General features: G+C 59.2%; 50 protein-coding genes and 1 tRNA gene (1 of these 51 cut by a window edge). 29 read left to right on the top strand and 22 right to left on the bottom strand.

The window, feature by feature from the left end; genetic code table 11:
- The 4 genes from HMPREF2857_RS00285 to HMPREF2857_RS00270 all read right to left on the bottom strand — a co-directional run.
- Positions 1 to 787: the 5' portion of an MFS transporter gene (locus HMPREF2857_RS00285; protein ID WP_371441557.1), read on the bottom strand. Its footprint begins 437 nt before the window's first position; the window shows 787 of its 1,224 coding nt (coding positions 1-787); its start codon is at positions 785 to 787; its stop codon lies off the left edge, out of view.
- A gap of 69 nt (positions 788 to 856) precedes the next feature.
- Positions 857 to 1,381 (bottom strand): CBS domain-containing protein, encoded by a 525-nt coding sequence (locus tag HMPREF2857_RS00280; RefSeq protein ID WP_049189374.1) that lies wholly within the window; start codon positions 1,379 to 1,381, stop codon positions 857 to 859.
- 295 nt (positions 1,382 to 1,676) lie between these two features.
- Positions 1,677 to 2,549, bottom strand: a complete 873-nt coding sequence (locus HMPREF2857_RS00275; protein ID WP_049192857.1) for a patatin-like phospholipase family protein — start codon at positions 2,547 to 2,549, stop codon at positions 1,677 to 1,679.
- A 98-nt stretch (positions 2,550 to 2,647) separates the two neighbouring features.
- Positions 2,648 to 3,898 carry a glutaminase gene (locus tag HMPREF2857_RS00270; protein WP_070602919.1) on the bottom strand — a complete coding sequence of 417 codons (1,251 nt, stop codon included), beginning with the start codon at positions 3,896 to 3,898 and terminating at the stop codon, positions 2,648 to 2,650.
- A gap of 152 nt (positions 3,899 to 4,050) precedes the next feature.
- Between HMPREF2857_RS00270 and HMPREF2857_RS00265 the strand changes: the two genes are divergently transcribed.
- Entirely contained in the window at positions 4,051 to 5,484 is a 1,434-nt protein-coding gene (locus HMPREF2857_RS00265) for a GuaB1 family IMP dehydrogenase-related protein (protein ID WP_070602922.1), read from the top strand.
- Positions 5,485 to 5,795: 311 nt separating this feature from the next.
- Complete coding sequence (locus HMPREF2857_RS00260; RefSeq protein ID WP_323632413.1) at positions 5,796 to 6,101, top strand: YchJ family protein; 306 nt, start codon at positions 5,796 to 5,798, stop codon at positions 6,099 to 6,101.
- Between the two features lie 12 nt (positions 6,102 to 6,113).
- Here HMPREF2857_RS00260 and HMPREF2857_RS00255 read toward each other — a convergent pair whose 3' ends face one another.
- Positions 6,114 to 7,091, bottom strand: a complete 978-nt coding sequence (locus HMPREF2857_RS00255) for a DUF808 domain-containing protein (protein WP_070642068.1) — start codon at positions 7,089 to 7,091, stop codon at positions 6,114 to 6,116.
- A gap of 171 nt (positions 7,092 to 7,262) precedes the next feature.
- Between HMPREF2857_RS00255 and HMPREF2857_RS00250 the strand changes: the two genes are divergently transcribed.
- Entirely contained in the window at positions 7,263 to 7,970 is a 708-nt protein-coding gene (locus HMPREF2857_RS00250) for an isochorismatase family protein (RefSeq protein ID WP_070438728.1), read from the top strand.
- Between the two features lie 62 nt (positions 7,971 to 8,032).
- Here HMPREF2857_RS00250 and HMPREF2857_RS00245 read toward each other — a convergent pair whose 3' ends face one another.
- Entirely contained in the window at positions 8,033 to 8,587 is a 555-nt protein-coding gene (locus tag HMPREF2857_RS00245; protein WP_005510604.1) for a gamma carbonic anhydrase family protein, read from the bottom strand.
- Positions 8,588 to 8,693: 106 nt separating this feature from the next.
- On the opposite strand from HMPREF2857_RS00245, the gene HMPREF2857_RS00240 reads away from it, so the two are divergent.
- The 4 genes from HMPREF2857_RS00240 (at position 8,694) to HMPREF2857_RS00225 (ending at position 12,324) form a co-directional block, all read left to right on the top strand.
- Positions 8,694 to 9,017 carry a putative quinol monooxygenase gene (locus HMPREF2857_RS00240; protein ID WP_038629105.1) on the top strand — a complete coding sequence of 108 codons (324 nt, stop codon included), beginning with the start codon at positions 8,694 to 8,696 and terminating at the stop codon, positions 9,015 to 9,017.
- A complete protein-coding gene (locus HMPREF2857_RS00235) occupies positions 9,017 to 9,634 on the top strand; it encodes a hypothetical protein (protein ID WP_070642065.1) in 618 nt (205 codons plus the stop codon). Before HMPREF2857_RS00240 ends, HMPREF2857_RS00235 begins: the two co-directional genes overlap by 1 nt.
- A gap of 184 nt (positions 9,635 to 9,818) precedes the next feature.
- The gene (locus tag HMPREF2857_RS00230; protein WP_016423138.1) at positions 9,819 to 10,685 is read left to right on the top strand and encodes a 3-hydroxybutyryl-CoA dehydrogenase; all 867 of its coding nucleotides are present in this window, start codon (positions 9,819 to 9,821) and stop codon (positions 10,683 to 10,685) included.
- A gap of 280 nt (positions 10,686 to 10,965) precedes the next feature.
- The gene (locus tag HMPREF2857_RS00225) at positions 10,966 to 12,324 is read left to right on the top strand and encodes an acid phosphatase (protein ID WP_070642062.1); all 1,359 of its coding nucleotides are present in this window, start codon (positions 10,966 to 10,968) and stop codon (positions 12,322 to 12,324) included.
- Positions 12,325 to 12,332: 8 nt separating this feature from the next.
- On the opposite strand, the gene HMPREF2857_RS00220 is transcribed toward HMPREF2857_RS00225, so the two are convergent.
- From HMPREF2857_RS00220 to HMPREF2857_RS00210, 3 genes are all read right to left on the bottom strand, one after another.
- Entirely contained in the window at positions 12,333 to 13,484 is a 1,152-nt protein-coding gene (locus HMPREF2857_RS00220) for a MalY/PatB family protein (RefSeq protein WP_070642059.1), read from the bottom strand.
- A 96-nt stretch (positions 13,485 to 13,580) separates the two neighbouring features.
- Entirely contained in the window at positions 13,581 to 15,164 is a 1,584-nt protein-coding gene (locus HMPREF2857_RS00215; protein WP_070642056.1) for a glycerol-3-phosphate dehydrogenase/oxidase, read from the bottom strand.
- A gap of 622 nt (positions 15,165 to 15,786) precedes the next feature.
- Positions 15,787 to 17,481, bottom strand: coding sequence for an FAD-binding oxidoreductase (locus HMPREF2857_RS00210; RefSeq protein WP_083310471.1), 1,695 nt, complete (start codon positions 17,479 to 17,481; stop codon positions 15,787 to 15,789).
- 224 nt (positions 17,482 to 17,705) lie between these two features.
- Here HMPREF2857_RS00210 and HMPREF2857_RS00205 point away from each other — a divergent pair, with 224 nt between their 5' ends.
- Complete coding sequence (locus tag HMPREF2857_RS00205) at positions 17,706 to 18,665, top strand: diacylglycerol kinase (RefSeq protein ID WP_070642053.1); 960 nt, start codon at positions 17,706 to 17,708, stop codon at positions 18,663 to 18,665.
- Positions 18,666 to 18,719: 54 nt separating this feature from the next.
- Here HMPREF2857_RS00205 and HMPREF2857_RS00200 read toward each other — a convergent pair whose 3' ends face one another.
- From HMPREF2857_RS00200 to HMPREF2857_RS00175, 6 genes are all read right to left on the bottom strand, one after another.
- The gene (locus HMPREF2857_RS00200) at positions 18,720 to 20,636 is read right to left on the bottom strand and encodes an ABC transporter ATP-binding protein (RefSeq protein ID WP_070642050.1); all 1,917 of its coding nucleotides are present in this window, start codon (positions 20,634 to 20,636) and stop codon (positions 18,720 to 18,722) included.
- A gap of 59 nt (positions 20,637 to 20,695) precedes the next feature.
- Entirely contained in the window at positions 20,696 to 22,048 is a 1,353-nt protein-coding gene (locus tag HMPREF2857_RS00195; RefSeq protein ID WP_070642046.1) for a maltokinase N-terminal cap-like domain-containing protein, read from the bottom strand.
- 32 nt (positions 22,049 to 22,080) lie between these two features.
- The gene (gene treS / locus HMPREF2857_RS00190; protein WP_070642043.1) at positions 22,081 to 23,892 is read right to left on the bottom strand and encodes a maltose alpha-D-glucosyltransferase; all 1,812 of its coding nucleotides are present in this window, start codon (positions 23,890 to 23,892) and stop codon (positions 22,081 to 22,083) included.
- A 108-nt stretch (positions 23,893 to 24,000) separates the two neighbouring features.
- The gene (locus HMPREF2857_RS00185; protein ID WP_070602938.1) at positions 24,001 to 25,320 is read right to left on the bottom strand and encodes a PH domain-containing protein; all 1,320 of its coding nucleotides are present in this window, start codon (positions 25,318 to 25,320) and stop codon (positions 24,001 to 24,003) included.
- Between the two features lie 60 nt (positions 25,321 to 25,380).
- A complete protein-coding gene (locus tag HMPREF2857_RS00180; protein WP_070602940.1) occupies positions 25,381 to 25,869 on the bottom strand; it encodes a PH domain-containing protein in 489 nt (162 codons plus the stop codon).
- 231 nt (positions 25,870 to 26,100) lie between these two features.
- A complete protein-coding gene (locus HMPREF2857_RS00175) occupies positions 26,101 to 27,375 on the bottom strand; it encodes a carboxylesterase family protein (protein WP_070642186.1) in 1,275 nt (424 codons plus the stop codon).
- Between the two features lie 108 nt (positions 27,376 to 27,483).
- Between HMPREF2857_RS00175 and HMPREF2857_RS00170 the strand changes: the two genes are divergently transcribed.
- A complete protein-coding gene (locus HMPREF2857_RS00170) occupies positions 27,484 to 29,538 on the top strand; it encodes a M3 family metallopeptidase (protein ID WP_070642042.1) in 2,055 nt (684 codons plus the stop codon).
- Positions 29,539 to 29,613: 75 nt separating this feature from the next.
- Positions 29,614 to 29,829 carry a hypothetical protein gene (locus tag HMPREF2857_RS00165; protein ID WP_070642040.1) on the top strand — a complete coding sequence of 72 codons (216 nt, stop codon included), beginning with the start codon at positions 29,614 to 29,616 and terminating at the stop codon, positions 29,827 to 29,829.
- Between the two features lie 361 nt (positions 29,830 to 30,190).
- On the opposite strand, the gene malQ is transcribed toward HMPREF2857_RS00165, so the two are convergent.
- Positions 30,191 to 32,410 carry a 4-alpha-glucanotransferase gene (gene malQ / locus HMPREF2857_RS00160; RefSeq protein ID WP_070642037.1) on the bottom strand — a complete coding sequence of 740 codons (2,220 nt, stop codon included), beginning with the start codon at positions 32,408 to 32,410 and terminating at the stop codon, positions 30,191 to 30,193.
- A 154-nt stretch (positions 32,411 to 32,564) separates the two neighbouring features.
- Here malQ and HMPREF2857_RS00155 point away from each other — a divergent pair, with 154 nt between their 5' ends.
- The 12 genes from HMPREF2857_RS00155 to HMPREF2857_RS00100 all read left to right on the top strand — a co-directional run bounded on the left by HMPREF2857_RS00155 (position 32,565) and on the right by HMPREF2857_RS00100 (position 44,820).
- Entirely contained in the window at positions 32,565 to 34,397 is a 1,833-nt protein-coding gene (locus HMPREF2857_RS00155; protein ID WP_016423122.1) for an AMP-dependent synthetase/ligase, read from the top strand.
- A gap of 118 nt (positions 34,398 to 34,515) precedes the next feature.
- Entirely contained in the window at positions 34,516 to 35,289 is a 774-nt protein-coding gene (locus HMPREF2857_RS00150; RefSeq protein ID WP_246819557.1) for a hypothetical protein, read from the top strand.
- Positions 35,286 to 36,449 carry a radical SAM family heme chaperone HemW gene (hemW, locus tag HMPREF2857_RS00145; protein WP_070642034.1) on the top strand — a complete coding sequence of 388 codons (1,164 nt, stop codon included), beginning with the start codon at positions 35,286 to 35,288 and terminating at the stop codon, positions 36,447 to 36,449. Before HMPREF2857_RS00150 ends, hemW begins: the two co-directional genes overlap by 4 nt.
- A gap of 9 nt (positions 36,450 to 36,458) precedes the next feature.
- Positions 36,459 to 37,496: a heat-inducible transcriptional repressor HrcA gene (hrcA, locus tag HMPREF2857_RS00140; RefSeq protein ID WP_016423119.1), complete on the top strand. Its 1,038-nt coding sequence runs from the start codon at positions 36,459 to 36,461 to the stop codon at positions 37,494 to 37,496.
- Between the two features lie 2 nt (positions 37,497 to 37,498).
- On the top strand, positions 37,499 to 38,629 hold the full coding sequence (gene dnaJ, locus HMPREF2857_RS00135; protein ID WP_070642031.1) for a molecular chaperone DnaJ: 1,131 nt from the start codon (positions 37,499 to 37,501) through the stop codon (positions 38,627 to 38,629).
- Between the two features lie 44 nt (positions 38,630 to 38,673).
- Positions 38,674 to 39,453: a 16S rRNA (uracil(1498)-N(3))-methyltransferase gene (locus tag HMPREF2857_RS00130; protein WP_069359237.1), complete on the top strand. Its 780-nt coding sequence runs from the start codon at positions 38,674 to 38,676 to the stop codon at positions 39,451 to 39,453.
- Between the two features lie 12 nt (positions 39,454 to 39,465).
- On the top strand, positions 39,466 to 40,494 hold the full coding sequence (locus HMPREF2857_RS00125; protein WP_070642028.1) for a PhoH family protein: 1,029 nt from the start codon (positions 39,466 to 39,468) through the stop codon (positions 40,492 to 40,494).
- A 16-nt stretch (positions 40,495 to 40,510) separates the two neighbouring features.
- Positions 40,511 to 41,044, top strand: coding sequence for an rRNA maturation RNase YbeY (gene ybeY / locus HMPREF2857_RS00120; protein ID WP_005511056.1), 534 nt, complete (start codon positions 40,511 to 40,513; stop codon positions 41,042 to 41,044).
- A complete protein-coding gene (locus HMPREF2857_RS00115; protein WP_070642026.1) occupies positions 41,041 to 42,369 on the top strand; it encodes a hemolysin family protein in 1,329 nt (442 codons plus the stop codon). The genes ybeY and HMPREF2857_RS00115 overlap by 4 nt, the downstream gene beginning before the upstream one ends.
- 4 nt (positions 42,370 to 42,373) lie before the next feature.
- The gene (gene era / locus HMPREF2857_RS00110) at positions 42,374 to 43,315 is read left to right on the top strand and encodes a GTPase Era (protein ID WP_042389423.1); all 942 of its coding nucleotides are present in this window, start codon (positions 42,374 to 42,376) and stop codon (positions 43,313 to 43,315) included.
- Between the two features lie 4 nt (positions 43,316 to 43,319).
- Complete coding sequence (gene recO / locus HMPREF2857_RS00105; RefSeq protein WP_070549895.1) at positions 43,320 to 44,069, top strand: DNA repair protein RecO; 750 nt, start codon at positions 43,320 to 43,322, stop codon at positions 44,067 to 44,069.
- Between the two features lie 28 nt (positions 44,070 to 44,097).
- Positions 44,098 to 44,820: an isoprenyl transferase gene (locus tag HMPREF2857_RS00100; RefSeq protein ID WP_016423112.1), complete on the top strand. Its 723-nt coding sequence runs from the start codon at positions 44,098 to 44,100 to the stop codon at positions 44,818 to 44,820.
- A 34-nt stretch (positions 44,821 to 44,854) separates the two neighbouring features.
- Here the strand turns inward: HMPREF2857_RS00100 and HMPREF2857_RS00095 are convergent, their stop codons facing one another.
- Positions 44,855 to 45,349 carry a Fur family transcriptional regulator gene (locus HMPREF2857_RS00095; protein WP_070642024.1) on the bottom strand — a complete coding sequence of 165 codons (495 nt, stop codon included), beginning with the start codon at positions 45,347 to 45,349 and terminating at the stop codon, positions 44,855 to 44,857.
- 190 nt (positions 45,350 to 45,539) lie between these two features.
- Between HMPREF2857_RS00095 and HMPREF2857_RS00090 the strand changes: the two genes are divergently transcribed.
- The 3 genes from HMPREF2857_RS00090 to HMPREF2857_RS00080 are packed head-to-tail and all read left to right on the top strand — an operon-like array spanning position 45,540 to position 47,898.
- The gene (locus tag HMPREF2857_RS00090) at positions 45,540 to 46,925 is read left to right on the top strand and encodes a glycine--tRNA ligase (protein ID WP_070642021.1); all 1,386 of its coding nucleotides are present in this window, start codon (positions 45,540 to 45,542) and stop codon (positions 46,923 to 46,925) included.
- Positions 46,925 to 47,494, top strand: a complete 570-nt coding sequence (locus HMPREF2857_RS00085; protein WP_070429158.1) for a hypothetical protein — start codon at positions 46,925 to 46,927, stop codon at positions 47,492 to 47,494. The genes HMPREF2857_RS00090 and HMPREF2857_RS00085 overlap by 1 nt, the downstream gene beginning before the upstream one ends.
- Positions 47,482 to 47,898, top strand: coding sequence for a hypothetical protein (locus tag HMPREF2857_RS00080; protein WP_049192874.1), 417 nt, complete (start codon positions 47,482 to 47,484; stop codon positions 47,896 to 47,898). Before HMPREF2857_RS00085 ends, HMPREF2857_RS00080 begins: the two co-directional genes overlap by 13 nt.
- Before the next feature lie 8 nt (positions 47,899 to 47,906).
- Here the strand turns inward: HMPREF2857_RS00080 and HMPREF2857_RS00075 are convergent, their stop codons facing one another.
- Positions 47,907 to 49,940, bottom strand: a complete 2,034-nt coding sequence (locus HMPREF2857_RS00075; protein WP_246819556.1) for a TPM domain-containing protein — start codon at positions 49,938 to 49,940, stop codon at positions 47,907 to 47,909.
- A 28-nt stretch (positions 49,941 to 49,968) separates the two neighbouring features.
- On the opposite strand from HMPREF2857_RS00075, the gene HMPREF2857_RS00070 reads away from it, so the two are divergent.
- Positions 49,969 to 51,261 (top strand): deoxyguanosinetriphosphate triphosphohydrolase, encoded by a 1,293-nt coding sequence (locus tag HMPREF2857_RS00070; protein ID WP_048732682.1) that lies wholly within the window; start codon positions 49,969 to 49,971, stop codon positions 51,259 to 51,261.
- A 15-nt stretch (positions 51,262 to 51,276) separates the two neighbouring features.
- On the opposite strand, the gene HMPREF2857_RS00065 is transcribed toward HMPREF2857_RS00070, so the two are convergent.
- The gene (locus HMPREF2857_RS00065) at positions 51,277 to 51,852 is read right to left on the bottom strand and encodes a TetR/AcrR family transcriptional regulator (RefSeq protein WP_070642017.1); all 576 of its coding nucleotides are present in this window, start codon (positions 51,850 to 51,852) and stop codon (positions 51,277 to 51,279) included.
- 84 nt (positions 51,853 to 51,936) lie between these two features.
- Here HMPREF2857_RS00065 and HMPREF2857_RS00060 point away from each other — a divergent pair, with 84 nt between their 5' ends.
- A complete protein-coding gene (locus HMPREF2857_RS00060; protein WP_016423104.1) occupies positions 51,937 to 52,632 on the top strand; it encodes a GAP family protein in 696 nt (231 codons plus the stop codon).
- A 26-nt stretch (positions 52,633 to 52,658) separates the two neighbouring features.
- Here the strand turns inward: HMPREF2857_RS00060 and HMPREF2857_RS00055 are convergent, their stop codons facing one another.
- The gene (locus HMPREF2857_RS00055) at positions 52,659 to 53,177 is read right to left on the bottom strand and encodes a guanyl-specific ribonuclease (RefSeq protein ID WP_070642014.1); all 519 of its coding nucleotides are present in this window, start codon (positions 53,175 to 53,177) and stop codon (positions 52,659 to 52,661) included.
- Between the two features lie 119 nt (positions 53,178 to 53,296).
- On the opposite strand from HMPREF2857_RS00055, the gene dnaG reads away from it, so the two are divergent.
- Positions 53,297 to 55,228 (top strand): DNA primase, encoded by a 1,932-nt coding sequence (gene dnaG / locus HMPREF2857_RS00050; protein WP_080969560.1) that lies wholly within the window; start codon positions 53,297 to 53,299, stop codon positions 55,226 to 55,228.
- A gap of 14 nt (positions 55,229 to 55,242) precedes the next feature.
- Here the strand turns inward: dnaG and HMPREF2857_RS00045 are convergent, their stop codons facing one another.
- A complete protein-coding gene (locus HMPREF2857_RS00045; protein WP_070642011.1) occupies positions 55,243 to 55,875 on the bottom strand; it encodes an MBL fold metallo-hydrolase in 633 nt (210 codons plus the stop codon).
- Entirely contained in the window at positions 55,872 to 57,029 is a 1,158-nt protein-coding gene (locus HMPREF2857_RS00040) for an S-(hydroxymethyl)mycothiol dehydrogenase (RefSeq protein ID WP_070642184.1), read from the bottom strand. Before HMPREF2857_RS00040 ends, HMPREF2857_RS00045 begins: the two co-directional genes overlap by 4 nt.
- 276 nt (positions 57,030 to 57,305) lie before the next feature.
- Here HMPREF2857_RS00040 and HMPREF2857_RS00035 point away from each other — a divergent pair.
- Positions 57,306 to 57,377, top strand: a tRNA-Asn gene (locus HMPREF2857_RS00035).
- The last annotated feature ends 95 nt before the right edge of the window (positions 57,378 to 57,472 follow it).

The following is a 57,472-nucleotide window of genomic DNA, read 5'->3' as shown; positions in this document are numbered from 1 at the left end:
AGGCGATGAGTCCTGCGAAGGCGATGGGGTAGCGGGATTCGGCGATTGTTGGCAGGACGACGAAGGATGTGCACGCAGCGCCGAAGACCCACGGTGCCCAAGCGGCGACTGCCCACAGGAACCTCGGGCTAAGCGTGGCGGAGGAGAAGAACCGTTGCGGAGAGTCGCTGTGCGCTGCGTTTGGAAGTCCTCCGGAAGCGTTCCATGTTAGTGGTGCGATAAAAAGCAGCAGTGCGAGATGAACAAGATAGGGGATGACATCAGGGCGCGGGGTGAATTCTGCGACCAACCCGGAAGCCAGGGGGCCGAGGGAGAATCCGGCGGAGAGTGCAACGGTTGCGCGCCGGGCAGAAATTTGAGGTGCGACGGGCGCAATTTCTTTGATCCACGAGGCACCGGCGGCCATTACCATGCCCATCGAAATGCCGATGATAAGACGTCCTACCAGAAGTGATGGGAAGTGGAACCAGATGCCGGTGAGTAGGACGGCTGAGCCAACGGCAGAGGTTATGAGTGCAGGCCGGATGATGGCGCGACGGCCGAGCCGGTCGGAAAGTGGGCCGCAGATGAGTAGCGCGGGGATGAGTCCTGCGACGTAGATGGCGAAGAGAAAGGTGACCTGGGACTGGTTGAGAGCATCGGTTATTCGATACGCGGGCAGGAGTGGTGCGAAGAGGTTGGCTCCAAACGCAACCGCGAACATGCCCAGGGCTACCCGAATCCAGTCTCGTATCACGGTTGCCTCCTGAGGGCTCTCATCTGTGGGGATAGAACAGTGTGGTAACAACAATAGGCCAGCTAACAAACGCTAGCTGGCCTATTGAGTTACTCGGGTCGTCTACCCAAGTTAGTCGCCCTAGTTATTGGCGGCGCCGAAAAACGCGGTAATCGGCGAGAAGAATCCCTTGGACTTCTTTGACTTCTTAGCTGCCTTTGTCCTGCCAAGAATGCGCTCAGAGATGCGGTCGGTGAGGACACCTACCAGCTTGCCGCTGCGGACGACGGGCAGCTCGCTGAGGGGCCCGTCAATAAGCTGGCGAGCCCTGATTGCAGCTGGATCCTCGGGCTTGACAAAGACCTTCACCGGGGCGCCGACGGTGTTCATGTAGGCATCGCGGTCGGCGTACTCACGGAGTTCCTTCAGCGTAATATCGCTGGTCAGGTAGCCTTCATCGTCGACGAGGAAGACACAGGTATCGTCATCGAGACCAGCAAATTCGGCTGCGTAGGTGCTCAGTGCCTCACCGACAGTGATGTCCTCCGGCAGCGCAATGTAAGAATCCGTCATGTGCATGCTTACGGTGTCAGGCAGGAGGCTGTACGGGCTGATTGAAGATTTCGGCTTGAAGAAGTTGGCGATGGTGTTCTGTGTCTGTGTCATTGTGGATCCTTTTCCAGGTATCCCAGCTCCTTTGCTAGGAGGGAATTTCTGTTGATTGAAAAATTATGGCTCCCCGCCTAAGAGTGTTGGCAATGTAATGCCGTAACTAAAGGTGGCCACTTGAGATGGAACCTTGCTTCGAGAGGCTTTCGAAACTCTCGATGAAGTGCAGGGTAGCGGCCTATGTGGATATAGGAGCCTTACCTAACGAGGTTGTTCGCTACGCAAAGGTTAACACAAGGTTACGTACACAGTAAAGAGGAATGAACGAAAAGCTTCCTAAAGGTGGCGGAAGTTATAAGCCCATGAACTCTCGAATTGCTGGCCACTCGGCATCGGCTTGCGCCCGGCCGAGCTCGTAGTTGTGCAGCAGCTTCGACCGCCTCCGCTCCGCCTTTGTGATGCTCATGTTATTGGCGTAGAAAACATATGCTTGGCCTTTTCGTTCAAGCTCAGCAGCCCAATCGAGAGAAGCGTTGTAGCGCTCGTGTCTAGTGATAAGCAGCTCAGCCACCACCGGGTTACTGCGGAAAATCTGGCGCAGTAGCTGTGGGCGCTTAGGGGCGGTGCGGCGGAATCCCTTCGGGCGAGTCAGAACGATGAGGAACTTCTTGAAACCATCTGCTTCGGCGGCATTAATGGGAATGCCACCTGATGATCCCAGTGCACCGTCGACGAACGGAACGCCATCAATATAGGGCATACGCATGACACCCGGAATCGTCGAACTGGCGCGAGTGTACTTCATCAGCGTAGGTAGATCTGGGATATCGTCTGGCCCCCAGTTGATGGTCTCGCCCGTATCCGCTCGGACAGCAGAAATCCGGTAGGGAGTTGGATTGTTCTTAAAAGTCTCGTAATCCAGGGGCATGGCGCCGTCGGGAAGTCCCGCGTCTTCGTAGATGTACTCGGCATCGAAGTAGCCGCGTCCGCGCAACATTGGGCGCCAGCCACTGCTGTCCGGCTGCGCGATGAAGTCAGTGAAGCTATTTATAGAGCGCTGGATATCCCGGGAAAGGTAATTGACCACGTGAGAGGCGCCGGCGCTTACGCCACCGACCCAGCCGACATCGATGCCCTCGCGAAGTAACCGTTCGACGAAAGGTGCCGTGTAACTATTGCGAGTCCCTCCACCCTCGAAGACTAATGCTACATCGCTGACCTGCATTTACATCCCTCCGGTTGTTCTCGCGCTGCTGCTTTTCGGGCGTTACGATCGTTCAAGACTACCCGAACGTCACCATATTGGATTTCGGTTAGCGTAGTTTACGGCGCATCCTGGAGGATGACCGGCAGCAGCCCCTCGCCCATATCTGGGTTAGGCAGTACGCCCTCCGGGTCGTAGAACAAGATCTCCTTGCCCTCGTGGCTCAGACGTCGCATCGCTTCCAGAATCAACGTGCGTCCCACCGGGTTGACAACGCCAACGCGGCTGACGTCGAAGACAACTTCGCTTTCCGACGGTGTGGAAGTCGCCAACCTGTTGAGAATGATCTCGGCCGCAGTGAAGTTGACTGGGCCCTGAATCTCGATGATCGAGCGGCCATTGCTGACGCGTGTACCGCGCAGCGCACGCGAACCAATCGCATCGGCATCCATGAGATGAAGACCCAAATCTTCGGAGAGCTTCCGGAAGATGGCAATGCTGCGGACGCTGTTGCCGTGGTCGTTCAATCGCGGCGAAAAGGCTGCGAGACCCGCCTGTCCAGGCAGCGCTCCCAGCAAGCCGCCGGCGACACCGCTCTTGGCGGGAATCCCGACCTCGGTAAACCATTCACCGGCCTCGTCATACATGCCGGCAATAGCCATCACGGACAAGACTCTGCGAACAACCGAGCGGCCGAGCACAGTCTGATTGGTGACCGGGTTAACGCCACCGTTGGCCAACACTGCGGTCATCATGGCGACATCGCGAGTGTTGACCAGCACGGAGCACTGTGCGGTGTAGCCGCGGACAGCATCGTGGGGCGTGGTTTCGATGAAACCGTAAGCTGCCAGCATATGTGCGATGGACATGTTTCGATGGGCAGTGTCCATTTCGCTTTCATAGGCATCGTAGTCAACGCGGAGCTTACGGCCAGCCAAAGTCGAGAGAAGCTCCACCATGTGCTTGGTGCGAGTCTTCCAGTTGGCACCTGGCTGGCATATGAACTGGTTGATGGCCAGTGCGCCGACATTAATCATCGGATTCTTTGGTCGGTGCGTGCCCTGCTCCAGCGACAGCTCGTTGAATGCCTCACCGGAAGGTTCGGTGCCCACAATGCTGTCGATTTTGTCTGTGCCGTGCTCGGTGATGGCTGCGGCATAAGCGAAGGGCTTGGACATCGATTGAATGGTGAATTCAGCATCGGTGTCGCCAGCGGTATAGGTGCGCCCTGACACGGTGGTCATAGCAAGGGCCAGGCGGTCGGGATTAGCTTGGGCAAGGGTGGGAATATAGTCCGCTACCTCGCCAGACTCATCGGGGCGGACGGATTCGACGATTTCGGACAGATAATCTTTGATCGGCGTTTTCATCAGATTTTGCTAAGCATCTTTCCTGGGCTGAAAAATCCCGGTTGAGTCAATGGAGTCCCGTTCGAACCTACACCAGGCGAGGTCAGCCACTGATGCTCACCTCTGCGCACTCTCACCGTGCGTGCGGGAAAAATCGGCATATCCTGGGGTGTGTGAAATTCCTCAACAATCAGTCCGCGCCCTACGAGTTGACCTACAGCGATGTCTTCATGGTGCCGTCAAAGTCATCCGTCGGCTCTCGCATGGGTGTCGATTTGGCCACCAATGATGGCACCGGCACAACCATTCCGATTGTCGTCTCCAATATGACGGCCATCTCCGGTCGCCGGATGGCCGAAACCACCGCTCGCCGAGGCGGAATTGCCATCCTGCCGCAGGACGTCCCAGCTGACATTGCTGCTGAGACCATCCGCAAGGTCAAGTCCGCTGGGCTGGTTTTTGACACTCCGATCGTCGTCAAGCCTCACCACACCGCGGGGTATGCGCGCCATCTTCTGCCGAAGCGCGCGCACGGTGCGGCAGTGGTGGTGGAAGACAACAAACCGGTTGGTCTGATTACCGGCCGTGACCTGGCGGGCGTTGACAACTTTGCGCAGGTGGGGACGCTCATGTCCACTTCGCTATTTACGCTTCCGGCCGATATTGAGCCCCGTGACGCTTTCGACCAGCTCACTGCTTCCGGGCGCAAACTCGCTCCGGTGGTGGACGCCGATGGCGCGCTGGTGGGTATTCTCACGCGTAAGGGCGCGCTGCGTGCGACGCTTTACAAGCCGGCTGTCGACGCGGAGGGTAAGCTGCGCGTCGGTGCGGCGCTCGGCATCAACGGTGATGTTGAAGGGCGCGCGAAGACACTGCTCGACGCAGGTGCCGACGTGCTCGTTGTCGATACCGCCCACGGTCATCAGGAATCGATGCTCCATGCTTTACGACGAGTCCGCGCGCTCAACCCACCTGTGCCAATTGCCGCTGGCAATGTCGTGACCGCTGATGGTGTTCGCGACCTAGCGGAGGCGGGAGCCGACATTATTAAGGTAGGTGTCGGCCCGGGTGCGATGTGCACAACCCGAATGCAGACCGGTGTTGGGCGTCCACAGTTCTCCGCCGTGCTCGAATGCGCTGCAGCTGCCCGTGAATGCGGCGTGCATGTCTGGGCTGATGGTGGAGTGAAGGATCCTCGCGATGTTGCGCTTGCGTTGGCTGCGGGTGCGTCCAACGTGATGATTGGCTCGTGGTTTGCCGGTACTTTCGAGTCCCCAGGGGATGTCCAAAAGGACGTCGACGGGCGCATGTTCAAGGAGTCCTTTGGCATGGCTTCACACCGTGCGGTGGAGAGCCGAAATGCACAGGTAGAGGCCTTTGAGAAGGCCCGGCGCGAGATGTTCGAAGAGGGCATCTCGACTGCGAAAATCTACCTGGAGCCAGGCCGCGAAGGCGTGGAAGACCAGATTGATCGCATTATCTCGGGCGTACGTTCTTCGTTCACATACGCGGGTTCGGCCACCATCGAGCAGTTCGCTGAGCGGGCAGTGGTGGGAATTCAATCCGCTGCGGGCTTTGCGGAAGGAATGCCGAGGGCGACGCGGTAGCCGTCGTCAAGCCTCTCGGGGCTAAGCCGACTAGCGGTGCTGCGGGCCAATTGGTAGGTATGTAAAGACGTTGTTAGGACGTGTTTAGTACCACGTGCGAGATTGGGGAGGGGCTGGCGATTATGGGTCGGCAGGTAAGAGAAAATAGTGCTGTAACGGAGTCTGGATTGGTAGCAGGAAACGGTGCTAGAACAGGAAGCGGGAACGCATTTTTCGCTCGCGCCCGCGTTACTGATTCCGATTTGTGCCCGTGTGGTGGGGGACTCTACGGGCAGTGCTGTGGCCCGCTACACCGCGGTGAGCGGGAGGCGGTGACCGCAGCTGAGCTGATGGCCGCGAGGTACAGCGCTTACGCTGCCCACGAGGCGGACTACATCTGGCGGACGTGGCATCCGCGCTACCGCCCGGAAGTTATCAATGTCGATGACGGTGTGGAATGGGAAGGACTCACCATCATCAACGCTGTCGATGGTGGCGAGGATGACCGCGAAGGCACCGTGGAATTTGAAGCGGCTTTTCATGACCATGAAGGTGTCGGCACGATGCACGAGCGTTCCCGTTTTGTTCGGCGTGCGCGACGTTGGGTCTACGTCGACGGCGAGGTCACGTACTCCTAAGCGTCAGACTTGTTAGGCAGAGGCCTCCGCTGCATTTTCCTCGTCAGACTTGTTGTGCTTGCCGTGGCCGAATGGCAGCACGGCGACAATCGCCACAATGATTGCTCCCCAGATGGCGCCGAAAATCAGTGAGCCGGTGGTGTTGGCCAACCAGCCGAGGAAGCCACCGGTAAACAGCTGCTCAAGGTTGTGGACCAGCTGGTAGGGGAGGTGCCAGCCCAGCTCGTCGAGGCCGACCACCATGATGTGGCCACCGACCCACAGCATGGCAAACGTGCCGATAATACCGATTGTGTTCAAAACGATTGGCATGGCTTTGACCAGCGCCGCACCAAACTTGCTGATACCGGCTGACTTCTTGGACTGCAGGTGCAGGCCAATATCATCAATCTTGACCAAGAAGCCCACCACGCCGTAGACCGCAAGCGTGATGATGAGTGCGACCACAATAAGAATCAGCGCGCGATTGAGCAGTGGCTGATCAGCGACCTCATTGAGAGAAATCACCATGATTTCCGCAGAGAGAATCAAGTCTGTGAAAATTGCAGACTTCACCAGGGAATCTTCATTCTGTGGTGTGCGGTTGGTCGCCGCCTCCATCCGCTCCTGCTCAGTCTGATCGGGAGAGATTCGGTGCTTAATCTTCTCCCAGACCTTTTCCATGCCCTCAAAGCACAGGTAGGAGCCGCCGAGCATCAAAATCGGCGTCAGCGCCCAGGGCAGAAACTGACTTAGCAGCAATGCAATCGGCAGAATAATGACAATTTTATTGACCAAGGAGCCCTTGGCGATACGCCAAATAATCGGCAGCTCGCGTTTCGGCGAGACACCCTCGACGAATTTAGGCGTTACCGCAGCGTCGTCAACCACAACACCGGCGGCTTTAGCGCTAGCTTTGCCGGCCGCAGCCGCAATATCGTCTGTTGTTGCCGCTGCAGCACGTGCAATCGTGGCAACGTCGTCAAGCAGCGCGACAAGTCCGCCTGCCATAAAAACCTCCCGTATTGGAGGACGCGACCAGGAGCCGTCGTCGTATCAAAGAATTACCGGAGCAATTTTAACCGCTTTCCCGGATTGACTCTGTGTTGTCGCTAGGGCGTCGATATCCTGTCGATAGTTCACGTGCTCCTCTGAACGTGGGCACGTGGCAAGATATAGGCCATGAACGCTTCCTTCTCCGAAATCTACCGACAGGTCAATGCGGACAACTCGGACAACGCTGGCACCGGGGCAGACACCAGCAACGACGCCCACTCCGAGGAACAACAGCGCCCGGCGCGCCCCCGCATGGCACTGGTAGTCGTCGACGCTCAGAATGATTTTTCCGCGGGTGGCGCACTTGCCGTCGACGGTGCTGAGGCAGCGTACACCGCTACATATCTGCATGTTGCGGGCACGGCTAACAAGTACTCGGTTCTTGCGACCACCCGTGACAATCACATCGACCCGGGCACGCATTTCTCTGAAACCCCGGATTTCGTCGATACCTGGCCGAAACACTGTGTTGCAGGTACCCCGGGCGCAGAGATTCACCCCGGCATGCAGCGCGCCATCGCGTTTTTTGAGCAGCTCAACCCCGCTGCTGTGCGTATCGATGTCACAAAAGGGGAGTACGCCGCCGCCTACTCCGGTTTCGAGGGAACAACGGAGGCTGGCGTTTCGCTTGCCGACGCTCTCCGCGCCTCTGACATCGAAGAAATCGATGTGGTGGGAGTTGCGACTGACCACTGCGTCCGCGCCACAGTGCTCGATGGCCTCAAGGAGGGCTTTTCCGTTCGTGTTCTGAGCAATCAGGTCGCGGCGGTGGACCCGGAGCGCGGCAAGGCTGCACTAGCGGAATTGGCCGCGGCGGGCGCGACAGTGGTGTAGTGCTGCGACGTTGACCGTCAAACAATCCGCCTAGCCGCTTAGCTAGGCGCCTCGGCAGCCGCCTAGTTAAAAGTCACCATATCCAGGTCGACCTCGCGGAGGTGGCGGTGGTTGGACGCTGTTTCCACATAACGCCCTGCATGGGCGATGAAGCCCTCTGCTTCCTCGGCGGAGAGTTCACGACGCACCTTGGCGGGAACGCCTGCAGCCAGCGACCTGGGGTCGATAATCTGATCTTCCAACACCACGGCACCTGCAGCAATGAGGCTGCCAGCGCCGATACGGGAACGCGAAAGCAGGGTGGACTTCATGCCGATGAGGCAACCATTTTCAACCGTGGTGCCGTGGACCAAGGCCATGTGTCCGACGGTGACATCATCGCCGAGAATTGTGGGCACACCTCGGTCGACATGGACTGTGGAGTTGTCCTGAATATTGGTGCGCTGGCCGATGCGGATCGGTGCGACGTCTCCTCGGAGAACAGAACCGTAGAACACGGAGCTATCCGCACCGATTTCGACATCACCGATAATGACCGCGCCGGGCGCAATCCAGGCGCTGGAGTGAATGCGTGGGGTCTTATCTTGGTAGGTGAGAATGAGCGGAGTGTTCATCATACAAACCAATATAACTGTCACCTGAGGTCAGCGTAAGAAAAATTCTCAGCGAAACTCTATTCGTCGAAGGGTGCAATTCTGCTTGGACGCGCATACAGTGGGCGACATGATTTTTATCGTTGTGAATTACCAAGTTAAGCCGGAGTTTGCCGACGAATGGATGGACCACGTCGCTGAGTTCACCGCTGCCACCCGCGCAGAGGCTGGCAACAAGTGGTTTGAATGGTCTCGCAGCGTAGAAGACCCCAACCAGTACATCCTCGTCGAGGCGTTCGATGATGACGCTGGTGAAGCCCACGTCAATTCCGAGCACTTCGCCAAGGGCCTGGAGGCGATGAAGCCGCTGCTCGCTGAGACCCCGAAGATTGTCTCGCAGGTGCTGCCAGATAAGCAGGACTGGGATCGCATGGGCGAGCTGCAGGTCGACTAATGTCCTCAGACACCATTCGCGATAGCGCAGCCGCTTCCAGTAGCGACACCTATTCCCTGATTGGGCGTGGCCTGCGTATTGGCTCCGCTGTGCTGGCCTCTGCTCTCGTCGTTGGTCTCAGTGCTTGTGGGGATAGCGATGAGGCAGCCCTGGAGAGCAACCAGAATCAGTCAAGCCAGGAGCAGAGTGCTGTTGCCTCCACCGCCGCCATTCGGGATAACTTGGCTCAGCTGGCGGCAGATACTGCGGCGCTGAAGACAGCATCGCAGACGCTAATTGCGAAGGAAACGGTCTCGGAAGAGACCCGAAAGATTGCGCAGCAGGCGGAGCCAATCTTTGCTGAAGAGGAAGCACAGCTAGTCAAGACCCTCGGCGTCGATGTCGATCCGTCTGAGACCAAGCTCGACACCGCCACCATGACTCGCCTCGAAAACGAGGAGGGGCCGCACGCAGATATGGCTTATCTGACGTTGATGGAAGGCAGCCTGGATAAGGTGCTCGGCCAGTGGGAAGAACTGGAAAAGCATGGCGGAAACGACCTGCAAGAGTTGGCACGCTCTTCTCAGCAGCAGCTGGAAGATATTCAGCAGGTGCTGGAAAAACGTATGCAGTTCTAGCCGCTGCCCAGACCTCGTGGGGGAAATTCAAGTAAAAAGTCCTGCAAAGCGTGCCCGGGGAACCGGGGAAGTGAGTAGCGTGTAGATAAAGCCAGTGCGCTGTGATCGTCGTCAAGCGAATGCGCACTCGGATGAAGCACAATGCTGACTAATAACCCAGAGTAGAAGGTAGGAAAACACGCCAATGGCAAATAGTATCTCGCGAGTAGGTATCGTCGGCGCCGGTCAGATGGGCTCCGGAATTATTGAGGTCTGTGCGAAGGCCGGTAGCGATGTCAAGGTCTGGGAGGCCAAGGAGGAGTTCCTTGAGTCCGGTCGCGCCCGTATTGAAAAGTCGCTGGATAAGGCCGTTTCCCGTGGCAAGCTAGAGCAGTCTGCACGTGATGAGATTCTGGGGCGTATTAGCTTCACCACCAAGCTGGAAGACTTCGCTGACCGTGAGCTGGTCATCGAGGCCATCGTGGAGAACCCAGAAGTAAAGGCCAGCGTATTCTCGCAGCTCGATGAAATTGTTGAGTCAGAAGATGCCATCCTGGCTTCCAACACCTCCTCGCTGCCGATTCAGTCCATTGCTGCAGCTACCAAGCGCCCGGAGCGCGTCATGGGTCTGCACTTCTTCAACCCGGTTCCGGTTCTGCCTCTGGTAGAGCATGTCGTTACTCTGACGACCGGTGATGTTCAGTCGGAGCGTGCGTACGAGTACGCTTCCGAGGCGCTGGGCAAGACCGTCATTCGCGCTAAGGATCGCTCGGGCTTCATTGTTAACGCCCTGCTGGTTCCGTACATCCTCGGCGCTATTCGCATGCTGCAGGACGGCATTGCTACTGCAGAAGACATCGATGCCGGAATGGTCAATGGCTGTGCGCACCCGATGGGTCCGCTGACTCTGGCCGACATGGTTGGTCTGGACACCATCAAGTTCATTGCCGATGCCATGTTCGATGAGTACAAGGAGCCGACTTACGCGGCACCTCCGCTGCTCAAGCGCATGGTTGAGGCGGGTCACTTCGGTCGCAAGTCCGGCCGTGGCTTCTACGACTACTCCAAGTAGTCCACGCTTTTAGCCCCGTTTGGGGCGAGTATTGAATTCTTACCGGTTGACGGGCTTTTGTCCCGCCAACCGGTTTCTTTTATGCATTTATCAGTGAAAACCCGGAGTCTAAGGGGGAAAGTTCCCACGATTGGCCCTAGCATTTTGAAAACTTGTTTCTTTTCAACGCGCCGAAACCTCACAGTGCGCTTAACATAAGTGAAGATTTTGTCAGACCTTGGCTTATAGAGCACTTCACAACTGGTGCCTCCCACGCAGCAATCTGGAAAGGAATGCTTCAGTGTCTTCTTTGAAGCCGCACAAGCGCACTGCAACACGTACTCGCGTCGGCGCTGCTATCGCAGCAATGGCAGTTGTAATGGGGCTTACACCGGCAACGGCCGTGGCAGCTCCGGTCAACCCGTTGGCCGAGCTCGGCAACCGCCTGGACTCTGTTTCTGATCTTCCAGCTAATGTGGCCGCTCCAGAGGGAATCAAGCTCCCCGGCGGTGGTTTCGAGGTCCCGGATTCCATCTCGCTGCCGTCATCTTCCGGTGAAAACACCGACCCGAATGCGCCGAAGCCAACCTCGTATCGCCCGGACCAGATTGCACGCGCGTACCCGTCGGATGCCGCCACCGATAACTGGTTCTACTTCTACGTTGTGCATCCTTTCGTGGAGCTGGAGAAGAACCACCCAGAGGTTATGGACCAGAACCTCGAAACGGTCGTCCGCATTAACAACGCTGCCAAGAATGACCCGCAGGCACAGGAACTCGCTCTTGATGACGACTACCTGGACCCACTGGCCAATATTTCCACTGCTTTCGGTGCAAACCTGGGCCAGCACTTCCGTGATGCCTACGACGAGGATCGCCTGCCGAAGGTAAAGGCCCTGCTGTCCGGCAACCTTGCTCGCGGCGGCGGTCTGGTCAGCTCGACCTTCTTCGAGAAGTACGTCTACGGCTACGATCGCCCATTTGTGGTGGCGCCGGAGCGCATCGAGCGCTACTACCGCGAAGGTCAGGACGACCCGTACTCGACCACCCCGTCCTACCCGTCGGGCCACACCAACAAGGCTGCATGGACTTCAACCATGCTGGCTATGATGCTGCCGGAGGTTGCACCGCAGATTCAGGCGCGTGCGTCCGAGGCTGGTCATTCTCGCCTTGTCATGGGCGTCCACTACCCGCTGGACGTCATGGGCGGCCGCATGATGGGCAACCAAGCCGCAGCTGACCGTTGGGCAGACCCAGAGTTCCGCCCACTCATCGAAGAAGCCATGGATGAGCTGCGTACGGAGCTCGAGTACCGCTGTGGCGACACCATCGCCAACTGCGTTGCCAAGGACACTCCGTACATGAGCACCGCAGCTGCCGTTCAGCAGTACACCGAACGCATGACCTACGACTTCAAGCAGGTTGGCCCGGCTAACGAGCCAGTTGTTGTACCGAAGCGTTACGCAGGTTTGCTGGAGACCCGCTTCCCGCAGCTGACTGAGGAACAGCGCAGCTCCATCCTCGCTCAGACTGCAATCCCATCCGGTTACCCGCTCGACCGCACTGACGGTGAGGGCCAGCACGTTCGCATGAACCTGGCTCGCGCTCTGGCCGCCAACGTTGTTGTCAACGCCGATGGCAGCGTCACTGTCACCAACTAAAACGTCAACTACAAGCGCAGGGCCGCGTCAAGACGGTCCAGGGCCTCCCCGAGGATTTCCGGGGAGGTCGCAAAGTTAAGCCGCACATGCCCAACCCCGCCTTCGCCGAATGCGAAGCCGGGGTTGAGTGCTATTTTGGCGTTTTCAACCAGCCACGCAGCTGGGTCCTCACTGTCAACACCAGACACGTCACCCAAGTCCAACCACGCCAAAAATGATGCTTGCGGTGGGGTAAAGCGAGCCTGTGGCGCAATAGTGGACAAACGTGTTCGCAGAGTCTCACGGTTGGTGCGCAGGACATCGACAAAATTGTCCAGCCAGGGCACGCCATCGCGGTAGGCGGCGGTGGCCGCGGCGACACCAAGAATAGAAGCGCCTTCGCGAACAATGAAGGGCAGCTCCAGCCAGGTTTTGGCATCTTCGTCGTTAAAGATGATTTGCGCACACTTGAGGCCGGCGGTATTCCAGCCCTTCGAGGTAGCAGTCACCGTGATAGTCACGGCCGCCGCAGTATCCGACACCGACGCGGTTGGAGTGTGAGTGCCATCTAGAACAACTGGGCCGTGAATCTCGTCTGAGATAACGCGCGCACCAAAGCGAGCGGCTAAATCGGTAATCTCACGCAGTTTTTCGGGGGAGTAGGTAAAGCCGAGAGGATTATTCGGGTTACACAAGATCAGGCAACCGGCACCGTCGGCGAAGGCGCGTTCGAGGGCGCCGAGATCCGGGCCGTCGGCAAGCGTGGGAATGCACACTGTCTCGCGTCCCAGCGCGGGACCTACCTGGAAAAACGGCATGTAGGCGGGAGTGGGGACGACAATTGCGGAATCGGGGCGGGTGAAGCGTTCAACCGCGAGTGTGACACCGCGGACGACGTCGGCGACTGCAAAGATATTGTCCGGGTTGGGACGCCAACCGTAGCGTTGTGCAGAGAAGTCCGCGGTTGCGGTCGTAAGCGCGGTGATGTCCTGCGAGAGGTATCCGAACTGTTCGCGCTGACACGCCTCGTCAATCGCGGCACTGACCGCAGGGCAGGTTGTGGCATCGGATTCGGCGACCCACAGTGGCAGCACGTCCGGTGAATATGCGGTCCATTTGACTGTCCTGCGGGAGCGGAGTTCATCGAGGGAGGGGAAAGTGACAGCGTTATTTACACTCATAGTTTCCGTGTATACAGAAAAAGCGGGAAGTCCGAAGACCCCCGCTTTATCCAGTAGCTACGGCCGCATCAGAAGCAGCCGCGGCAATGGCCAGCGCTAGGCCAGCCCCAGTGCCTCCTGAGCAGCTGGCAGGGCAGCTTCGCGATCAGCTTTGACCAGCCCCAGACGTGTGCGGCGATCGAGAATATCGTCGACGCTGAGAGCTCCCTCGTGCGTCACATGCCAGGCGAACTCGGCGCGGGTGACATCGAGACCTTCCGCTACCGGGTCGAGCGGTCGGTCGAGCGGACAGGATTCGACGACCTCGAAGGATTCGGCACCGTAGCGGTTAAACAGCGGCATCGGGATACGGCCGGCAGCGGCAGCGGTGCGAGCGCGGTCGAGCTCCTCTGGCTCGGAGCCCAGCACAGGGATGGTGCGGGTGGAGCACGGAGCAAGCGAAACACCGAGCTTTTCCGCAACCTTGTCCACGGTTTGCTCCGCCATTAGACGGTACTCGGTGAGCTTGCCCCCAGTAATGGAAATCAGGCCGTTCGGGGCCTCCAATAAGGCGTGCTCGCGGGAGAGGTCAGCGGTGTGTGCCTCGCCGGCGTCGATGAGCGGACGCAGGCCGGCGAAAGCGCCGATGACATCGTCGCGAGTGAGCGGAACCTCGAGGGCCTGGTTGATGACATCGAGCAGAAAAACGATGTCATCCTCCGGTACTTCCGGCTCGTCCGGAATCGGGCCCGGTGCATCCTCGTCGGTCAGGCCAATGTAGACGCGGTTGTGCTCTGCGGGCAGGACAAAACAGAAACGGTTGGCGTGACCAGGAACCGGTACCGTCAGAGAGCCGGTAGGGTTGCCTAGCTTCGCGGCGTCAAGAACCAGATGTGTGCCGCGAGATGGGCGAATCTTGATGTTCGTCGCTAGGTTTGCGGCCCACACACCAGTGGCATTGACCACAGCGTGAGCCGGCAGCTCGAAGGAATCGCCAGTGAGCTCGTCGATTAGTGTGGCTCTCGTTCCAGAGGCGTTCTCGCAGCGCACCCGGGTCAGAATAGTTGCACCGTAGCTGGCGGCAGTTCGAGCGATAGCGGTGACCAAGCGTGCGTCGTCACGCAGCTGACCGTCGTAGTTGACGTAGCCGAATTTCACGTCGCGCTTACGGACGGTCGGCGAAAGCTGGCTGACTCGGCGGGAACTGACAGTGCGGGACAACGGCAGGGTAGTGGCGGAGGTACCAGCGATAATGCGTAGAAAGTCACCGGCCAAGAAGCCTAAACGCGGCAAAACCCGGGTCAACGGTGCGAATTTGTCCATCACCGGTACAACCTGTGGCAGGTTATGCACCAGGTGCGGAGCGGTGACGTCGAGCAGCGCACCACGTTCAATAGCTGAGCGGCGAGCGATACCGACATTGCCACTGGCAAGGTAGCGCAGTCCGCCGTGGGCGAGCTTCGATGACCAACGAGAGGTGCCGAAAGCGAGGTCCTTCGATTCGACGAGAACGGTTTTCAAACCCCTCGACGCCGCATCTAAAGCGATGCCGACACCAGTGATACCGGCGCCGATGACCAGCAGATCTGGGATGTCGCCCTTAGCGGTTTCTTCGCGTAGACGATTCAAGTCCGCTTGCCGACGAGCCTTGTTCAAAACCGCAGCTGAGCGATCGCGCTGAGGAGCGTGCGTGGCAGTCATAGTCTTTCTTCCTCGACTTTCCCGAAGACGGTAATAGTGATGAAACTATCTGGCGTAAGTGATGAAGTTGTGGAGTGTGTAGTGAGTGTGAACTATTTCGGGCGTACCCCATTGCAAGGCGCTTAGAAATAGACTAAGTTGTTCATTATCAACGGCCGGCACGGATATTGATTCAAGAGATCTTTCTTAGTTGCGAATCATTTCCCGGGATTACAAGGAAGGAGACACCTCGATGGCTATGCACCCAGCGTCCAACCGCTCTGAGTCCATGAACCGAGCTTTCGCTGCTATTGCACCATCGCTGCAGATGTGTTGCTGCTGTCTCCAGTCCGTGCCACCCCAGACAGGTCGTAACTAGAAAAGCGCGCTTAGGCATTTAAAACGCCACGCTGTTTGCGGTCGCACGGACGAAATCGCACCGATTGAGCCGACCATCCCACTATCCGGGCATCTTCGCTTGGGATCCCAGGAAGAAGCGACAGCGACAATGACCGCAGCACTTGAATCTTTTACCCTTGACGATTACGTTTCACTGTTTATTTATGACGGCCCAACGTCGCCGGAAATCTACGCCAGCGAACTGGTCAGTCTAGCTCGCTAGCCGAAGCCGGCGGCAACAGGGTTAAATCATGTTGCCGTCGTAACGCTCTTCCAAGGAGCGCGGACCGGTAGCCAACTTGCCCGGGTTGAGGATGCCAGCAGGGTCGAGTTCGTCCTTAATTGCACGCATGACCTTGGCGAACAACTCGGTGTTCTCCTCGTAGTACTGCGGGCTGTGATCCTGGCCAATGCCATGGTGGTGCGTGATGGTGCCGCCAAAGTTCATCATGGCCTCCGACGCCGCGGTCTTGATGTCCATCCACTGCTGGAGGATCTCGCCCTCGGTCTCGCGGAAGAAGTACGTGAAGTACAGCGAGCAGCCGGATTCGTACATGTGCGAGATGTGGCAGAAGACGTACACCGGGGTGCCGTGCTTCTCGCCAGCGGCTTCCATTGCGGAGGCGATTTCGCGGCGCAGTGTAGCGGCGTTATCCCAGGTGGTGGCGGTTTCCAGGGTGTCGACGCCGACGCGGCGAGTCATCATGACATCGCGCAGGTACGGCGAGGAGAAGCGGTGGTTAACCCAAGCCATGCCCGGGATGGAGCCCATGCGGACGCACTTCTTGGCCAGCAGGCGAGCGGCCAGGCGCTCACGGGTGACGCGGGCGCCGACCGGATCCGTCTGCGCAAAGCCAAAAATCACCATGCACGGGGTGTCGATGCCACGCAGCTTCAGGTACTTTGTGACCTTCTCGGACATGCTGGCGGAGCCCAGCTGAGTGAGGCCGAACAGCGTCTCCTTCTCGTCGGAGATGCGTGCTAGGTGCGGGATATTGCCGCTCTGCTCCAGTTTGCGCAGCTCCTCGGCGGCTTCCTCAAAGGAGTTGAAGAAGTAGGTGTCGAAGAGCATCTCCTTTTGTGGACGCTGATTCAGGGCAATCGTCACATGCGTGATGATGCCCAGGGTGCCTTCCGAGCCCAGGAAAAGCTCACGCGGGTTCGGGCCGGATGCCGACGACGGCATGTCGCGGAATTCCATGGTGCCGGCTGGCGTGACGACGCGCATGCCAATCACGTTGCGGTCGATACGACCGTAACCAGAGGATTCTTGGCCTGCCGAGCGGCAGGAAACCCAACCGCCGACAGTGGAGTACTCGAAGGACTGCGGGAAGTGACCAGCGGTGAAGCCGGCCTTGGACAGCTCCTTTTCCAGGTCGGGGCCGAAAACGCCGGTCTGGGCGGTGACAGTGCCAGCGACCTTGTCGATGTCGATGATCTTGTTAAAGGTGGTCATGGACACCGCGATGGCCTTACCCATGCCTCCGTCGATAGCTTCCACGCCGCCGACGACCGAGGTACCACCACCGAAGGGGACGACTGCAATCTTGCGCTCAGCGCATACCTTGAACAGGTCCTCGATGTGCTTTTCAGTTGTCGGTAGTACAACAGCATCTGGGGCGACATCGAGCTTGGCTGCGCGAAGGCGAACCAGGTCGGGGTAGGAGCGTCCGACCGCGTGCTTGACTCGGGTGTCGTGGTCGGTGGCGACGGCATCCGCGCCGACAACAGCGCCCAGGGCTTCGATATCCTCGGCGCTGAGGCGACTATCGGGAATGGTGACGTCGGCGATGTTGCGCGGCGGGTTGTTTGCGTCCAACGACATACCGATTTCGCGCTGCAGTAGCTTCTCGCTGGCCGTGGTGATTGGCTTGTCGTTGCCGTCAACACCCCAGCCCCACCAGCGCATGCGGTACGGAATCGTGAGCTTGTTAGACATCCTGAGCTTCTCCTTGGGCATCGGTGCTGCGAGTCTGAACTGCGGAATTATATGTAACTTGCGCGGAAGCACATCTTTACATCTTTTATTATAGCGGTATTACGTTACGTTTTCTCAAAAAATGTCAATCAATCTTGGTAAGCTTTAGTTAGATGCATTAACGCACTCCCATAAAGGCCAGTATTGACCGGTCAAAAGCCCACGTAAAAGTAGGTATTTCTTCGATGAACGCTAACGACAAGGATCTCAACTACCCGCTGGGAACAACTGAGATTCGTACCCTTGCTCTGGTCACTAACCCCCACGCGGGTCATGGCGCCTCGCAGATTGCGTCCGCCCGGGCGAGCCGGGTGTTCGCGGATCGCGGCATCGATGTCATCGCTCTCCAAGGTGCTAACCCCGACGACGCCCGCAAGCTCATTCGTGAGGTCATCGCTGACGGCCGAATTGATGCCCTGGCAGTCTGTGGTGGCGACGGCATGATTAACCTCGCACTGCAGGAGCAGGCACAGACCGGCATCCCCCTCGGTATTATCCCGGCCGGCACAGGAAACGACCACGGCCGCGAATACAATTTGCCGCGTGGCAATGCTCGCGATGCCGCTCACGTTATCGCCGATGGCTTCTGGACGACCACTGACCTCGGCCGCATCACCAATGAGGCAGGGGAGCAGCGCTGGTTCGGCACTATCATGTGTGCCGGCTTCGACTCGATTGTCTCCGACCGCGTCAATCAGATGACCTGGCCGCATGGCCGCAACCGCTACAACCTGGCTATCGTCCGCGAGTTCTTGGCTTTCCACTCGCTGCCATTCCGCATCACGCTCGATGACGATCGGCTTCTCGAAGATCCAATCACGCTGGCCGCCTTCGGCAACACCCGTTCTTATGGCGGTGGGATGAAGATTTGCCCGTCCGCAGACCACTCCGACGGACTGATGGATATCACTGTCATCGGCAAGGCCGGGCGCATCAAGGCCGCCCTGGCCTTCAAGTCCGTGTTCGACGGCACCGTTGAAAAAATCGGGGAGGTCAGCACCTACCGCGCCAAGAAGGCTTACGTGGAATACATCGGCCCGCCACGCCAGATGAATGCCTACGCTGACGGCGACCTCATGTTCCCGATGCCGGTTACCGTCGAAATTGTTCCGGGCGCTGGCCGCTACATCGTTCCCCGGCCGTAAAAGGGCGCAGGGGGTCCGTCGTCAAGCGTTTCCTGCATGCTTGACGACGGCGCGTTACCCCTTGATGCCGTATTTCTTCAGGCGCAGACGATCCGCCGCCGAGGCCGAAGCCGTCAGACGTAGCAGCTCGGCGTAGATACCGTCAGTCTGCGCCAATTCTGCGGGTGCGCCGACCTCGTCGACGTGACCGTCACGCAGCGTCACGATGGTGTCCACATCGGAAATTGTGGACAGGCGGTGGGCGATGATAACCGTTGTGCGTCCCTCCATCAGCTTGTCCAAGCCTCGCTGAACTTCGCGTTCTGCCTTGGTGTCCAGCGCCGAAGTGGCCTCGTCCAGGATGAGTAGGGGAGCATCCTTCAAAATTGCGCGCGCGATGGCGATGCGCTGCTTCTGGCCACCCGAGAGCTTCAGACCTCGCTCGCCGATAGTGGTGTCGTAGCCGTCGGCGAAGCTGCGGATGAAGTCGTCGGCGTTGGCCTTCTTCGCGGCGGCAATGATTTCTTCGTCGGTGGCGTTGGGGTTGCCGTAGGCGATGTTCTCCCGAATCGTGCCGGAGAACAGTGACGAGTCCTGGAACACGACGGCAGAGCCAGCACGCAGAGTGGAACCGGAAACCTCGGAGACATCCGAACCCAGCACGCTCAAGCGGCCTGCGGTCGGGGCGTAGAAGCCGAGCAGCAAGTTGACGATGGTGGACTTGCCGCCACCCGACTCGCCGACCAGGGCGATTTTCTGGCCCGAGTACGCCTGGAAGCTGACATTGGAGAGCACCGTCTTGTCCTCTACGTAGGCAAAATCCACTGCGTCGAAGTCGACAATGGGAGCGCCATTTGCCTCCTGTTCGGCTGCGCGTTCCAGGGAGGAACGGTGGGCACTGTCGACGGACTCTGCGTCTGCGGTGGAACCAACGGACGCGGAGTCGAAGTCGCCGTTATTCGCGGTCGCTGCACTGAGCAGCTCCGGCTGCGTGCGGGTCTCTGGAGTAAGCTCCATGACCTTGAAGTAATCGCGCGAACCGGCGACTGCGCGTTGGGCAGCGTCGACCAGGAAGCTCATCATGGTCACTGGTTGGCGCGCCATGTTAATCAGCTGAATGAGCATGACCATGGTGCCGATGGAGAATTCTCCCGACAGCGTACGCAGGAAAAGCAGCAGGTAAATGCCTGCGAAGATGATGTTCAAAATACCCCCGCGAAGGGCATCCATGCGGTGCCACCACGTTGACTGATCGCGGGTCAGGGAGATGGTGCGGCGGAAGCGGGAACCAAAGAAAGCGATTTCGCGCAGCTCTGCAGTGAAGGAGCGGACAACCTTGACTTGGCCGATGACCTCGGCAAAACGGCCACCGGCGATATCGATTTGTTCGTTCTTTTTCGCTTCAATCTTCTGCCAGCGCTTCGAGGTCAACGCGGTCAGCAGGGTGTAGACCGGGAAAACGATAATCAACAGCATCGCCAGTGGCCAGTAGTGCCAGGCGGTGATGCCCAGTACCGCGCCGACGGTCAACAGCATTGGGAAGAAGTTGTTGGAAAACGCCTGGAGGAACTGCGTGATATTGGTAATCGAGCGTTCCAGGCGGGAGATAATTGTGCCGGTGACCTGACTGTCGAAATAGCGTTGCGGCAGCGACAGCAGCTTTGCATAGTAGCGGGTCGACAGAATCTCGCGCATGCGCGCAGTCATCACATCGCCCAGGTAACCACCGATGTTATGCACGATGGTTTGCGTCAGATCTGCGATTAGCAGCCCGATGACCAGCCAGATTACCGTGCGAGTGGTATCGGACATCGCCGCCTGGCTCAAGCCTTCATCGCTGGACACCGCGCCGACGATGGCGTCGGTGGCATCGCGGATGAGGAAGGGGCTAATCAACGACGCGGCGGCGGTGGCCAGCGAACAGATGATGACCCCGATATAGAAAGGCCAGAGCACTCGTGTAGTGGACAGGATTCTGCTGAGCAGACGCACGAAAGACCTCTATCTTGCGGGAGGATCACTCCCGCGATGAAATTACTGCGACAAAAGCCCTATCCTAACAGCGAGCGCACAGCACCAAGCGGCAGCGGCAGCCAGTTGGGGCGGTTCTGCGCTTCGTAAAGGCACTCGTAGATGGCCTTATCCAGTACAAAGGCCTCCAGTAGCGCCGGGTCACTGGCATCGCCATAGCCCTCCAAGAACGCATCGATATTGCGGCGAGCCCACTGCTCAACACGCTCGGTAGCTGCCTCGGTGTCTTCACGTCCGGTCAGCAGCGGGTAATGAGCGGCGTAATCGAAGGAGCGAATCATGCCGGCGATATCGCGTAGGCGGTGATCCGGCAGACGGCGCTCCTCCCACGGGCGCGACGGCTCGCCCTCGAAGTCAATCAAGCGCCAAGAGCTCGGCGTGCGCAATACCTGCCCCAAGTGCAGATCACCGTGGATTCGCTGGACGACGGCACCACCTTCCGGAACCGCAGCCTCCGCGCGATCGAAGATAGCCTGCGCTTTATCTTTGACCTCAGCAATTTGTGGCACCACACCAGCGACGAAGTCCAGGCGAGCTCGCAGTGGGGCTACCAGCTCCGCACCGGTCAGACGCTTCTTTACCGCGACAGCGGCAGCGAGGCTGCTGTGTACCGAGGCCACTGCTTCGCCGAGCGCACGCGCTTCGGATGTAAAGTCGGTGCCCAAATCTTCCAGCGGGGTCTGACTGTCGCGGATGGCATCGCGGACTGCGCCAAGAGCCAGCTCCCAGCCATCCACCGAGTTCGGTGCGAATTCCTGCAGCATGGCGGTGGTGTAGGTGTCTTCGCCAATGGTGGTCTCCACCCAGGAGTAAAGCTCGGGGACGAACTTGCAATCCGCCTGGGCCAGTGCGGCCAGCAGCTCCACATCGGCATTAGTACCGGGGTAGAGGCGACGGAAGAACTTGCACATCACGCGGTCGTCGAAAATGACCGAGGTGTTCGACTGCTCGACTCCCATGGGGCGGCCGGATTCCGGTCGGGGCTGCTCAGAGCCCGGCACACGCCGCAGTTCCATGCGGCCGAGCTTGCCTTCGTCGGAAAGCTTCTGGCCGAGTGCCGTGATGGCATCCGAATCGATCAGAGCGTCGTAGCCGACGATGCCCTCGGCGCGAACCAGTAGGGACTGCTCGTGGCCCTCGGGGACGTCCTGCGCCCAAGCGATGGGCAGCTGATAGGTCGGTGCGGAATGGGCGGTGTGCACTCTCACCAATGCGATATCGACATCGGGACTGTTGGGATTGTCGCGCAGTACGGGGTCAAGCGCGAGGATCTCGACGTGGTCGATGTCTGAGACCTTGTCAGCGAAAAAGCGCATCCTGACCAGTGTGTCTGCCAGCTCTTCGGCAATGAAATCGGCGGTGGGAATAGTCATTTCAGTTCATTCGCCTTTCGGGACTTAAAAGATCACTCTCTATTATCGGCGTTTGTGACGGCATCGGCATTGGCATCGGTGGCGGTGCCGGAGTGCTCGCGTGATGACGTCACCGGCGCGTCCGATATCGCCTGTGCAACCGGGATTGTCGGCGCGGACATTGAGACGCTCGATTCGGCGTTTGTCTCTGGCGGAAGCTGGATTTCGAACCAGTAGAAACCGTGGCCAGGAAGCGTGATCTGGTAGGAATCGGAGCCAATTGTGGGGAAGGGTACCGAACCCGTGAGCTCTACCGGTGTGGCACCGGCGAACTCGGACAGATCTAGTGAGACGGCCGCGGGATAGGAGGACAGGTTGTTGACGCACAGCAGTACTTCGTCGCCGAATGTGCGCAAATAAGTCAGAACAGAGGCCGTGTCGCTGTTTAACTCGCGGAAATCACCGAGGCCAAAAGCCTCATAGCGTTTGCGGACCTGAATTAGTCGACGCACCCAATTCAACAGCGAATTGGAGTAGCTCGCCTGGTTTTCGACATTGACCGCCTGGTAGCCGTAGGTCGCATCCTGAATAGTGGGCAGGTAGAGCCGACCCGGGTCAGCCTTGGAGAACCCGGCATTGCGGTCGGGCGACCACTGCATGGGGGTGCGCACGCCATCGCGGTCGCCGAGCCATATGTTGTCGCCCATACCAATTTCGTCCCCGTAGTAGAGCACCGGCGAACCCGGTAGGGACAACAACAGGGCGTTGAAAAGCTCGAGTTGGGTGCGGTCATTTTGCAGCAGTGGCGCTAGACGACGGCGAATGCCGATGTTGGCCTTCATCCGCGGATCGTGCGCATACTCGGCGTACATGTAGTCGCGCTCGGCATCGGTGACCATTTCCAGCGTCAGCTCATCGTGGTTGCGCAGGAAAATGCCCCACTGAGCCGAAGACGGAATCTCTGGCGTGGACTCCAGGATCTCCGAGATGGGGAAGCGGGACTGCTTGCGCACCGCCATGAAAATGCGTGGCATGAGTGGGAAGTGGAAAGCCATGTGGCATTCGTCGCCACCGACCTCCGGGGCGCCGAAGTATTCCACCACATCGGAGGGCCACTGGTTGGCCTCCGCCAGCAGGACGCGACCCGGGTATTCCTCATCCATGACCTTGCGGCAGCGCTTCAGAAAAGCGTGGGTCTCGGGCAGATTCTCGCAGTTAGTACCTTCGCGTTCGAAGAGGTAGGGAACAGCGTCGAGGCGGAAGCCATCGATGCCGAGATCGGACCAGAAGCGCAGCACATCGAGCATCGCTTCCTGCACCGCCGGATTGTCATAGTTCAAATCCGGCTGGTGGGAGAAGAAACGGTGCCAGTAGTACTGGCCACGCACCGGGTCATAGGTCCAGTTGGAATCCTCGGTATCGACAAAGATAATGCGTGCGCCCGAGTAAGTGTCCGGGTCATCAGTCCAGACATAAAAGTCGCCGTAGGGGCCATCCGGATCAGTGCGCGACTGCTGAAACCACTCATGGGTATCGGAGGTGTGGTTCATCACCAGGTCAGTAATAACGCGGATACCGCGCGCATGGGCCTCGTCGAGAAGCACCTTAAAATCCTCGACCGTGCCAAACTCGTCGAGCACGGCGCGGAAGTCGCGGATATCGTAACCGCCGTCGCGCAGCGGGGAGTCGTAGAAAGGCGGCAGCCAGAGGCAGTCAACGCCCAGCCATTGCAGATAATCGAGCTTCTCCGTCAGCCCTTTGAGGTCGCCGGAGCCGTTGTTGTCGGAGTCGAAGAAGGCCCGGACGAGCACCTCATAGAACACCGCGCTGCGGTACCACTCGTAATCTTCCTTGGCGATAGTCATGCATCCCAGCGTAATGACTATGCCACTAGCCTGCAGAGAGAGTTTTCCTGCGAGATCCCACAAGACCGCGCGAGACGGCCGTCCTGGGAGACCTCATTAAATAGCATTCTAAACAGCCTTGTGTTCTTGAATCAGCGCGGTGAGCTGGTACGCATCATCCAACTTCAACTCCGTTGCCACCGGAGTGACCGCTCCCGGCACCATGTCGATTCGCACGTTTGCCACTCCCGCCGCTTTCTTCAGCGGAGAAATAATCAGTGTATGTCCTTGAATACGCTGCCAGGGAACGATGAACCGCGTATGCCAGAACCGGCCCTTTGTCACTAAAAGACCCCGCCGCGTGGCCTGCACCTTTTGGAATTTCCAGTCAATTGGGCTGAGCCACCATGCCGTGCGTGGAGTCTGCCAGGAGCCCAACAGGTCATCCGCGGAGGACGGTCCCGCAATCTCAGTCATCAGGTAATCGACAATCGCGTCCGTCTCCGGTGCCGGTGCCACTGGCACCAGTGTGTTGTTCGACTGTGTGCTGTCCAGGCCATAGCCGGCCACCGAAACGTCCGCGCGGGACCATTTCCACGGACGCCACCAGAGAGGTTGCACCACTTTAAAGCCATGAATGCGATCAATCGGAATGGTTTGGGCGCGCGTCGACAACAGTCCGGCGGTAATCGCCAGACGCCTGCTTTCCGACGACACCTTCAGCGTGAAATCCCACGACTGATTTAGTACTCCGAAAAGGCCGAGCGCGAAACTGCCAATCACAATCAGAGTAGTGATGGTTACTCCGCTGAGGATTTCCACGATGAAGTCGGTGAACAGCGCAGAGACAACGGCGAGGAGGATGAGAGCTATGCCGACGAAAAGACCGGGTCCAATGGCCACGGATGCAATCAGCCGTCCGACATCGACCGGGCCAAAGATGGTCTTTGTGGCGGACATGCGGGAGGACATGTGGGCGCTGGAGTCTAGGGGCGCGGAAGGGGTGTCACCGTCGTAAAGCGAATGTGCCAGTTCGGTGTCCAACTTTTCTACCTCACCCAACACGTCGGCGCGGAACTGTTCGCACTGCGGGGGAGTGAGGTATTTGATTGTGAAGTGCGAATCGGAGCCGCCGGCTGTTTCAATGACAATTTCGGCGAGCCCGAAAATACGCGCCAACAATGGTTGGTTGATATCCACCGCCTGCACGCGGTCGAGCCGTGCCGCGCGTCGAGAACGCAGTAGCCATCCGGAGCCGTAGCGAACCTCATCGTCGGTGAGTTCGTAGAACGTATACCGCCAGGATAGCCATGAGAAAAATGCAATCAGACCAATAATTATGGCGACCGCACCGGTACCGACAAGGAGACCGAGCCATGCCCAGTCGTAGAGCTGAGTCACGACAGCAACGGCCAACTGCCACTGATTCGCGACTGCGAATGCAGTCACCGCAGCGATTGTGGCAAAGCTTTTGAGCAGCGGAGATAGGGGATGAACTCTATGCCTCATTTAGAGACCCGCCATCCGGTCGTGGGCGCGCTGAGATAGACGAGCGCGCAGGGCGAGCGCTTCTTCACGTGGCAAACCGTGGACGGCTGCATCCGAGCTCGCCGATGCTGTGTTGAGCTTCAGCGTTGCCAGTCCGAATAGTCGAAGGAGAGGTCCTTCATCGATGTCGATGAACTGGATTCGTCCGTAAGGGACAACAGTGACCGAGCGCCACCAGCGTCCGGACGCAACAATGAAGTCGTTGTCCTCTTCGAGGTATCGGTGGGCACGAACTCGGCGGCCGATGAGCCAGTAGATATATGCGAAGTAGAGCACGCAGGCGAGGACGCCCAACCACATCCACGGAGTCCACATCACAGCGGCGACGACGGCTGCAATCGTGATAACTAGCAGGGGAGCGGCATGCGCGACTCGCTTTACCTTAGCCAGCGCGGGGTCGACCGGCTGCAGCGCGGAATTCTCGGGGACTAATAAATTAAGCGGCTCCATAGTTAACAGTTAAACACAGAGGGTAAAGCTTGCGTCTGGCCTGGTGCTTCGGTAAGAACGGTGGCTATGGATCGCAGGAAACTCATAGCAGTACTCATCACGCTGATCACCATTTTGGTCTGCGTAGAGATTTATCGGTACATGCAGACTCTGCCAGCTTAAGTCGCTGGGCTCAGTTGTTGAGCGCAACAGCACAGCGCTAACCAGCGCAAGCCTCACCCGCCTTATGCCTTATGCGCCAAAGAGCTGGCGCGGAGCCGCCCACGCATCGATGGCAATGTCCTCGACTGCCTGGGCGTTAGCGCCAGCAAAGGTGGTCACCTTGCGGTCGTCGTTGTAGCGGGGCATGTGTGAGGTGCCTTCGCGGATGAACTCGACCGCCACTTGGTGGAATGGATGGTTGGGCTCTTTCATACCGAAGAAGCGTGCAATGTCGATGCAGTGCGGAGCGCCACTGGTGCGGCCAGCAGGTGCATAGCCCAACCCCTCTCCCGGTTCGAACTGTGCCGCCCACACATCCAGCTCAGCCGCCACGGACCGTTCGGCGACTTTAACAGCGTATGAGCGAATCGCTGAGTCAGAAATGACATTCCCCATCGGGCGCTCGGCATAGGCGGTGGCCGGAAATTCGCCGTGGCCGCGATGCCCCTTGGCGTAGCGCCGAGCCATCCACTCCCGCATGGGCAACTTGTCCATCGCCACAACCGGCGGTTCTGAGAAGAACTCTTCGCTGGTGGCGGTCACCATCGTTGGCAGTGTGGGAGCAAAGCTGTCAAAGCGAGGCCCAATTGCGGGATCCGAAGGCGAGGATGCCGACACCAATTTCTGGGCTCGAGCGACCCTGCGTTCGTCGGCACGCGAAAAGACGTCGGTGGACGGCGCACGTCCCACACCGATGCCCGCCAACGTGCGGCGGAGACGCGAGCCCGACAGCAGCGAGAAGGCCGGCGACATGGCGATGGTGCGCTGGATCTGGCCGCGAGTGCGTTCGTCGGCAGCGAGAGTGAGCGCCAGCGCCGCACCCGCCGATTGCCCCGAGATAGTGATGTTGTCGATATCGCCGCCGAAGGCAGGCGCGTTACGACGAGCCCACTGCAGCCCCAGATACAGGTCATCAATGGCCCGGTAGGTCTCTGTTTCACTGTCGCGCCAGAATCCCTCGAGGCCCTTGCGGTATCCAAGCGAAACGGTGACGATGCCCGCCTGTGCGAAGGCCGTCGCGTCCGTCCAGGGCTCGGAGGGATGCCCAAACTCGTAGCTACCACCATGGATCCACAGCAATACGGGATAGGAAGCGTCCGCGGGCTCAGCCGGTGCGGTGACGGCGAGAACTAATTCGCGCTCGGGTTCACAGCGCCGAGTGCCCGACTGTGGCCCGTCAGCCACCGGTGCCGACGCGGCAAACGGAGCAGCATCTGCGTAATCAATATTGAAAACTTGTATTGCGCCATCGTGAATACGGCCGGTTAGCCTCCCGCAGGGAGCGGAAATAGTCGTCTCTGTCATGGCGGAAAACGCCTCCTCGTCACGGTTGGTCCTGCCAGAACGGCGGGGAGCCTGTTTCAGACGGTAGGCGCACTCTGGTTTCTCGAGCACGCTACAGTTGAATTCACTATGACCAATGATGCACGAAATCCACTGTTGACACCGTCGGAATTGTTCTGCGAATTGCCAGATTTTGCGACAATCGATGACAGCCACGTCCGCGAGGCCTTTAGCGAAGCAATGCGCAGCCATGCGCGCGAGATCGACGCCATCGCCACGTCGTCGGAGGCGCCGACCTTTGTTAACACCATCGAGGCAATGGAAAAGGCGGGCCAGGATCTGGACCGCGTCGCTGCTTATTTCTTCAACGTTGCCGGGACGGACGCCACCGATGTCCGCATGGAAATTGAAGCCGAGATTGCCCCGCAGCTCACTGCACACCTGGATCAGATTCGCATGCGCAGTGACCTGTGGCAGCGCATCAATGCCATCGACAGCGTTGAGGACGCCGCCAATCCGGAAGAGGCGAAGCTGCTGCTGAAGAAAGTCCGCGAAGACTTCCAGCGCGCCGGTGCGGACCTCAGCGACGAGGACAAAGCCGAGCTCAGCCGCATCAATTCCCGTCTCTCTGAGCTGTCCACCGCCTTTGGCGAAAACCTGCTGAAGGACACCGTCGCGCGCGCCGTGGAGATCTACGACCGCGAGGAACTCGCCGGGCTTTCCGACGACGCCATTGCGTCCTTCGCCGCCTACGCGAAAAAGGCCGACACCGATGCGCCGTGGCTGATTCCGCTGGACCTACCGTCAACTCCGGCACAGCTGGCTGACCTGGATAATCCGGCTACTCGAGCCAAGCTCTACGAAGCCTCACTGGGGCGTGCGGGTGCTGCCTCCGGCAAGTTCGACAACTCCGACATTGTGCTGGAAATGGCGCGCCTGCGTGCCCGCCGTGCCAAGCTGCTCGGCTACGACACGCATGCGGATTACGTCATTGCCAAGGAGACGGCAACCACCGCAGAAGCTGCTCGGAAGCTCATTGCAGACCTGGCGCCAGCTGCCATTGCGAATGCTGAAGGCGAGTACAAGCGGGTCGCTGATCTGGCTGGCGATGAGACGGTCACGGGCGCTGACTGGCCATACTGGGAGCGCCGTCGTAAAGCGGAAGAATTCGCAGTCGACACGGAGGAACTCAAGAACTACTTCGAGCTCCACCGTGTTATCGAAGACGGCGTGTTCTACGCTGCCCGCAAGCTCTATGGCATCGAGGTAGTCAAGCGCGAGGACCTGCAGGGATACGCGCCGGGCACGACCGTGTGGGAGGTACGCCAGGGCGGAGGCGAGACCATCGGCCTGATTATTACGGACTACTTCTCGCGTCCGACCAAGCGCGGTGGTGCGTGGATGAGCTCGTTTAGGGACCAGTCCCGTCTGCTGGGGCGCCTGCCAGTCGTGGTCAACGTGATGAACATCGCCGAAACCGAACCGGGCACCCCGGTGCTACTGACGCTCGACGAGGTCACCACTGCTTTCCACGAGTTCGGGCACGCCCTCCACGGTCTGCTTTCCGACGTCACATACCCGACCTTCTCGGGCACTAACGTCCCGCGCGACTTCGTGGAATTCCCCTCCCAGATCAACGAGAACTGGGCACTTGAACCGTCCATTCTGGCCAATTACGCCGTCCACGTTCGTACCGGTGAGCCAATCCCGGCCGAGCTAGTCGAGTCGGTGAAGAAGGCCCGCACCGCTGGTGAGGGATTCGCCACCGTTGAGTACCTCGCCGCGTGCGCCATCGATCTGGCCTGGCACAGCCTCACCGAGGAGGAAGCAGCTCAGGTCACCGATGTTGACGCTTTCGAAGCGGAAGCACTCGCTGAACTCGGCCTCGACGTTCCCCACCTGGCTCCGCGTTACCGCTCCCGCTACTTCAACCACATCTTCGCCGGCGGTTACTCGGCGGGCTATTACTCCTACCTGTGGGCAGAGGTTCTCGACGCGGACGGTTTCGGTTGGTTCACCGACAACGGCGGTGCCACAATCAGCGGCGGCAGCCACTTCCGTGAAGAGATTCTCTCCCGTGGTGGCGCCATCGATTTTATGGCCGCCTACCGTGCTTTCCGAGGTCGCGACAAGGACATCCAGCCGCTCCTCGAACGCCGCGGGCTGTCGGGCACTGATGCCTAGCTTCACGCTTTACGACGAGCCCCGCGACCGCCGCCCACTGGTTATTCCGGTCACCGGCAGGGTAGGTTGGCACTCATGGCAGAAGCATTCGACAGAGTAGGGCAGTGGCTTATCCAATTGCCACTGCTTGCGCAGGTCAGCGTGCTATGCGTGGTTCTGCTGGTAGTCGGAGGGTTTGTTGCTTTCGTTCTCGTTGGCGCAATCGATGTTGTCAGCGGTCGCCTGTGGCAGAGGTCAGTGCGCTGGCGGGAGCGTTCGCAGGAGCGTCGAGGAGCGGGCAGCGAGAGCTAGTAGCCGATGAGGTAGTGGCCTGTAGATAGCTCACCGGGAGTCCCGATGAATTGAGCTGGGACAAGCCCCCTTTAAGTGTTGGGTCGCTATCGCTGCCCTAAGGTATGTCTTAAAGTATTAGGAAATTTGCCCAACAGGCTAGAGTTGGGTAGTTCGCAAATATTTCGCAGTAGGGAGCTGAGTTAGCATGCATCGGTCGAGGCACTCGAAGGTCCTACTTGCCCTAATCGTTTTACTTCTTCTCATCCTCATCGCTGGTGCAGTCACCGATTTCCAGTTTTAGGTTCGATTTTAGTGCCGGGCACATAACCTGAAAGATCGGTGAACAGCAAAAATGAGGGACTAAGCGTTCTCGAACCAATTAACGCTTAAATCCGGGGAAGCGAGGCAGGTCCTCGACAAGCACGGCCTTGCCCTCGGCATCGGTTAGCGGAATGCACCAGTTCGGGTATTGGTCGTGGCTCGTGCCCGGCTGGTTCTGGGTACGACGATCGCCGACCATGTCCACCAAGGCCTCACACTTCAGCGCGGATGGCGTGTGGTCGAGGAAGCGGTGCAGGCCCGTGACCAGTGCGTCAATTGGTGGCAGATTATCGCGAGTAAGGGACTGAACATCCATGTCCGCAGCAGCCGTGTCACCAAAGCAGCCAGCTTCCTTGGCAGCGCCCAGAACCTTTCGAATCCACTCGAAGTCCCGGCGGTCTTCCTCCGCGACGTCGGAAAGCAATAGCCCCAGGCGTTCCCGTAGCTTGATGTGCTCGCCTGCGAGGTAGCCTGCCGTCGGTGGCAGATCGTGCGTGGTGACGGAGGACAGGCACAGGCTGCGGTAAGCGCTCGGTGGTTTCGGCTGGTCGCCCTCGGATTCAAACCACACGATCGAGGTGCCCATGATGCCCCGCGAGGCCAGGTAGTCCTGCACCCACGGCTCGAAAGTGCCCAGGTCTTCGCCTACGACGACGGCCCCAGCGAGCTCGGCCTCAAGCGCGAGAATGCCGACCATTGCCTCGTGGTCGAAGTACAGGTAGGTGCCATTGACGGGGGACTCCATCCGCGGCATGACCCAGAGGCGGAACATACCCAGCACGTGGTCAACACGAATGCCACCTGCGTGGCGAAGGATTGTGCGCAGCATGTCGCGCCAGGGGCGGTAGCCGGCCTCGGCTAGCTTGTGCGGGTTCCACGGCGGCTGCGACCAGTCTTGGCCGCGCTGGTTAAAACCGTCTGGCGGTGCGCCAACAGAGATAGCAGGAGCGAGCCAATCCGCGAGGTTCTCGGCGTCCGCACCGCCGGGGTGCACGCCGACGGCAAGATCGGCCATGATGCCGATGCGCATACCCGCATCCAGGGCTGTCTCTTGTGCCTGGCCGAGCTGCTGATCGAGAATCCACTGCACCCAGAGGTGGAAGTGGAAGATTTCCTCCCGCAGAGATTCGACACTGGCGTGGTTACCCAACGGTGGAACCAACTCGATATCGTTCTCGGTTACGGCACCGGAATCAGAAGCGGAAGCGCGTGCAGCATCGCGGGCAGCAGCGCGATCCGCGAGTTCGCGCTCGGTGCACCACGACGCGTAGTCGTAAATGCCACGGCCCTCGGCCTCCAGCCAACGGTCAAATTCCGCCTGGCGTGCGCTGGACAGGGGGATCTTGTGAATTGCCCGCAATACCTTGAGCTTTGCAGCGTAGATGGGGTTGCGGTCAATCTCATCAGGGCTGTGATTGAGTTGGTGGAAAGAGTTCGCTAGCGCACGGGCTTCATCGGCCTCGTCCTTGTCCAGGTACCCGAACTCGTCGATAAGCTCTGGGCGCGCGTACAGCGGATTGACATAGCGGCGCGTGGTGGGCAGGTACGGCGAGTCTTCTACCGGAGGCAGCGGTTCTGCGGCGTGCAACGGATTGATGAGGACGAAATCAGAGCCCGCGTGCTCTGCACTGACCTGTGCCAAGTCGCCGAGGGTAGCGAAATCGCCGATACCCCAGCTGCGGCTGGAGCGTACCGAGTACAGCTGTGCCATGACACCATGGGCAGGATTCTGCACGTACTTGTCGGCAGTGGCGAGACGGTTGGGGGTTACGGCCACATCGCACTCAGCGACGTTGTCATCGTTGACTGCGCGCAAGCGATGCCAACCAAGTGGCAGATCCTCTGGAATTGCGAAGGCGGCTTCTCCCATCAACACATCGCCGACTTGGCGTGGCGGAACCAAGTGGTGCACCTGAGCGCAGGGCCATTCTGCGCCGTCCTCCAGTTTCACAGTCACGCTGACATTGCTGCCGTGCGGTACGTGAACCAGAACTCGGTGGAAGATGCCCTGGCGGGTAACTACCACGGGTGGGAGAAGGCGAGACCACTGCGCGTCTGCCCACTCACGACGGGCGTCGTTGATGTCGGCATCACTGGGATCTGGGCCCAAATCGATGTCGAGAGCAGCGAGAGTTTTTAGCACTGTCTCACGAGAGACGTGCACGAGTTGGCCCTCGGTGGAGTAGTAGGAAACCCCAACTCCGACATCTTTAGCGAGGTCGGCGAGTGGAGGGGGAAGGGGAGGATTGGAAGCTGCCTGTGTCACTCTTTCCATCATGCCAGTTTAGAAAAACTTTGCCAGTAGTAAGGTAAATCACTTCGTTATCGAAATATTTACTGAAATCACAACGGCGCAGGGTTTGATGTTCTAAGTTGATTCCTAACGAAACCAACGACGGACAGAACTACCGAAAGTAGGGGTTTGTAACTCGATGCGTGAATATACTACCGAGGCGAAATACGTCATCGGCGAGGACGAAACGATTATTACCTCGCTGCAGGAGCTGGTGCAGAAGCGCCCGAAGCTGGTGCTTTTCACCCGCCCCAAGAACTTTGAGTGGGTAAATGTCACTGCTCAGGAGTTCTATGACGAGGCAAAGGGCGTCGCTAAGGGGCTAATTGCCAACGGTGTTCAGCCGGGCGACCGCGTAGCGCTGCTCAGTGAGACTCGCTACGAGTGGAACCTGATCAATACCGCTATCTGGATGGCAGGCGCTGCTGTTGTCCCGATTTACGGCTCTTCTTCGTCTGGCCAGATTCGTTGGATTATTGAAAACTCCGGTGCTGTTTTCGCATTTACCGAGTCGCGTGAGCACACCGACCGCATGAAGCCTCTGCTGGTCGAAAAGGGCACCGAGAACCCGGAGGGTGAGTCCCAGCTGCGTCGTGTACTGGAGATTAACGCTTCCGCTACTGACACCATTAGCTACGAAGGCCGTGACATTGACGGCGACGAGGTCGAGCGCCGCATCAAGGACACCAAGGCCGACGACCTAGCAACCGTGATCTATACCTCCGGTACCACTGGTCGTCCGAAGGGCTGCGTGCTCCTGCACAGCAACTGGCTGGCGGAGGCCCGCGCCATCCTCACCAACGAGATTGGCCTGATTGCCCGGCCGGGTAACCGCATTCTGACCTTCCTGCCGTTGGCGCACGTGTTGGCTCACGCAGTGTCCCTGGCTTCGATGATTTCCGGTGCTACCCAGTCTCACTGGGCTGATACCAAGACCGTCACCCTGGAGTTCCAGCGTTCCCGTCCGCACATGATTCTCGGTGTGCCGCGCGTGTTCGAGAAGGTTCGTGACTCCGCCTACGCCTCCGCTAAGGAGAAGGGCGCATTCGGTCTGGCCATGTTCGAGCGTGCTGAGGCCACCGCCATCGAGTACTCCAAGGCGCTGGATACTCCGGCAGGTCCGTCGCGTGTCTTGAAGCTGCGTCGCCAGCTCTACGATCGCCTGCTGTTCTCGAAAATTCGCGCAGCTATGGGTGAGGCCGTGCAGTACACCATTTCCGGTGGTTCGGCTCTGTCCTCTGACCTCGGGCACTTCTTCCGTGGTCTCGGTGTGCCTGTCTACGAAGGCTACGGTCTGACTGAGTCCACGGCTGCCGTCACCGTGAACAACCCGAGCGAGCAAATCATTGGTACCGTCGGTCGTCCGGTCGGTGGCTGTTCCGCCGCTATCGCTGATGATGGCGAAGTTCTGCTGCGTGGTCCGGTTGTGTTCGACCGCTACTGGAAGAACGAAGAGGCAACCAAGGAAGCCTTCATCGACGGCGAATGGTTTAAGACTGGTGACCTCGGTGAGCTGACCGAAGAAGGCCACCTGAAGATCACCGGCCGCAAGAAGGACCTCATTGTCACCGCAGGTGGTAAGAATGTCGCGCCGGGTCCGATGGAAGACCGCATGCGTGCGCACCCGCTGGTGTCCCAGGCAGTTGTCATCGGCGATGGTCGTCCGTTCGTCTCCGTGTTGGTCACTCTCGATGAGGAGGCACTGGAGAAGTGGAAGATTGAGCACTCCGTCCCCGAGCACACCTCGATCCGTGAACTCGCTGCCTCCAGCGCAGTTTTGCGCGCCGAGATTCAGGACGCCGTCAACTCCGCTAACGAGCTGGTTTCTCACGCAGAGGCTATTAAGAAGTTCCATATTCTGGACAGTGACTTCACCGAGGAAAGCGGCGAGCTGACCCCGACCATGAAGGTCAAGCGCAACATTGTCATGGACAACTACTCGCGTGACATTGAGGCTCTCTACCAGCGTTAATTCACGTTCTGCCAGCCGTCGATAGAAAACGGCAGCGTGTTGTTACCGCGCTAGCGCCCCTCACCCCATTAAGGTGAGGGGCGCTAGAAATTTTTAAGGAGTTTTCAGTTTTCGAAAGTTGGCATTCGTCAATGTTCGTCGGTACTCGGAAGCAGAAAACTGCAAGGATGTCACCGACACCGAAGATGTCGTGGGAGGGCGGGTAATGATTAACCACTTCGATGCTCGGCTACGCCTGCGCGAAGTGACCCAAGAGCTCTACGACATTGGTGACGAAGTTGCCGAACACATCGAGCACCTTGCTCAGGCGGTTGCTGATGTAGATCGTGAGCTGGTGGACGAATGTGTCCTCGAGCTCGCTGACATCGTCGACGAGGCCGTTGAGGACTGCCGCCCTCTGATTGGTGAACTTGATGGTCTACGCCAAGCGTTTACCTCCGGCATTCGCTCGGGGCGCATCGGTACTCTTTCCTCCGCTTCGACACCGCGGCGACACCCGCATCCGGCACCGAAGTCGCCGGATGTGCAGTCACTGTCGCTGATCCCGGCACCATTGCAGCATCCGGTCGCAGTCCCTACGGTCACGCAGGCAATGATTGCTCGCTCCGATGCCGTGGCTTCTTACCTGGAGGAACTCGCCGACTGGGTTTCCGCCGAAAACATCCGAGGCGTGGAAAAGCTCGGTAGTGTGGTGCTTCCGCAGCTTTACGCGCAGTCTGGCCGCCGTGCACTGTCCGCTGCCGCCGCTTGGTGTGTTGCTGTTCCCGAGACTCATCCGGCAGTTGCCAATGCGCTGCGCGGCCGTAGGCCTCCGGAGTTCCTGATGGAACGTGCCCGCATCGATGAAATTGTCCGCCGCGTCAAGCAACGTCGAGCCAAGGAGCATGCGTGAGCGAAGCCTCCGCACACACCGATTCCTTCGGTGTCTACTTACACGTCCCATTCTGTGCCACCCGTTGTGGCTACTGTGATTTCAACACGTACACGCCAGGTCAGCTGGGCAGTGGTGCAACGCAGGGAGATTACCTCGATGCCATCGTGGCCGAGCTTGAGATGGCCGTCGTAAAGCACCCCGAACTCGCGCGTGGCGCCGATACCGTGTTTATCGGCGGTGGTACGCCGTCGATGTTGGGGGCGAGTGGTCTTCGTCGTCTGCTCGACGGTGTGCGCAACAGCTTTGGGCTTGCCGACGATGCCGAGGTCACCACCGAGTCGAATCCCGAGTCGACCTCCCCGGAGTTTTTCGAAGGCTTGGCCGAGGCAGGGTTTACCCGGGTGAGTCTGGGCATGCAGTCGGCTGTGCCGCATGTGCTGGCCACTCTGGATCGTACGCACACGCCGGGGCGTCCTGCGGCGGCAGTGGCGGAGGCACGCGCGGCCGGCTTTGAGCACATCAACCTCGACGTTATCTATGGCACGCCAGGGGAGTCGATGGCGAACCTCGATACGACGTTGGAGGCAGTCCTGGCCACGGACGTCGATCATGTTTCGGCGTACTCACTGATCGTCGAGCCGGGTACCGCGATGGCGCGTAAGGTCCGTCGTGGTGAGCTGCCGATGCCTGACGACGACGATCTCGCCGACCGCTACGAGCGCATCGATGCCGCACTGAGTCAAGCCGGTTTTTCCTGGTACGAGGTGTCCAACTGGGCAAAACCGGGCGGCCAATGTCGTCACAATATGCTCTACTGGCGCGATGGAAATTGGTGGGGTGCGGGCCCCGGTGCACATTCGCACCTGGATGGCACGAGGTTTTACAACGTCAAGCATCCGGCTCGCTACGCGGCGACCATTTCCGGCGGAGAATTGCCGATTAAGGATTCAGAAGGGCTAACGGCCGAGGATCGGCACACTGAGAAGATTATGCTGGGCCTCCGCTTGGCCGAGGGTATCGATGCCAATCTGCTCGGTGAGGATGAGCTGGGCAAGGCACGTCGGCAAGCGGAAGCGGGCATGGTGGAGTTTGTTTCCGTCGATGGCGGCCAGCGGATTCAGCTGACCAATCGCGGTCGTTTGCTGGCCGACGCAATAATTGTTGACATCCTTAGTTAAACTATCCGCATGTCATCTCAGACGGATAAGCGCAGGCAGGAAGTTCTTCGGGCAATTGTCTCGGATTACGTAGCTTCCCAGGAGCCGGTCGGCTCGAAGGCTCTGGTGGAGCGCCACAATCTGGGTGTGTCCTCGGCGACCATTAGAAATGACATGGCGGTGCTGGAGGCTGAAGGTTATATCCAGCAGGAACATGCATCGTCCGGGCGTATCCCGACTGAGAAGGGCTACCGCCTTTTTGTGGACAATCTTTCGCAGATTAAGCCGCTGTCCCGGGCCGAGCGCCGAGCTATCCTCGAGTTCCTCGAAGGCGGCGTCGATTTGGAGGACGTTCTGCGTCGCAGTGTGCAGCTGCTGGCTCAGCTAACCCGCCAGGTTGCAGTGGTGCAGGTGCCGACGCTGGAGGTCTCCCGCGTCCGGCACTGCGAGGTCGTACAGCTCGCCGACGCGCGATTGTTGCTGGTAGTCATCACTGACACCGGGCGCGTGGAGCAGCGCAATGTTGAGCTGCCAGCACCGATGGATCCCGATCTCGTGCCGCTCTTGCGTGAGCATTTCAACCGCGCAATGTCGGGGCACACGCTTGCCGACGCGTCGATTGCGATCTCCGATCTTGCGGCTAACGCCCCGCGTGATTTGCGGGATGTGCTTATTCGCTGCTCGACGGTGCTGGTGGAGTCGTTGATTGAGAAGCCGAATGACAGACTCATCCTGGCCGGAGCGTCGAATTTGACCCGTGGTAATATGGCCGGTCGCTTACCTTCTACGTTGCCCATGGTTCTTGAAGCTCTCGAAGAACAGGTGGTCGTGCTGAAACTGCTGTCGGCCGCGCAGGATTTGCACCACGTTCGCGTTTCTATCGGTGAGGAAAACGAGGACGAGGAGCTGCGCGCTACCTCAGTTGTTTCAACCGGCTATGGCACCGGCACCGAAATTTTGGGTGGCATGGGCGTAGTTGGCCCCACATTTATGGATTATCCGGGAACAATTTCCTCGGTTGCTGCTGTTGCACAGTACGTTGGCCGGGTATTGAAAGGAAGTAGCTAAAGTTGGCACGCGACTATTACGGCATCCTCGGAGTGGAGAAGGACGCTACGGACGCTGAGATTAAGAAAGCGTACCGAAAGCTGGCGCTCAAGTACCACCCAGACCGTAATCCGGGTGATGAAGAAGCTGCGGAGAAGTTCCGTGAGGCATCTGAGGCGAACGAGGTCCTGCTGGATCCTGAAAAGCGCCGGATTGTGGATATGGGAGGAGATCCTCTCAATCCGCAGGGCGGTATGCCAGGCGGTGGCTTCGGCGGTTTCGGCGGCGGCGGAGTCGGCGATATCTTCGAAGCATTCTTCGGCGGTGCGGGCGGTACCCGCCAGCGCCGCTCGCGTGTACAGCCAGGTGCAGATGCACTGCTGCGTATTTCTCTGGGCCTCGATGAGGCATTCACCGGTGTCCGCAAGCCCATCACGGTAGACACCGCGGTGCTGTGTGAGCAGTGCGAGGGAACTGGCTCGAAGTCCAAGTCCAAGCCGAAGATGTGTACCAGCTGTGATGGCACTGGCGAGATTCAGCAGGTCCAGCGTTCCTTCCTGGGCAATGTGATGACCTCGCGGCCGTGCCCGACTTGTGAGGGCACCGGCGAGATCATCCCCGATCCGTGTAACAACTGCGGTGGCGATGGCCGCGTCCGTGCTCGCCGTGACCTGACGGTCAACGTTCCGGCAGGTATCTCTGATGGCATGCGTATTCGCATGGCAGGGCAGGGCGAGGTCGGTCCGGGCGGTGGCCCGGCGGGTGACCTCTACGTGGAAGTTGCCATGGACCCGCACCCTGTATTCGAGCGTGAGGGCGATGATCTGCACTTTAACGTGCAGGTGCCCATGGCTGATGCCGCACTTGGTACCGAGTTTGAGGTCGACGACCTGCTCGGCGAACCAATGACCATCAAGGTTGATTCGGGCACCCAGCCGGCAGAGCAGATTTGTCTGTCGGGTAAGGGCATGCCGCATCTGCGCGGCGAGGGCAACGGCGACGTGGTCGCACACGTCGATGTCACGGTGCCGACGAAGCTGGACCGCAAGTCCCGCGAGCTGCTGGAGAAGCTACGCGAGCACCGCGATGATGATGCCAAGGTGGCAGACTCGAGTGAGCGCAACGGTTTCTTCTCCCGATTCCGCCGCCGTTAGAACACGCCATCCCCAAAGCCCCCTCCAGTGAGTGTGAAGCACACATGAGTTTGCCCGTATTCCTCGGTGAGTTCACCGAGCTGCCGCGCCCGGAAGAAATCATTCGAATCCTCGGGTCGGAGGCAAAGCACATCAGCGTTCGCAGGCTGAAGGAGGGCTCGGAGATTCTTCTTGCCAATGGTGCGGACAAGGTGGTGCGGGCACAGCTCATGCACGTAGATCCTCGTGAGGTTCACGTTCGTGTGGTTGCCGCTGAGGAACGTCCACGTCCGCGCCCGCACGTCACTGTGGTGCAGGCGCTGCCGAAGTCGGATCGTGCTGAGCTTGCGGTCGATTTGATGACCGAGGCCGGGGTCGATGAGATTATCCCCTGGGCGGCCGTGAATTGTGTGGCCCGATGGCAGGGTACCGCGAAGGTCACTAAGGCCCGCGCCAAGTGGCAGTCGGCTGCGCGCGAGGCAGCGAAGCAGGCTCGTCGTGCATGGATTCCGCCGGTCGCTGACCTGCATAGCTCCGCTGATATTGAGCAACTCATCCGGGAAACCACGTCAGCAGGTGGTGTGGCAGCAGTTTTGCACGAGGAGGAAACAGCTCCGTTCGTGGACTTCGCCGCGCAGGCAGCAAACGCTGACAAGGTTCTTTTCATCGTCGGCCCAGAAGGGGGAGTCAGTCCTGGGGAACTCGAGGCCTTCCGCGCCGCAGGTGCTAGCTCGGTAGTACTCGGCCCGACAGTTCTCCGCAGCGCCCTCGCGGGAGCTGCTGCTCTTTGCGCACTGGGCCCGTTGACAAAGCGCTGGGGCGGCGCACCCACGCCTGGTCAGTAGGATAGACGCATAATGACAAAGTATTCAGTAACTGCTCGTACCACTGCCGTCGTCGAGCTCGATGACAATCTCGCGCCGATTGTGGTCGGTCATGCGGATCAGAACCTACGTCTGCTGGAATCTCTGCTGGCAGCGGATATTCATGTCCGCGGCGGAGTTGTGACAATCAAGGGTGCTCCGGCGGATGTTTCGTTGGCTGTCCGCGCTTTCAAGGAGTTAGAGGCAATGGCCCGTCGTGGGCACGAGCTCTCCCCGGAGTCGGTGCGGCACGCGGTGGGCATTGTGGATCGCGGGGAGAAGTCCGCCAGCGAGGTGCTCGGTGGCGGCATCGTGACACATCGTGGCAAGACCGTGCGTCCCAAGACTGAGGGACAAAAGAACTACGTCGATGCCATCGACCGCTATAACGTTGTTTTCGGTATCGGCCCCGCCGGTACGGGCAAGACCTTCTTGGCCATGGCCAAGGCGGTTGCTGCACTGAAGAATAAGCAGGTAGAACGCATTATTCTGACTCGCCCCGCAGTGGAGGCGGGTGAGAACCTGGGCTTCCTGCCGGGTACTCTGCACGAGAAGATTGACCCCTACCTGCGCCCATTGCACGATGCGATGCGCGAAATGCTTGAGCCAGAGCTGATTCCAAAGCTGATGGAAACTGGGGTAGTGGAGGTCGCACCGCTGGCGTACATGCGCGGTCGTACCTTGAACAATGCGTTCATCATTCTCGACGAAGCACAGAACACTACTCCGGCGCAGATGAAAATGTTCCTCACCCGCCTGGGCTTCGGTTCGAAGATGGTCATCACCGGTGACGCCAGCCAGGTCGACCTGCCTCGGGGGCAGAAGTCCGGTCTGGCCGTCGCCCGTGAGGTGCTGCGCGGCGTGCCGGGAATCGCTTTTCCGGCGCTGGCCGCTGCGGATGTGGTGCGCAACCCGCTGGTAACCGCAATTGTCGAGGCCTACGATGACTACGATGCCTATAACGAAGGTATTGAGCAGGGCACCGAGTCCCCACAAAAGCGACAGTCCGCCACAAAGCGATAAAGGACGCTGAAATTACATGAGCATTGAAGTTTTCAACGAGTCCGGTCAGGGCGTCAATGAAGAGTCGCTTATCGACGTTGCCCGTTATGCGCTGGGCCGCCTGGACGTGCATCCGGCAGCTGAGCTGAGCATTCACATTGTCGACTTGAAGACGATCGAAGATCTCCATGTGCGCTGGCTGGATCTGCCGGGTCCGACGGATGTGATGAGCTTCCCGATGGATGAGCTCACTCCTGGCTCTGGCCGACCAGATGCAGCTAGCCCAGGGCCTGCAATGCTGGGCGACATTGTGTTGTGCCCGGAGTTTGCCGCGGGGCAGGCGGAGCGTGCAGGTCATCCGCTAAGCCACGAGTTGGTTCTGCTCACCGTGCATGGTGTGCTGCACCTGTTGGGTTATGACCATGTCACGGCGGAGGAAGAGCGTCAGATGTTCTCCCTGCAGAATGGCCTGTTGGCGGATTGGTACGACGACATCGATCGTCGTGGCGTGAGCTTTTCCGAAAAACCAATTAACCCCAATGCGTTCCCGGAGCGTTCTAACGAGCGATGATCACTTTGATAATTGTCGCCGTTGCGGCGATGATCTGCGCTGGCGGACTTAACACAGTCGAAACTGCGGTCGCAGGGATTTCCCGTGCGCGCGTGGCCGAGCTGCAGCGTGACGAGGTCGCGGGTGCTAATGCGCTTCTCAAGGTCGTAGAAAATCGGGCTCGGCACGTCAATGTGCTGGTGATTTTGCGTACGCTGTGCGAGTCAATAGGTGCAGTGACGCTGGCGGCGGTCTGTCTCAAGCTTTTCGAGCCGGAGCGCTGGGCCATTGTGGCTGCAGTGGTGTTGCTGGCTCTGTTCACCTTCCTGGTCCTCGGGGTGTTTTCCCGCACCATGGGTCGGAAGAATCCGTACTCGATTTCCCTCGCCACCGCGGTCGTCCTGAGTTTTATGGCCAAGGTGTTGGGGCCACTGGAAAAGTTGCTGATTTGGTTCGGCAACATCATCACACCTGGTGGTGGCTTCCGCGATGGCCCGTTCGCCACTGAAGTCGAGTTGCGCGAGATGGTCGATATCGCCCAGGAGCGCGGCATTGTGGAGCACGATGAGCGCCGCATGATTCAGTCTGTGTTCGATCTCGCGGAAACGTCGGCACGCGTTGTTATGGTTCCGCGCCCAGAGATGGTGTGGATTGAGGCGGATAAGCACTGTGGTCAGGCAGTGGCCCTATGCGTGAAGTCGGGTCACTCGCGACTGCCGGTGATTGGCGAGAGCGTTGAGGACATCGTCGGCGTCATTTACTTGAAGGACATTGTCCAGCAGACGTACTCGCGTACTGATGGCGGCCGCGGTGTTCGCGTCTCCGAGGTCATGCGTGACTGCGTTTTCGTGCCCGATTCCAAGCCACTGGATGATCTGCTCGATGAAATGCAGCGCACCCGCAATCACATCGCCATTCTCATCGACGAATACGGATCGGTCGCCGGTCTTATCTCTATTGAGGACATCCTCGAGGAGATTGTCGGTGAGATTGCCGACGAATACGACGAGGCCGAGCAGGCCCCCATCGAACCACTGGGGGATGCCTCCTACCGCGTGCAGGCGCGCCTCAGCTTGGGCGAGCTCATAGAGCTTTACGACGAAGCCCACGGGCGCCAACTCGTCTTCGATGACGAGGTCACCGATGAGGTGGATACGGTCTCCGGTCTGTTGGCATATGAGCTTGGACGTGTGCCACTGCCCGGTTCGTACGTAGAATATGCAGGACTGAAGTTTACCGCCGAGGGCTCGCGTGACCGTCGTGGTCGTATGCGGGTACGCACTGTGGTGGTGGAGCCGACTGCGGAGTTTTACTCCGAGGAAGAAGATACTGATGGGCAATCTTGATGACATGCTGGCCAATGCTGGACTTGGCGGAGATGCTGATGATTACAGTGCGCCGGAGGGCTTTCGCTCTGGGTTCGTTTCCATTGTGGGGCGTCCGAATACCGGTAAGTCCACGCTGACCAATTCCCTGGTGGGCGAGAAGATCGCTATTACCGCTAACCAGCCGGAAACCACGCGTCATCCAGTCCGAGGTGTAGTCCACCGCGAGAACTGTCAGATTGTTGTCGTGGATACGCCAGGTCTGCACAAGCCACGCACGCTGCTCGGTGAACGCCTGAATGACATGGTTCAGGAGACCTACTCCGATGTGGACTTGGTCGCGATGGTCGTGCCTGCCGACGAGAAAATTGGTCCCGGTGACCGTTGGATTTACGAGAACGTCTCCAAAGGTTGCAAGAACATCATGGGCATTGTGTCCAAGGTGGATAAGGTCTCGCGCGACACCATTATTGAGCGCCTGATCGAGCTGCAGGAGTTGCTCGGTCCGGATGCTGAGTTGGTTCCACTGTCGTCGAAGTCCGGGGAGAATATCAATACGCTGATTGATGTCATGGCTTCCCAGTTGCCGGAGGGCCCACGCCTGTACCCAAAGGGGCACATCACCGATGAGGATCTGCACACCCGGATGGCGGAGCTCATTCGCGAGGCGGCCCTCGGCGGTCTGCGCGATGAGTTGCCGCACTCCGTGGCAGTCCAGATTGATGAGGTGCTGCCGAACCAGGACCGCGAAGGCGTCCTGGATGTCCACGCCGTTATCTATGTCGAGCGTTCGGGGCAGAAGTCCATCCTCATGGGGCGCGACGGTCGACGCATGGGCACCACCATTCACAAGGCTCGTAAGGAACTCATTGCGCTGCTCGGTCAGAATGTTTACCTCGACCTGCGCGTGAAGGTGCTGAAGGACTGGCAGTCGGACCCGAAGCAGCTGGGCAAGTTGGGATTCTAAAAAGTTGGTCGAGCCGTATCGCGACCGTGCGCTGGTCGTACGCCGCTACGACCTCGGCGAAGCCGATCGCATCATCGTCCTTTTCACCCGCGACCACGGCCTAGTCCGCGGTGTCGCCAAAGGCGTGCGGCGCGCGAAGAGCCGCTTCGGCTCCCGCCTCTCACCATTCGTCGACGTGGATGTCAACATCTACCCACGCCGAGGACTGTCCACTATCGCAGGCGCAGATACCGTGCGCACGTGGGCAGCACCGCTTGTCGACGACTATGCGCGCTACACCTGTGCGTGTGCAGTCCTGGACGTCGCCGAACGCATTGTCGGCGAGGAGCAAGTGCCGGCTCCCGAATTGTGGGATCTCACCACTCAATCGCTCGACGACGTTGCGGCCGGTCGCCATCGCCCCGATTTGTTGCTGACCTCCTACATTCTGCGAGCAATGGCGCAGGCCGGTTGGCAGCCAAGCCTCTTTGAATGCGCAGGCTGCGGCAAAGCCGGGCCTCATCATGCGTTTTCTCCCGCATTAGGTGGAGCAGTGTGCACTAACTGCCGGCCACCGGGTGCAGATACTCCGCCGACCGAGGTTCTGCATCTGATGTGGCAGCTTGCTCATGAGCAATGGGCGGGCATCGATACGTCGTCAAGCGATTTTGAGGGGCGGATTGCGACGGCGCGTACCCTAACGGCGAAGTACCTGCAGTACTACCTGGGCCGCCGGGTGCCGGCGCTGGAACATGTGGATGCTTTTTGGCAGTAAACAGTAGCGGTGGGGCACAATAGGAAGCGTGTTGAATCCTCCTGTACCGCAGCAATTCGTGCCCAATCACATCGCGCTCGTGATGGACGGCAATGGTAGATGGGCCGAACAGCGTGGGCTCAAACGCACCGAGGGGCACAAGCGTGGTGAGGCCGTGCTGATGGAGTGCGTCGATGCTTGTTTGGAGATGGGTGTCAAGCACCTGTCGGCCTACGCATTTTCCACTGAGAATTGGCGTCGTTCGGTCGATGAGGTCCGATTCCTCATGGGCTTTAATCGCGACGTGCTGCGCCGACGTCGTGATGAGCTGGATTCGAAGAACGTTCGCGTGCGTTGGGCAGGGCGTCGCCCGCGACTGTGGCGCTCGGTGATTAAGGAACTTGAGATTGCCGAGGAGCAGACGAAGGACAATGACGCGCTAACTCTGTATATGTGCGTCAACTACGGTGGTCGCGCTGAAATTGTTGATGCTGCTAGAGAGATTGCTCGTCAGGCAGCAGCGGGGGAGCTCAGCGAATATGACTTGACCGAGAAGTCTTTCGCACAGTTCCTGGATGAGCCGACTATGCCGGATGTCGATCTGTTCCTGCGTCCGTCGGGTGAGCAGCGCACGTCCAACTTCTTGATCTGGCAGTCCGCCTATGCGGAGATGGTCTATCAGGACAAGCTTTTCCCGGATTTCGGTCGGGATGACATGCGCGCCGCAGTGGTGGAGTACGCAAAGCGCGACCGTAGGTTCGGCAAGGCCTAGAGCCGATATTTTTTTAGGGGGGGGGGAGCCCGGGCTACTTCTTCTGGCAGTCCCTACACAGGCCGAAGACCTCAGCAGTGTGCCCGGTCAGATTAAAACCGTGCTCCTCCGCAAGGCTGTGAGCCCACTGCTCGACAGGGCCGCCGGCGACTTCAACGGTGCTGCCGCAATCGGTGCAGACCAGGTGATGATGGTGGTGGTCACCGCACAGCCGGTAGAGAGCCTCTCCGGAGGCATTGTGCAGAACATCGACAATGTCCATTTCTGCAAGGGACTGGAGCGTCCGATAAACCGTCGTCAAGCCGACCTTGTCCCCACGTTCCGTCAGCGACTTATGAATGTCAGCAGCGGAGCGAAAATTAGGGGCCTCACTCATAATCGACACGACGGCGCGGCGTTGGCGAGTACTGCGCTGGCCGATGCGGGTTGCGGCCGGCCGCGCGGGGGCGTGTGCCCCGGTGCTAGCGGGGGAGCCCGTACCACGTGGGTTTTCGCCAGAACTAACTTCGTGCATATCTTCGCCAGCCATGTAACCGACACTACCCGGTATCGGTTGGACAAGATGCGCTAGAGTATAGGGGAACTTTTAACTGGCCTGTTGGGGTCAGTACATTTTGCTTTTCAATATGTCGTTCGCCGCACGGAACGGGCTGAATTGTGTGCCCGGAAAAGGCGTGTGGTGTGCGATGCGAAGCCATTTATAAGGAGTGGTCTAGACCGTGGCACCTAAGTCAGTTGTCGATACCGTCGCCAACCTGTGTAAGCGCAGGGGGTTCGTTTACCCGTGTGGTGAAATTTACGGCGGTACCCGCTCGGCATGGGATTACGGTCCCCTGGGTGTGGAGCTGAAGGAAAACATCAAGCGCCAGTGGTGGAAGACCTTCGTCACCGGCCGTAAGGATGTCGTCGGCCTGGATTCCTCCATTATCCTGCCGCGCCAGGTCTGGGAAGCTTCCGGCCACGTCGCTACCTTCACCGACCCGCTGGTGGAGTCCCTGCACACCCACAAGCGCTACCGCGCTGACCACCTGCTGGAGGCCTACGAGGCCAAGCACGGTCACCCGCCGGCCAATGGTTTGGCAGACGTTCCGGACCCGGAGACCGGTCAGCCGGGCAACTGGACCGAGCCGCAGATGTTCTCCGGTCTGATGAAGACCTTCCTCGGCCCGGTCGACAATGAGCAGGGCCTGCACTACATGCGCCCGGAGACCGCTCAGGGTATCTTCGTCAACTTCAAGAACGTTATGACCACAGCTCGCCTGAAGCCACCGTTCGGTATCGGCCAGACCGGTAAGGCATTCCGCAACGAGATCACCCCGGGTAACTTCATCTTCCGTACCCGCGAGTTCGAACAGATGGAGATCGAGTACTTCGTCGCACCGGATCAGGCGGAAGAGAAGTTCGATGAGTGGGTCGACGCCTGCTGGAACTGGTTCATTGACCTGGGCGTTAACCCGGAGAACATGCGTCAGTTCGACGTTCCGAAGGACGAGCGCGCTCACTACTCTGCACGCACAATCGACTTCGAGTACCGTTTCCACTTCCAGGGCAACGAGTGGGGCGAGCTGATGGGGGTCGCCAACCGTACGGACTACGACCTCGGCTGCCACATCGAGCACTCCAAGGAAGACCTGCGTTACCACGACCAGGTCACCGGCGAAAAGTACGTTCCGTTCGTCATTGAGCCGTCCTTCGGTCTGACCCGCGCCCTGATGGCCTTCCTGTGTGATGCCTACACCGAGGAAGAGGTGCCGAACGCAAAGGGCGGCACCGACACCCGTACTGTGCTGAAGCTGGACCCGCGTCTGTCGCCGGTTAAGGTTGCTGTTTTGCCGCTGTCGAAGAAGGACACCCTGACTCCGACTGCTGAGGCTGTCGCCGACAAGCTGCGCCAGTACTGGGCCGTCGATTACGACACCTCCGGTGCTATCGGCCGTCGTTACCGTCGCCAGGATGAGATCGGTACTCCGTTCTGTGTCACCGTTGACTTCGATACTCTCGAGGACAACGCTGTGACCGTCCGTGACCGCGACACCATGGAGCAGGAGCGCGTCAAGATTGACGAGCTGGAAGGCTACCTCGCAGCTCGCCTGGTGGGCTGCTAATGGCCGAAGAAGTTTTTTGGGAATCCTATAGTCTCGGCGACGGCTCTCGGGAAAAATCCGAGCAAACCTGGCCGATTCTGAAGGAAAGCACCGAAGTCGGCACGTACATCCGTGATGAGCAGGGCGATCGCCTCAACACCCCGGAAGGGGAGTGGGTCATTGATGCCTCTGCTAATCACCGTGTTTCCGCCACGCTTCCCGACGGCCGCGTGTTCTCGACCGTTGCTGCTGACCGTGACAAGATTTCGCGAGCCAAGCAGCTTTCAGTGACCTTTGGGCCGGATCGTCCTGAAGGCAAGCTGGTGTGCGAGGGATCGACGAACTACGTCATCGAGAATGCGAAGACCGGCGAGAAGTGGGGCCAGTTTACCGGTGCGTCCCGTGGCGTGCGCCACGCAGAGGTGCAGTTCGACACCGATGAGGGCCGTGCGCTGCCGGAAGAGGAGAAGATCTTCCTGGTCTACAGTGCTCGTCGAGTGCTGGAGTCCCGCATGGTTTCCTCTACCTGGATTCTCACTGTCTGCTTGCTCTTGCTGATTGCCTATATGATTTGGGTGTGGATCGTGTAGCAACTATTGCAGACGGCGTCGTTTACGACGAGAACAAAAAGACCCTGTCCGACGGCTGGAGCTGTCAGGACGGGGTCTTTAGTGCTTTCTGGATCACCTCGCCACAAGGGCGTGGCTGGCAGGTGAAAGCCCGCTTTTTTAGCACGAACGCGCTAGTGATGACGAATCCGGATGAGGGGGATTCTTTCGTCCTAAACAGAGAAGGACGGGGAATTCGCACGGTCTTCGACATCGAGCGGCCAGGCTATGAGCTCGCCCGAATCGTCAGAGAGGACAGCCTAGGCCGAGGGGTATTTGGTGTCTATGCCCAGAAAGGAGACTTCCGGGGGAGTTTCGAAGACTGGCTGATTGCCGCCGCTCTGGCGACGTGGTCTGTGGATGGACCACGCCAGATGCGAATCTAGGCGGGAATCTAGAAGCCCATTGTGCTGCCGGAGCCGCCTGGTCGGCTCGAACCTCCGCCGAAACCGCCGAATCCGCCGATACTGCCACCAAAGCCGCTGTTGTTGCTGAGCATGCTGCCTAGCACCATGCCGGCGACCATCGAACCGTTGCTGCCGCCACCGCGGCGCTGATCCTGGTAGCGGCGGATGTCACGGCGAGCCAAGTCAGCGGCCTCAGCCGCGAGCTTGCGCGCACGACGTGCGTAGGCCAACGCCTTTCGCGGATCGTTGTTGGCCAAGCCCTGGGCAGAGCCGTAAGCACGCTGCGCCTCCGCGAGGCGAGTGCGAGCCTCAGCGCCAACCACACGGCGGCGGGTAGCAATTAAGTCAGCCGCGGCGCGAATGTGATTGTCGGCATCCTGCATGCTGTGCTGCAAAGTAGCGGTAGCGCGGGCGAACGACGCGGCCTTGTCTCGAGCGGAGTCGAGGGCTTCGTCGAGTAGCTCATCGGCATCGGTCAGTGCGGTCCAGGAACTCAGTGGATCCACTTCGGACTTATTGGCTGCCACACCGAGTGCTTCACGGCCTGCTTCGATGGCCGCATTGAGACGCTCGCGGTTGATGTTTGCGCCTTGCGGTGCCGACATCAGGTGCGAGGCCTCATCGATTTCACCGCGGACCTCGGCGATAAGGGAAGCCAGTCCAGCGACTGCAGCGTGAATATCGCTATCGGCGTGTTCAATGGCCTCCAGAAGACTCTCTGCCTGTGTGAGCGCAAAGTCGGTGGCCGACAGCGCATCGACCAGACCACCTTGCTCACCGGCAGGTAGGTCCGCGATGCGGCGGGCCTCAGACATTGACTGGTCAGCCTGATTCAGGTGCTCCGTGGCCATGTCGATATTGTCGGTCACAGAGCTGAGCATCTGCTCTTCGTAACGTGCGCGCAGACCGTCGAGAATTTCGCCGGCACGCGGCATACGTGAGCGCAGCTCGACACTTCGCTGAGTGAGCTTTGAAATGGTCGCTTCAGCATTCATTAACTCCTGGCGGAGTTTCTGGAAGTTTGCGGCCTCGCCGTCGAGCTGGTCATCCGCAACACCACAGGTGGAGATAATCTCCAGCAGGACACTGCGGCGCTCGATTTCGTCGGTCACGGAGCCGTCGTCAAGCTGTTGGCGAAGTGCAAACGCACGCTCGAGCGTGGACTGAGAGTGCTTCAGTGCGTTGTCGAAGCTGCGGATGCGTTCGGTGCCGAACTCAGCGCGGGCGAGGTCGAGCTCGGTGCGGGCTTTGCGAATGGACTCATCGGTACTGACAATCTCATCGTGCGCAAGAACATCGAGCGAGCTGGTGCTCAGCGAGTCCAGCGAAGAGACATCCCTGGGGTCGATGTTGCGGCCACGAGCGATCTCCTCCTCATCGCGCTTCTTCTTATTGCGGCGGCCCACGGCCCAGGTGGCGCCACCGACAACGGCGGCACCACCGAGGCCGGCGCCGAGTGCCCACCCACCGGCGGAGCCGCTGCCACCGCCTGCCTCGGCGATGGCAGCTTCACCCGCAGCTGCCCAGTTGTCATCCTCTAACAACTGCCCTTGAGCTGCTCTGTTGATGGCCTCCGCGTTGCGGGGGAAGGAGTCTCCGACGAAAGCGCCGAGGTTTCGGTCTTCCACAGCGACGACGATGACACCGCGGTTGTCGGCAGCTCCGAGGTGTTCCCAGGCCTGCTGTGCCCACTGCTGGCCCTGAATGCCGTCGAAGCTCTTGATATAAAACACCGAGAACAGGAGTCGCTTGTCGGTCTTGAGTTGCTGAATCTGCTCCTTCAGACGAGCTTCATCGCCGCTGCTCAGCACACCTGCGAGATCAGCCACCTCGCCCGACACATCTGTCGGTGCCTCGGCGTGCGACAGTGGTGCTGACGGTGTGAGTGCCAGCAGCGAAGCAGGTGCGTGAACCGGTGGCTGTGCCGGTAGCGCGGCAGTAATTAGCGGCATGCTCAGGCCGAGGAAAGCACCCGATGCAGCAAGGTAAAGGGGGCGAAACACGCGATTCCTGTCAGACATATCTACAAGGATACGTAACAATAATTACGTGGCCGGTAAATTTTCGTATTCATCTTTTGAACTCGCTCGTATTGTCGAGGAGTCTCCGAAGCAGTCATTGCTGCCCGGGGTGCAGTCCTTGGAAACCCACCGGGCGGCGTTTGCGCGAGATCGCGCCCGCGTCCTGCACTCCGCAGCGCTGCGCAGGCTGGCTGACAAAACCCAGGTTGTGGGGCCAGGGGAGGGTGATACTCCGCGCACGCGCCTGACTCACTCGCTGGAGGTCGCGCAGATTTCCCGCGGAATCGCCAGCGAGTTGGGTGCAGATGAGGATCTCGCAGAGCTGGCCGGCCTGACCCATGACATCGGGCATCCGCCGTATGGCCACAACGGCGAGCGTGCCCTCAACGAGATTGCCGCTGGTTGCGGCGGGTTCGAGGGCAACGCGCAGACGCTGCGTATTCTCACTCGCCTCGAGCCGAAGGTGCTCGATGGTACAGGTGAGCCCTGTGGACTCAATCTCACTCGGGCGGCGCTCGATGCGGCTTGTAAGTACCCGTGGACACCGATCGGTCCCGATGGTCAGCTCCGCCACAAGTACGGCGCCTACCAGGAAGATGCTGCGATCCTGCAGTGGATTCGCCAGGGCGTTCCGCACGGCAAGCAGTGTCTTGAGGCGCAGATCATGGACTGGTCTGACGATGTCGCCTATTCCGTCCACGATGTCGAGGATGGCATCGTCTCTGGCCGCGTTGACCTGGGTGTTCTGTGGGACACAGTGGAACTGGCCGCGCTCGCTGACAAGGGTGCTGCCGCATTTGGTGGCGATCCAGCGGAGCTCGTCGAGGCTGCCGGGCGTCTTGCCAGCTTGCCGGTGGTATCAGCTGCGGCGTCCTATGATGGTTCGCTGCGCTCGCTGGTCGCGCTGAAACGGATGACCTCGGAGCTGGTCGGCCGTTTCGTCACGGCTTCCGTCGCGGGTACGCGTGCTGCCTCCGGGTCGACGCTTCCGCTCGGGCGTTACGACGCGGACCTCGCCGTGCCCAGCTCGATTCTGGCGGAGGTCACCATGCTGAAGACCATCGCCGTGCTGTATGTGATGGATCTTCCGCGTCATATTCGCCGTCAGGAGCGTGAACGCGATCGTCTTTTCCGGGTGGCCGAGTATCTGCAGGAAGGTGCTCCAGGGACGCTTGATCCGATGTTCCAGTGGCTCTATTCCCGGGCGGAGAGTGACCAAGCGCGGCTGCGGGTTATCGTTGATCAGCTAGCGTCGATGACGGAATCGCGTGTAGAGCGGCTTGATCGCCAGATTGCTGGTGTGGCTGCGGCGTGGGGGTAGTGCTGTCAGCGATTACTATTTTTGAAGTATCCGCTGAAGGCTACTACTGAGGTCATCGGAAAGCGCCTTCGTAGTCTCTGCGTCGGGCTTCGCATGCATGTAATCGAGGGCTAGTCCATTTACGATAGCTGTGATGAGCCGGGCCGTCTGAGCTAGACCTCCAGGGACGTCTGCGGCGGACAGTGCTGAAATGAGATGGTCCTGGAATCTACTGAGTTCGTTCTGGTACTCCTGGGCCAGGACTTTGCGTGTTGATGCAGCGGCACCGAGGATAACCCACAGTGCTGCGTCTTCGCGCTGTATTGGGCCGATGGGGAGTAGTTCGAGCAGGGAGCGGTGGAGCTGTTCTAGCGGCGAGGTATTCGATTGAAAGCGTAGCGACGAGACTCTTTCATGCTGTCGTGCTGCCGAGCGCAGAAGTGCCCTGCTGAGTAGTTCGTCTTTCGTGCCCATAAAATACTGCACTGTTCCAGGGGCTACGCCCGCCTGTTGAGCCACTTTTCGAACGCTGACAACGTCGAACCCCTGGTTAACAATTACTTTGATTGCTGCATCGGAAATGGCTTTTTCTTGAGGTGACATCATGCTCATATCCTAAAACTCCTTTGGGGTTTCATTCGCGCCACTTCCCGTACGACTGTATGATAGTTTACTATACGAATGTACGAGGGAGTGATGGAGATGGACTATCTTGTTCTTGTGGGGCTTGCGCTTCTTGACAGTCTCAGTGCTGGAACCCTGCTGATTCCAGTAGTGCTGCTCATCGTCTGGCGGAGGATGAGGGGTGCCGAATACGTTACTTATTTAGGGACAATTGTCTTGTCCTACTTTGCGGTTGGCATCGCGCTCTTTTTCGGCCTGCGTCAGGCTTTAGACGCAGTCTCGGGCATTGCATCCAACACTTGGTTCAGTTGGGTGATGATGGTCTTGGGTATTCTGTTAGCTGCTTACGGAATCCTGGCACCGAATCCCAAGAAACGGACTGTCGAAGAGATACTTGAATCTCGGTCGGAGGACACTAAAAAAGGTTCTGCCGGTCTCCCAGCGATGGTGGGGTTGGCCTTAGCGGCAGCAGTTGTCGAGGTCGGTACGATGTTGCCGTACTTGGCGGCAATCGGAATTATTGAATCGATGGCAGTGCCTTTCGCAGTGCAACTGCTTATCCTTGCGCTCTACTGTGTAGTGATGATTTCGCCCGCAGTCATTGTTGGAGTGCTCTTCGCGGCCTTCGGAGACAAGGTCTATAACCGGGTAGTGAGTGTTATCCCCCGGTTGGAATATGAAACAAAGGTCACTGTTTTGTGGGTGGCAGCAATAATTGGCATCGTTCTTGTTGCCCGAAGCGCAAATCAACTCGGTTTTATCGGGTAGCGCTGATTCCGCAGTAATACTTTGGCTCAGTCCTCCGCGTCAGGAATTTCGCAGAAGCTCTCATAGTGGTCATCGGTGTAGTACCAGACATCCGGATCGTTTTCGGAACCGCCGCCGACAACGATGCGGCGTGCACCGCGGCTGGAATTGCCCGGGGTGGTCACGGTGTATTCGCGGTAGTAGTCACCGCGCTCCTTCGGCAGGCGTCCCTCGTAGTTGCCGAAGTGCTTGCCGTCGTGCCGCGAATAGATGTGGTCCTGGTCGGTCAGGATGCGGTCGATAACATCGTCGGCCTCCTGCGGCAGGGTATCTACTGCGCAGGTAGCACCCTTGGTGCCAGCCTTATTGCTGCCCGAGTTGGGGCCAGGTTTAGGGCCTGGTTTCGCGCTGGGCGCAGCGGAAGTCTGCGTTTCGGTATTCTGCGACCCCTGTGAGTTCTCGGATGCCGTAGAGTTCTGGTCTCCGCCATCGAGCCCGAAATAACTACCAGCCAGCACCAGGGCGGCAGCGCCTACGCCGCTCGCAATCTTCTTCCACTCAGCCATGGCTAGTATCTTTCCATATCGGTCGCCGCCGGCACGTTATGGGCTGGGCGCGGGCGGCTCGTCGGTAAGCGAAACCTCTACGGCGGAGTCGATTGGACGGGTTGGGTAAGGTTATTTTCATGGCTAGGGGAAGAATTCCGGACTCCGATATCGCGGCAATCCGCGAACGGACTCCGATTGAGGAGATCGTTGCAGAATACGTGAACCTCAAACCGGCTGGCGCGGATTCTCTGAAAGGGCTTTCGCCTTTTAAAGACGAGCGCACGCCGTCGTTCCACGTACGCCCCAATCATGGCTACTACCACTGCTTTTCCACCGGCAAGGGCGGTGATGTATTCAGCTTCCTCATGGAGATGGAACACCTGTCGTTCCCGGAGGCTGTCGAAGCCTGTGCGGAGAAAATTGGCTTCCACATTAACTATGAGGGCGGCGGCACGGGCCGTCGCGAGGAACCGGGAACCCGACAGCGTCTCATCGCCGCAAACCGCGAGGCACAGAAGTTCTACCGCGAACAGTTCTCCACGCCAGCGGCAGCGCCCGCGCGCGAGTTTCTGGAAAACCGCGGCTTCACCGCCGAGCACGCGGCCCAGTTCGGCTGTGGTTACTCGCCAGCCGGCTGGGACACTCTAACCAAGCACCTGCAGCGCCTGGGCTTTAGCTTCGAGGAGCTGGATAAGGCGGGTCTTTCCAAGATGGGGCGCATGGGGCCGATCGATCGTTTTCACCGTCGTCTCATGTGGCCGATCCGCAATATGTCCGGCGATGTCATCGGTTTTGGTGCCCGCAAGCTTTTCGACGATGACAATCTGGGCAAGTACATGAACACGCCCGAGACCATGCTGTACAAGAAGTCCAAGGTCCTCTTCGGCCTGGATCTGGCAAAGAAGGATATTGCCGCTGGTCATCAGGCTGTAATCGTGGAGGGCTACACCGACGTCATGGCCATGCACGCCTCGGGCGTGACCACAGCCGTCGCGTCCTGTGGCACCGCTTTCGGCGAGGAGCACCTCCAGCTGCTGCGTCGTCTCATGCTCGACGACAACTTCTTCCGCGGCGAACTCATCTACACCTTCGACGGCGACGAGGCAGGGCAAAAGGCCGCCATGCGCGCCTTCGAGGGGGAGCAGAACTTCACCGGCCAGTCCTACGTCGCGGTCGCGCCGGACGGCATGGATCCGTGTGATCTGCGCCAGAAGAAGGGCGAGGCCGCAGTCCGCGATCTCGTTGCTTCACGACGGCCATTGATCGAATTTGTCCTCCGCACACTTCTGGCCGACTATGACCTGACCACCGCTAATGGCAGGGTCTCCGGGCTGCGCCGAGTGGTGCCTGTCCTGGCCCAGCTCAAGGACGCGGCGTTGCGCGATGAGTATGCCCGCGAAGTTGCCGGCTGGATTGGCTGGAATGATGAAGCCGAGCTGGTGCAGCGCGTCCGCGAGGAGGCCAGTCGGCCACAGAATGAAAAGCGCACTCCCTACCAGCGTCGCCAAGAAGAGGCCCGTGCCCGCGAAGAGGCAGAGGAAGCGCGGCGCCGGCGCAACCCGGCACTGCCGTATCCAAACCCGCGGGACCCTGTGCTCTATGCGCAGCGTGAGGCTCTCAAGTTGGCAATTCAAGAGCCCGCCACCACCGGCCCGGTATTCGATGCGCTCGCACCCGAGACCTTTGGGCATCCGACCTACCGGGCGGTATTCGATGCCATCATGGCTGCAGGTGGTGCCTGCGGGGAAGCGGCCACACAGCCACATAGTTGGGCGACCGCAATTATGGATCAGGCGCGGGAGGACGTCGTCAAGCATCTCGTGACTGAGCTGGGCGTGGAGCAAATCGCCGTCGATGCAGAGACGCTGCGCCCGTATGCGCAGGCGATTCTGGCGCGGTTGCAGGAGGTGTGGGTCGGTGACCAAATTGCACAGCTGAAGGCGATGCTCTCACGAATGCGCCCCTCAGACGACGAAACCGCCTACAACTCGCTGTTCGCGGACCTGCTCGCGATGGAGCAGTACCGCCGCGAACTGCAAGCAGAGGCGGTCAAGGTCGTGTTTGAGTAGCTAGTGGCTAGCGACTAGTAGCCGCGGCGAATCCACTCTTCCAAGTGCGGAGCCTCGCGGCCAATCGTCGTGTGGTCGCCATGACCCGTGCGGACAGTCGTTTCCGCAGGCAGAGTCAGCAGGTTGTCGCGGATAGAGTTAATAATCGTGTCGAAATCCGAGTAGGACCGACCGGTCGCCCCCGGACCGCCGGAAAACAGCGTGTCACCAGAGAACAGCTCCGCGGCCTCCGGCACGTACAGGCAGCACGAGCCAGGGGAGTGACCCGGAGTGTTAATAATGACAACCTCCGTGCCTGCAATCTCCAGGCGCTGACCATGCGCGAGATCCTCGTGCGCCAGGTCCGGCCAGGACTGATCCCACAGCATCTGGTCGCCCGGGTGGACGAGCAGGGGAGCGTCGAGCTTCTCCTGCAGTTCAGGGGCCACAGTGATGTGGTCGTTGTGCGCGTGGGTGCATACAATCGCCTTTACCTTGCGGCCATCCACCGCATCAATAATCGGCTGCGCCTCATGCGCCGCATCGATGACAATGACCTCACGGTCATCGCCGAGCACCCATACGTTGTTGTCTACGTCCCACGTGCCACCATCGAGCGAGAACGTGCCCGACGTGAGAACGTGGTCAACCCTCAAATCCTTGTTCACAGCGTCACCACCGATCGCAGTACCTTACCGGCCTTCATAGTTTCGAAGGCCTCATCAACATCCTCAATGCCAATGCGCTCCGTCACGAAGCCCTCTAGTGGCAGGCGGTTCTGCAACGACAGATCCACCAGCATCGGGAAGTCGCGCTCTGGCAGGCAGTCGCCGTACCAGGACGACTTCAACGCACCACCGCGGCTAAACACATCCGCCAGCGGGATATCCAGCTCCATTGTCGGCGCCGGAACGCCGACCAGAACAACGCGTCCAGCCAGGTCACGGGCGTAGAACGCCTGCTTGTAGGTTTCCGGACGGCCGACCGCATCAATCACGACGTCAGCACCGAAACCGTCGGTCAGCTCACGCACTCGCTTAACGACGGGATCCTCTTCCCCGGTGCCCTTATCGCTCTTAGCCAGCTCCGCAGAGTTAATGGTCTCGGTCGCGCCGAATTCGCGGGCGGTATCCAGCTTCTCGTCCGAGATGTCGATGGCAATAATCTTGCTAGCGCCGGCCAGCTTGGCACCGGCGATAGCTGCGGTACCAACGCCGCCGCAGCCGATGACGGCTACCGATTCACCGCGCTTGACCTCGCCGGTGTTAATAGCCGCACCGATGCCGGCCATGACACCGCAGCCCAGCAGGCCCGCAACGGCCGGATCGGCTGCCGAATCGACCTTGGTGCACTGACCCTCGTGGACGAGGGTGGCATCCGCAAAAGCGCCGATTCCAAGTGCTGGGGTGAGGACGGTGCCGTCGGCAAGCGTCATGGGCTTGGAGGCGTTGAAAGTGCTAAAGCAGTACTGTGGCTCACCGCGCTTGCAGGCGCGGCACTCGCCACAGACGGCGCGCCAATTGAGGACAACGAAATCGCCGACGGCAACATGCGTGACCTCTTCGCCAATCTCGGAGACCACGCCTGCGGCCTCGTGGCCGAGGAAGAACGGGTACTCGTCGGTGATATCGCCGTCGCGGTAAGCCAGGTCTGTATGGCAGACACCGCAGGCCTGGATGTCAACAATGACATCGTTCAGGCCCGGGGACGGGATGTGGATATCAGTAAGTTCTACAGGTGTGCCTTGTTCGCGTGCGATAACGCCGCGAACAACGCGTGCGGTTTGCTCGGTGTTTTCGGTTCCGTTGGTTTGTTCAGACATAAGCCCCATCGTATGAACGCGGTATGAAAAGTGCATGATGGAAAGCATTTTCAGTACTGGTAGGAGCTTTGTGGGCGCTGTGCGAGGTTGCGTGGATTGTGTGGATTGCGTGGCTCTGAGAACTCACAACGGTGTCATGACGTGTGGGAAAAGAAGGTCTAAATTGACCTTTGACCTGGCGATTTGTGAGTTTCAAGGGGTCTGGGTAAAGTATCTATCCGTCGCAAGGAACGGCATGGCCGAAGTTCGGTTTAGCCGGTTCTGTGCGGTGGATATTCCTCCATAGCTCAATGGCAGAGCATTCGACTGTTAATCGAAGGGTTGCTGGTTCGAGTCCAGCTGGAGGAGCAATTAAGCCAGGTCAGAGAGTTTTTCTCTGGCCTGGTTTTCGTTTAAGAAGACGAAGAAGAGGGTTAAGTAAAGAAAAGTGTGTCTTTTCCGGG

Origin of the sequence: Corynebacterium sp. HMSC076C10 (genome assembly GCF_001812455.1) — a bacterium.
Taxonomy (GTDB): domain Bacteria; phylum Actinomycetota; class Actinomycetes; order Mycobacteriales; family Mycobacteriaceae; genus Corynebacterium; species Corynebacterium jeikeium_D.
This window is presented reverse-complemented; position numbering and strand designations above follow the sequence as displayed.

Excerpts from the sequence above, each read along its gene's own strand:
- dnaG (WP_080969560.1), top strand. The coding sequence starts at position 53,297 with ATGGCTAGGGGAAGAATTCCGGACTCCGATATCGCGGCAATCCGCGAA.
- HMPREF2857_RS00240 (WP_038629105.1), top strand. The coding sequence starts at position 8,694 with ATGATTTTTATCGTTGTGAATTACCAAGTTAAGCCGGAGTTTGCCGAC.
- HMPREF2857_RS00170 (WP_070642042.1), top strand. The coding sequence starts at position 27,484 with ATGACCAATGATGCACGAAATCCACTGTTGACACCGTCGGAATTGTTC.
- HMPREF2857_RS00085 (WP_070429158.1), top strand. The coding sequence starts at position 46,925 with ATGGCCGAAGAAGTTTTTTGGGAATCCTATAGTCTCGGCGACGGCTCT.
- hrcA (WP_016423119.1), top strand. The coding sequence starts at position 36,459 with ATGTCATCTCAGACGGATAAGCGCAGGCAGGAAGTTCTTCGGGCAATT.
- HMPREF2857_RS00280 (WP_049189374.1), bottom strand. The coding sequence starts at position 1,381 with ATGACACAGACACAGAACACCATCGCCAACTTCTTCAAGCCGAAATCT.
- HMPREF2857_RS00220 (WP_070642059.1), bottom strand. The coding sequence starts at position 13,484 with ATGAGTGTAAATAACGCTGTCACTTTCCCCTCCCTCGATGAACTCCGC.
- HMPREF2857_RS00075 (WP_246819556.1), bottom strand. The coding sequence starts at position 49,940 with ATGTCTGACAGGAATCGCGTGTTTCGCCCCCTTTACCTTGCTGCATCG.
- HMPREF2857_RS00205 (WP_070642053.1), top strand. The coding sequence starts at position 17,706 with ATGAACGCTAACGACAAGGATCTCAACTACCCGCTGGGAACAACTGAG.
- era (WP_042389423.1), top strand. The coding sequence starts at position 42,374 with ATGCTGGCCAATGCTGGACTTGGCGGAGATGCTGATGATTACAGTGCG.
- HMPREF2857_RS00245 (WP_005510604.1), bottom strand. The coding sequence starts at position 8,587 with ATGATGAACACTCCGCTCATTCTCACCTACCAAGATAAGACCCCACGC.
- HMPREF2857_RS00115 (WP_070642026.1), top strand. The coding sequence starts at position 41,041 with ATGATCACTTTGATAATTGTCGCCGTTGCGGCGATGATCTGCGCTGGC.
- HMPREF2857_RS00250 (WP_070438728.1), top strand. The coding sequence starts at position 7,263 with ATGAACGCTTCCTTCTCCGAAATCTACCGACAGGTCAATGCGGACAAC.
- ybeY (WP_005511056.1), top strand. The coding sequence starts at position 40,511 with ATGAGCATTGAAGTTTTCAACGAGTCCGGTCAGGGCGTCAATGAAGAG.
- HMPREF2857_RS00230 (WP_016423138.1), top strand. The coding sequence starts at position 9,819 with ATGGCAAATAGTATCTCGCGAGTAGGTATCGTCGGCGCCGGTCAGATG.
- HMPREF2857_RS00060 (WP_016423104.1), top strand. The coding sequence starts at position 51,937 with ATGGAGATGGACTATCTTGTTCTTGTGGGGCTTGCGCTTCTTGACAGT.
- HMPREF2857_RS00095 (WP_070642024.1), bottom strand. The coding sequence starts at position 45,349 with ATGGCTGGCGAAGATATGCACGAAGTTAGTTCTGGCGAAAACCCACGT.
- HMPREF2857_RS00155 (WP_016423122.1), top strand. The coding sequence starts at position 32,565 with ATGCGTGAATATACTACCGAGGCGAAATACGTCATCGGCGAGGACGAA.
- HMPREF2857_RS00175 (WP_070642186.1), bottom strand. The coding sequence starts at position 27,375 with ATGACAGAGACGACTATTTCCGCTCCCTGCGGGAGGCTAACCGGCCGT.
- HMPREF2857_RS00040 (WP_070642184.1), bottom strand. The coding sequence starts at position 57,029 with ATGTCTGAACAAACCAACGGAACCGAAAACACCGAGCAAACCGCACGC.
- HMPREF2857_RS00210 (WP_083310471.1), bottom strand. The coding sequence starts at position 17,481 with ATGTCTAACAAGCTCACGATTCCGTACCGCATGCGCTGGTGGGGCTGG.
- HMPREF2857_RS00195 (WP_070642046.1), bottom strand. The coding sequence starts at position 22,048 with ATGACTATTCCCACCGCCGATTTCATTGCCGAAGAGCTGGCAGACACA.
- HMPREF2857_RS00065 (WP_070642017.1), bottom strand. The coding sequence starts at position 51,852 with ATGAGCATGATGTCACCTCAAGAAAAAGCCATTTCCGATGCAGCAATC.
- HMPREF2857_RS00055 (WP_070642014.1), bottom strand. The coding sequence starts at position 53,177 with ATGGCTGAGTGGAAGAAGATTGCGAGCGGCGTAGGCGCTGCCGCCCTG.
- HMPREF2857_RS00130 (WP_069359237.1), top strand. The coding sequence starts at position 38,674 with ATGAGTTTGCCCGTATTCCTCGGTGAGTTCACCGAGCTGCCGCGCCCG.
- HMPREF2857_RS00180 (WP_070602940.1), bottom strand. The coding sequence starts at position 25,869 with ATGGAGCCGCTTAATTTATTAGTCCCCGAGAATTCCGCGCTGCAGCCG.
- HMPREF2857_RS00215 (WP_070642056.1), bottom strand. The coding sequence starts at position 15,164 with ATGACTGCCACGCACGCTCCTCAGCGCGATCGCTCAGCTGCGGTTTTG.
- HMPREF2857_RS00165 (WP_070642040.1), top strand. The coding sequence starts at position 29,614 with ATGGCAGAAGCATTCGACAGAGTAGGGCAGTGGCTTATCCAATTGCCA.
- HMPREF2857_RS00235 (WP_070642065.1), top strand. The coding sequence starts at position 9,017 with ATGTCCTCAGACACCATTCGCGATAGCGCAGCCGCTTCCAGTAGCGAC.
- HMPREF2857_RS00125 (WP_070642028.1), top strand. The coding sequence starts at position 39,466 with ATGACAAAGTATTCAGTAACTGCTCGTACCACTGCCGTCGTCGAGCTC.
- HMPREF2857_RS00270 (WP_070602919.1), bottom strand. The coding sequence starts at position 3,898 with ATGAAAACGCCGATCAAAGATTATCTGTCCGAAATCGTCGAATCCGTC.
- HMPREF2857_RS00255 (WP_070642068.1), bottom strand. The coding sequence starts at position 7,091 with ATGGCAGGCGGACTTGTCGCGCTGCTTGACGACGTTGCCACGATTGCA.
- treS (WP_070642043.1), bottom strand. The coding sequence starts at position 23,892 with ATGACTATCGCCAAGGAAGATTACGAGTGGTACCGCAGCGCGGTGTTC.
- malQ (WP_070642037.1), bottom strand. The coding sequence starts at position 32,410 with ATGATGGAAAGAGTGACACAGGCAGCTTCCAATCCTCCCCTTCCCCCT.
- HMPREF2857_RS00275 (WP_049192857.1), bottom strand. The coding sequence starts at position 2,549 with ATGCAGGTCAGCGATGTAGCATTAGTCTTCGAGGGTGGAGGGACTCGC.